This window comes from Paraburkholderia madseniana, assembly GCF_009690905.1.
GTDB classification, from domain to species: domain Bacteria; phylum Pseudomonadota; class Gammaproteobacteria; order Burkholderiales; family Burkholderiaceae; genus Paraburkholderia; species Paraburkholderia madseniana.
Window position 1 is genome coordinate 1 of sequence record NZ_VOSW01000056.1, and the last position, 57,671, is coordinate 57,671.

The 57,671-nt window shown below is 62.9% G+C and carries 44 protein-coding genes and 1 pseudogene; 7 read left to right on the top strand and 38 right to left on the bottom strand.

Annotated elements, in window-relative coordinates:
* Positions 1 to 208 precede the first annotated feature (208 nt).
* Positions 209 to 1,564 carry an MFS transporter gene (locus tag FSO04_RS26810; protein ID WP_154564207.1) on the bottom strand — a complete coding sequence of 452 codons (1,356 nt, stop codon included), beginning with the start codon at positions 1,562 to 1,564 and terminating at the stop codon, positions 209 to 211.
* A gap of 164 nt (positions 1,565 to 1,728) precedes the next feature.
* A complete protein-coding gene (locus FSO04_RS26815; RefSeq protein ID WP_168435858.1) occupies positions 1,729 to 2,901 on the bottom strand; it encodes a M20 aminoacylase family protein in 1,173 nt (390 codons plus the stop codon).
* A 118-nt stretch (positions 2,902 to 3,019) separates the two neighbouring features.
* Here FSO04_RS26815 and FSO04_RS26820 point away from each other — a divergent pair, with 118 nt between their 5' ends.
* Entirely contained in the window at positions 3,020 to 3,970 is a 951-nt protein-coding gene (locus tag FSO04_RS26820; protein ID WP_154564209.1) for a LysR substrate-binding domain-containing protein, read from the top strand.
* A 108-nt stretch (positions 3,971 to 4,078) separates the two neighbouring features.
* Here FSO04_RS26820 and FSO04_RS26825 read toward each other — a convergent pair whose 3' ends face one another.
* Positions 4,079 to 4,537 carry a hypothetical protein gene (locus tag FSO04_RS26825; RefSeq protein WP_168435859.1) on the bottom strand — a complete coding sequence of 153 codons (459 nt, stop codon included), beginning with the start codon at positions 4,535 to 4,537 and terminating at the stop codon, positions 4,079 to 4,081.
* A gap of 129 nt (positions 4,538 to 4,666) precedes the next feature.
* Positions 4,667 to 6,103, bottom strand: coding sequence for an aldehyde dehydrogenase family protein (locus tag FSO04_RS26830; protein WP_154564211.1), 1,437 nt, complete (start codon positions 6,101 to 6,103; stop codon positions 4,667 to 4,669).
* 208 nt (positions 6,104 to 6,311) lie between these two features.
* Here FSO04_RS26830 and FSO04_RS26835 point away from each other — a divergent pair, with 208 nt between their 5' ends.
* On the top strand, positions 6,312 to 6,683 hold the full coding sequence (locus FSO04_RS26835; RefSeq protein WP_054040615.1) for a cupin domain-containing protein: 372 nt from the start codon (positions 6,312 to 6,314) through the stop codon (positions 6,681 to 6,683).
* Positions 6,684 to 6,812: 129 nt separating this feature from the next.
* Here the strand turns inward: FSO04_RS26835 and FSO04_RS26840 are convergent, their stop codons facing one another.
* The 3 genes from FSO04_RS26840 to FSO04_RS26850 all read right to left on the bottom strand — a co-directional run bounded on the left by FSO04_RS26840 (position 6,813) and on the right by FSO04_RS26850 (position 11,229).
* Positions 6,813 to 8,204 carry an NAD(P)/FAD-dependent oxidoreductase gene (locus FSO04_RS26840; RefSeq protein WP_154564213.1) on the bottom strand — a complete coding sequence of 464 codons (1,392 nt, stop codon included), beginning with the start codon at positions 8,202 to 8,204 and terminating at the stop codon, positions 6,813 to 6,815.
* A 157-nt stretch (positions 8,205 to 8,361) separates the two neighbouring features.
* Positions 8,362 to 9,990, bottom strand: a complete 1,629-nt coding sequence (locus tag FSO04_RS26845) for a purine-cytosine permease family protein (protein ID WP_233464991.1) — start codon at positions 9,988 to 9,990, stop codon at positions 8,362 to 8,364.
* A 267-nt stretch (positions 9,991 to 10,257) separates the two neighbouring features.
* Complete coding sequence (locus tag FSO04_RS26850; RefSeq protein ID WP_154564215.1) at positions 10,258 to 11,229, bottom strand: LysR family transcriptional regulator; 972 nt, start codon at positions 11,227 to 11,229, stop codon at positions 10,258 to 10,260.
* A gap of 154 nt (positions 11,230 to 11,383) precedes the next feature.
* On the opposite strand from FSO04_RS26850, the gene FSO04_RS26855 reads away from it, so the two are divergent.
* Complete coding sequence (locus FSO04_RS26855) at positions 11,384 to 12,784, top strand: NAD(P)/FAD-dependent oxidoreductase (protein WP_154564217.1); 1,401 nt, start codon at positions 11,384 to 11,386, stop codon at positions 12,782 to 12,784.
* A 64-nt stretch (positions 12,785 to 12,848) separates the two neighbouring features.
* Here the strand turns inward: FSO04_RS26855 and FSO04_RS26860 are convergent, their stop codons facing one another.
* Positions 12,849 to 13,742 (bottom strand): LysR family transcriptional regulator ArgP, encoded by an 894-nt coding sequence (locus FSO04_RS26860; protein ID WP_154564219.1) that lies wholly within the window; start codon positions 13,740 to 13,742, stop codon positions 12,849 to 12,851.
* A 97-nt stretch (positions 13,743 to 13,839) separates the two neighbouring features.
* On the opposite strand from FSO04_RS26860, the gene FSO04_RS26865 reads away from it, so the two are divergent.
* Complete coding sequence (locus tag FSO04_RS26865; protein WP_154564221.1) at positions 13,840 to 14,478, top strand: LysE/ArgO family amino acid transporter; 639 nt, start codon at positions 13,840 to 13,842, stop codon at positions 14,476 to 14,478.
* 15 nt (positions 14,479 to 14,493) lie between these two features.
* Here FSO04_RS26865 and FSO04_RS26870 read toward each other — a convergent pair whose 3' ends face one another.
* The 11 genes from FSO04_RS26870 to wecB all read right to left on the bottom strand — a co-directional run bounded on the left by FSO04_RS26870 (position 14,494) and on the right by wecB (position 30,445).
* Complete coding sequence (locus FSO04_RS26870) at positions 14,494 to 15,393, bottom strand: alpha-amylase family protein (RefSeq protein ID WP_154564223.1); 900 nt, start codon at positions 15,391 to 15,393, stop codon at positions 14,494 to 14,496.
* Positions 15,386 to 16,915, bottom strand: a complete 1,530-nt coding sequence (locus tag FSO04_RS26875) for an AMP-binding protein (RefSeq protein WP_154564225.1) — start codon at positions 16,913 to 16,915, stop codon at positions 15,386 to 15,388. The genes FSO04_RS26870 and FSO04_RS26875 overlap by 8 nt, the downstream gene beginning before the upstream one ends.
* 7 nt (positions 16,916 to 16,922) lie before the next feature.
* On the bottom strand, positions 16,923 to 17,159 hold the full coding sequence (locus tag FSO04_RS26880) for an acyl carrier protein (RefSeq protein WP_154564227.1): 237 nt from the start codon (positions 17,157 to 17,159) through the stop codon (positions 16,923 to 16,925).
* Positions 17,160 to 17,192: 33 nt separating this feature from the next.
* Positions 17,193 to 18,848 carry an MBOAT family O-acyltransferase gene (locus FSO04_RS26885; RefSeq protein ID WP_154564229.1) on the bottom strand — a complete coding sequence of 552 codons (1,656 nt, stop codon included), beginning with the start codon at positions 18,846 to 18,848 and terminating at the stop codon, positions 17,193 to 17,195.
* 5 nt (positions 18,849 to 18,853) lie between these two features.
* A complete protein-coding gene (locus FSO04_RS26890) occupies positions 18,854 to 20,068 on the bottom strand; it encodes an alginate O-acetyltransferase AlgX-related protein (protein ID WP_154564231.1) in 1,215 nt (404 codons plus the stop codon).
* Positions 20,068 to 21,096: an alginate O-acetyltransferase AlgX-related protein gene (locus tag FSO04_RS26895; protein ID WP_166618252.1), complete on the bottom strand. Its 1,029-nt coding sequence runs from the start codon at positions 21,094 to 21,096 to the stop codon at positions 20,068 to 20,070. The genes FSO04_RS26890 and FSO04_RS26895 overlap by 1 nt, the downstream gene beginning before the upstream one ends.
* Positions 21,097 to 21,238: 142 nt before the next feature.
* Entirely contained in the window at positions 21,239 to 21,976 is a 738-nt protein-coding gene (locus tag FSO04_RS26900; protein ID WP_154564235.1) for an alginate O-acetyltransferase AlgF, read from the bottom strand.
* Between the two features lie 15 nt (positions 21,977 to 21,991).
* Positions 21,992 to 24,745 carry an NfrA family protein gene (locus FSO04_RS26905; protein WP_154564237.1) on the bottom strand — a complete coding sequence of 918 codons (2,754 nt, stop codon included), beginning with the start codon at positions 24,743 to 24,745 and terminating at the stop codon, positions 21,992 to 21,994.
* The gene (locus tag FSO04_RS26910; RefSeq protein ID WP_168435860.1) at positions 24,742 to 26,964 is read right to left on the bottom strand and encodes a glycosyl transferase family protein; all 2,223 of its coding nucleotides are present in this window, start codon (positions 26,962 to 26,964) and stop codon (positions 24,742 to 24,744) included. Before FSO04_RS26910 ends, FSO04_RS26905 begins: the two co-directional genes overlap by 4 nt.
* A complete protein-coding gene (locus tag FSO04_RS26915) occupies positions 26,961 to 29,147 on the bottom strand; it encodes a cellulose biosynthesis cyclic di-GMP-binding regulatory protein BcsB (protein WP_154564281.1) in 2,187 nt (728 codons plus the stop codon). The genes FSO04_RS26910 and FSO04_RS26915 overlap by 4 nt, the downstream gene beginning before the upstream one ends.
* 101 nt (positions 29,148 to 29,248) lie before the next feature.
* Positions 29,249 to 30,445 carry a non-hydrolyzing UDP-N-acetylglucosamine 2-epimerase gene (gene wecB, locus FSO04_RS26920; RefSeq protein WP_154564239.1) on the bottom strand — a complete coding sequence of 399 codons (1,197 nt, stop codon included), beginning with the start codon at positions 30,443 to 30,445 and terminating at the stop codon, positions 29,249 to 29,251.
* A 969-nt stretch (positions 30,446 to 31,414) separates the two neighbouring features.
* Here wecB and FSO04_RS26925 point away from each other — a divergent pair.
* Positions 31,415 to 31,576 carry a DUF1328 domain-containing protein gene (locus tag FSO04_RS26925; protein ID WP_035551387.1) on the top strand — a complete coding sequence of 54 codons (162 nt, stop codon included), beginning with the start codon at positions 31,415 to 31,417 and terminating at the stop codon, positions 31,574 to 31,576.
* A gap of 130 nt (positions 31,577 to 31,706) precedes the next feature.
* On the opposite strand, the gene FSO04_RS26930 is transcribed toward FSO04_RS26925, so the two are convergent.
* The gene (locus FSO04_RS26930; protein WP_168435861.1) at positions 31,707 to 32,336 is read right to left on the bottom strand and encodes a GNAT family N-acetyltransferase; all 630 of its coding nucleotides are present in this window, start codon (positions 32,334 to 32,336) and stop codon (positions 31,707 to 31,709) included.
* 129 nt (positions 32,337 to 32,465) lie between these two features.
* Positions 32,466 to 33,389, bottom strand: a complete 924-nt coding sequence (locus FSO04_RS26935) for a LysR substrate-binding domain-containing protein (RefSeq protein ID WP_233464994.1) — start codon at positions 33,387 to 33,389, stop codon at positions 32,466 to 32,468.
* 81 nt (positions 33,390 to 33,470) lie between these two features.
* On the opposite strand from FSO04_RS26935, the gene FSO04_RS26940 reads away from it, so the two are divergent.
* Positions 33,471 to 34,367 (top strand): EamA family transporter, encoded by an 897-nt coding sequence (locus FSO04_RS26940; protein ID WP_154564241.1) that lies wholly within the window; start codon positions 33,471 to 33,473, stop codon positions 34,365 to 34,367.
* Positions 34,368 to 34,402: 35 nt separating this feature from the next.
* On the opposite strand, the gene rfbC is transcribed toward FSO04_RS26940, so the two are convergent.
* Positions 34,403 to 34,954, bottom strand: coding sequence for a dTDP-4-dehydrorhamnose 3,5-epimerase (gene rfbC / locus FSO04_RS26945; protein WP_154564243.1), 552 nt, complete (start codon positions 34,952 to 34,954; stop codon positions 34,403 to 34,405).
* A gap of 151 nt (positions 34,955 to 35,105) precedes the next feature.
* On the bottom strand, positions 35,106 to 36,101 hold the full coding sequence (locus FSO04_RS26950) for a GlxA family transcriptional regulator (RefSeq protein WP_154564245.1): 996 nt from the start codon (positions 36,099 to 36,101) through the stop codon (positions 35,106 to 35,108).
* A gap of 765 nt (positions 36,102 to 36,866) precedes the next feature.
* Between FSO04_RS26950 and FSO04_RS26955 the strand changes: the two genes are divergently transcribed.
* The gene (locus FSO04_RS26955) at positions 36,867 to 37,241 is read left to right on the top strand and encodes a hypothetical protein (protein WP_154564247.1); all 375 of its coding nucleotides are present in this window, start codon (positions 36,867 to 36,869) and stop codon (positions 37,239 to 37,241) included.
* Positions 37,242 to 37,374: 133 nt separating this feature from the next.
* Here the strand turns inward: FSO04_RS26955 and FSO04_RS26960 are convergent, their stop codons facing one another.
* The 15 genes and pseudogenes from FSO04_RS26960 to FSO04_RS27030 all read right to left on the bottom strand — a co-directional run bounded on the left by FSO04_RS26960 (position 37,375) and on the right by FSO04_RS27030 (position 57,636).
* Positions 37,375 to 40,575 carry a multidrug efflux RND transporter permease subunit gene (locus FSO04_RS26960; RefSeq protein ID WP_168435862.1) on the bottom strand — a complete coding sequence of 1,067 codons (3,201 nt, stop codon included), beginning with the start codon at positions 40,573 to 40,575 and terminating at the stop codon, positions 37,375 to 37,377.
* Between the two features lie 13 nt (positions 40,576 to 40,588).
* A pseudogene (locus FSO04_RS26965) lies at positions 40,589 to 40,819 on the bottom strand (GNAT family protein); the annotation flags it as partial.
* Positions 40,820 to 40,886: 67 nt separating this feature from the next.
* Positions 40,887 to 42,248, bottom strand: coding sequence for a TldD/PmbA family protein (locus FSO04_RS26970; RefSeq protein ID WP_154564253.1), 1,362 nt, complete (start codon positions 42,246 to 42,248; stop codon positions 40,887 to 40,889).
* Positions 42,248 to 43,684, bottom strand: coding sequence for a TldD/PmbA family protein (locus tag FSO04_RS26975; protein ID WP_154564255.1), 1,437 nt, complete (start codon positions 43,682 to 43,684; stop codon positions 42,248 to 42,250). Before FSO04_RS26975 ends, FSO04_RS26970 begins: the two co-directional genes overlap by 1 nt.
* Positions 43,677 to 45,338 carry an ABC transporter ATP-binding protein gene (locus FSO04_RS26980; RefSeq protein ID WP_154564257.1) on the bottom strand — a complete coding sequence of 554 codons (1,662 nt, stop codon included), beginning with the start codon at positions 45,336 to 45,338 and terminating at the stop codon, positions 43,677 to 43,679. The genes FSO04_RS26975 and FSO04_RS26980 overlap by 8 nt, the downstream gene beginning before the upstream one ends.
* Positions 45,335 to 46,450 (bottom strand): ABC transporter permease, encoded by a 1,116-nt coding sequence (locus FSO04_RS26985; RefSeq protein WP_154564259.1) that lies wholly within the window; start codon positions 46,448 to 46,450, stop codon positions 45,335 to 45,337. The genes FSO04_RS26980 and FSO04_RS26985 overlap by 4 nt, the downstream gene beginning before the upstream one ends.
* Complete coding sequence (locus FSO04_RS26990; protein WP_097391967.1) at positions 46,404 to 47,456, bottom strand: microcin C ABC transporter permease YejB; 1,053 nt, start codon at positions 47,454 to 47,456, stop codon at positions 46,404 to 46,406. Before FSO04_RS26990 ends, FSO04_RS26985 begins: the two co-directional genes overlap by 47 nt.
* 8 nt (positions 47,457 to 47,464) lie before the next feature.
* A complete protein-coding gene (locus FSO04_RS26995; protein WP_154564261.1) occupies positions 47,465 to 49,408 on the bottom strand; it encodes an extracellular solute-binding protein in 1,944 nt (647 codons plus the stop codon).
* Positions 49,409 to 49,687: 279 nt separating this feature from the next.
* Positions 49,688 to 52,441 carry a TonB-dependent receptor plug domain-containing protein gene (locus FSO04_RS27000; protein ID WP_154564263.1) on the bottom strand — a complete coding sequence of 918 codons (2,754 nt, stop codon included), beginning with the start codon at positions 52,439 to 52,441 and terminating at the stop codon, positions 49,688 to 49,690.
* 381 nt (positions 52,442 to 52,822) lie between these two features.
* A complete protein-coding gene (locus FSO04_RS27005; RefSeq protein ID WP_154564265.1) occupies positions 52,823 to 53,398 on the bottom strand; it encodes a helix-turn-helix domain-containing protein in 576 nt (191 codons plus the stop codon).
* Positions 53,399 to 53,701: 303 nt separating this feature from the next.
* Positions 53,702 to 54,907, bottom strand: a complete 1,206-nt coding sequence (locus FSO04_RS27010; protein ID WP_154564267.1) for a tetratricopeptide repeat protein — start codon at positions 54,905 to 54,907, stop codon at positions 53,702 to 53,704.
* Positions 54,908 to 54,916: 9 nt separating this feature from the next.
* On the bottom strand, positions 54,917 to 55,348 hold the full coding sequence (locus tag FSO04_RS27015; RefSeq protein WP_115782443.1) for an ExbD/TolR family protein: 432 nt from the start codon (positions 55,346 to 55,348) through the stop codon (positions 54,917 to 54,919).
* A gap of 156 nt (positions 55,349 to 55,504) precedes the next feature.
* A complete protein-coding gene (locus tag FSO04_RS27020) occupies positions 55,505 to 55,927 on the bottom strand; it encodes an ExbD/TolR family protein (RefSeq protein ID WP_097391962.1) in 423 nt (140 codons plus the stop codon).
* Positions 55,928 to 55,939: 12 nt separating this feature from the next.
* Complete coding sequence (locus FSO04_RS27025; protein WP_154564269.1) at positions 55,940 to 56,848, bottom strand: MotA/TolQ/ExbB proton channel family protein; 909 nt, start codon at positions 56,846 to 56,848, stop codon at positions 55,940 to 55,942.
* A gap of 77 nt (positions 56,849 to 56,925) precedes the next feature.
* Entirely contained in the window at positions 56,926 to 57,636 is a 711-nt protein-coding gene (locus tag FSO04_RS27030; RefSeq protein ID WP_372342507.1) for an energy transducer TonB, read from the bottom strand.
* Positions 57,637 to 57,671: the final 35 nt, after the last annotated feature.

The window sequence follows — 57,671 nt, forward strand, 5'->3', positions numbered from 1 at the left end:
TGACCTGAGGAGCGAAAATCACTGACCATAAAGTGTCAATGATGTCCCCGCACGTCTGTCAACCATGTCCCCGGTCTATACACAGCCGGCAAAGAGAAGTAGGTGCCGCCCCGCACAGGGGCAACGCCAATAGACCACTAACAATGCAAGGAAAGGCCAACACCATAGGAACACTGACAATGCCGCCGCCAAAGGCAAAAACCCAACCTTAATCTATTGCCTTCCCAGCAGTCTCCCGCATAAACGGCAACGGCAACAACGACACAACCCCACACCCAATCAAATACCAGGCAGGCGCCAGATTACTCCCCGAAATCTGAATCAACCAGGTAGCAAAAAACTGCGCAAACCCACCAAAAATCGAAACCCCTAAACAATAAACAATCGACATCCCGGTAGCGCGAATCTCGCGCGGAAACATCTCGGGCAACATGACGATATTGGGCACAGCCGTAAAAGCGACAAACACAGCCAGCACAGCAACAACAGACAACAAAACAGGCACCGTAGGCGAAGCATTGATAATCATGAACGCCGGATACACGGCAACAATCAGCAACACCCGCGAAATCCACAAAACACGTTTACGCCCCACCCGATCGGACAACGCCCCCGCAAACGGCGAGCAAATCACCGTCACCACCGCCGCGGTCCACGCGGCCCACAACGCCGACGACATCGGCAAATGCAAAATCCGAATCGCGTAGGTAGACAGATAAAACAGCACGATGTAATTCGCCGCCGTGCCGCCAATGGTCGTCAGCACCCCCGTCGTGATCACCCGCGAATGCTCGCGAAACAGCCTGCGAACCGGCTGTGCATCAGGCGCCTGGGCCGCCGAAACCGTGCCGTCTTCCACGCCCGGCAACGTTTCGTCCAGATGCCGCCGGATGTAAATACCAATCGGCCCCATCGCCATGCCGATCACAAACGGCACGCGCCAGCCCCAGCTCTCCAGCGCAGCAGTGGACAGCGCCGCCGCCAACGCAACACCCAGCAGCGAGCCGCATACCGTGTTCAACCCTTGGCTCACAAACTGCCAGCTTCCGTAGAACCCGCGCGTCTTGTCGCTGCCATATTCAAGCAGCAACGAGGTCGATGCGCCGACCTCGCCGCCCAGCGCGAAGCCCTGAATTAATCGCGCAAGAATCACCAGCAGCGGCGCGGCGATGCCGATCGCCGCATACGTCGGCGCGAATGCGATGATCGCCGAGCCGAGCGTCATCAGCCACAGCGTGAGACTCATCGCGGCCTTGCGGCCGGCACGGTCAGCATAGCCGCCGAGCACAATGCCGCCCACCGGACGCATGATGAATCCCACGCCGAACGTGCCGGCGGCCAGCATCAGTTGCGCAAGCTGCCCTTCCACCGGGAAATACAGCTTGCCGATGATCGTCGCGAAGAAACTGTAGATCGTAAAATCGAAAAACTCGAGGCCGTTGCCGAGCGTGATCGCAGCAATCGCTTTGGCGTGGCTCGTGCGTTTGGCCGGCGGCGTGGCCGACGCGCCAGCGAGATTCAACGCGTCGGTGCCTGCTGGTTGCGGTGTAGCGGAATAGTCCATCTGTGTCTCCATGGTGTCCTCCCTGCTGATGCGCGGCCCTGCGGTCTTGTGCGCCTGAGAGCAAAGGACGGCCTGACTGGCCCCAACACGGCCTTGATGGCCCCGCTGGTCTTCGTGACCCTCGGAGCCTTGCACGGCCTCAGTTCAATCCGATGGCACCCGGCTCAGACGAGGAACGTCTGCGCAAGCCGCACCCAATAGGCCGCGCCGGTAGCGAGACAGTCGTCGTTGAAGTCATAGCCCGGGTTGTGGACCATGCAGCCGCCCTCGCCATCGCCATTGCCGATGATCAGGTAACTGCCCGGGCAACGCTCCAGCAGGAACGCGAAGTCTTCACTGCCGGTCAACGGTTGCATGTCGGCGATCAAACCGTCTTCGCCGAGCCAGTCGAGCGCGACCTGCCGTGCGAGACTGGTCATCTGCGCATCGTTGACCAGCACCGGATACCGTCGCTGATAGTCCACATGCGCTCGCGCGCCGAACACCGCCGCCTGCCCGCAGGCAACCGCCGTGATGCGCTCCTGCAAATAGTTGCGAACCTCGGGCTTCAGCGCGCGCACGGACAGGCGCATCTCCGCGGTTTCAGGAATCACGTTCGGTGCTTCACCGGCGTGAATCGCGCCGACGGTGATGATCGCCATGTCGAGCGGTGCAATGTTGCGCGACACGATCGACTGCAAGGCCAGCACGATCTGCGCGCACACCACCACGGGATCGACCGCCTTGTGCGGCACCGCGCCATGACCGCCGCGGCCAGTCACCTTGATGATCACCGTATCGGACGACGCCATGAACGAGCCCGGCAGGAAACCGAACTTGCCCGTCGGAAAACCGGGCATGTTGTGCATCGCGAAGACCGCGTCGCACGGAAACTTGTCGAACAGGCCGTCTTCGAGCATTTTCTTCGCGCCGGCCTGACCTTCTTCAGCGGGCTGGAAAATCAGGTTCAACGTGCCGTCGAAACTCTTTTCCTGCGCCAGATGCTTGGCTGCCGCCAGCAGGATCGCCGTGTGCCCGTCATGGCCGCATGCGTGCATCTTGCCGGGGACGGTGCTCGCGTACGGCAGGCCGGTCGTCTCATGAATCGGCAGTGCGTCCATGTCGGCGCGCAGGCCGAGTTTGCGCGTGCCGCTGCCTACTTTCAGTTGCCCTACAACGCCGGTCTGACCCAGCCCGCGATGCACGGTGTAGCCCCACTCCTGCAAGCGTTCCGCGACCAGGTCGCCGGTGGCGAACTCTTCGTAAGCCAGTTCGGGCTGCGCGTGGATGCGGCGGCGCAGCGCGATCATTTCGTCTTCGAGTTCGGCGATGCCCGCCGGGATGGCCATGGTGTTCACGATGTTGTCTCCGTCGATGAAAGCGTGAACCGAGCATAACCACGCCGATTTTCCAGCGGCAGGCGTAGAATCGTTGCGCCAGCAACCAGCGGTTGCCACCCATGTACGGGTTTTCCAGATGAAACTGCATCAACTCAGCACCTTAGCGGCCATTGCGGATACCGGCAGTATCCGGGCCGCCGCCCGTTCGCTCGAGCTTTCGCCGGCCGCCGTGACCAAGGCCATGCGCGAACTGGAAGCCGATCTGCACGCGCCGTTGCTGGTGCGCGGCGCGAGCGGCGTCGCGTTCACGGAGTTCGGCCGCGCGCTGGTCGTGCATGCGCGGCTGGTGCTCGGTCAGTTGCAGCGCGCAGAAGCGGAGATCGAGGCGATGCGCGGCGCAGCGGCCGGCAAACTGTCGATCGGCGTCACACCGTGGGTGGCGCTGACATTCCTGCCGCCCACGGTGCAGCGGTTCCGGCAACGCATGCCGGAGGTCCAACTGGAATTCTTCGAGGGTCTGTTGGCGGTCGTGCAACCGCGCTTGCGCGACGGCAGCCTCGATTTTTCGATTGGCCGTCCTCCGCCTGCTTCGCCGCAATCGGAGTTTCACAACGTACCGCTGTTTTCCACGCATTCGGCGGTGGTCGCGCGCCGCGATCATCCCAAGGCGGGTTGCCGCACGCTGCTCGAACTGGAAGACGCCGAATGGGTATTGAACTGGGACCCCGCCAGCCGCGAGTCGATCTCGGACAATCTGTTCCGCAAGCGCGGCATGAAGGTGCCGCACACGATCCATCTCGCGCATTCGCTCGCGGTCGTGCTCGGCTTGCTCGCGCAAACGGACATGCTCAGCATTTTTCCGTGGCCGCTCGTCGAGGTGAGCATCGCGAAGGAGAATCTGTGGGCGCTGCCCTTGCGCGAGACGGTGGATGAAACCATCGTCAGCATCACGTCACGCCGCGGCGCGCCGACGAGTCCGGCGGCCACGTGTTTTCTCGAGTGTTTGCGTGAAGTCGTCGACGAAGGTGCGCGCTCGCAAGACCCCGAGCTGCGCCGGCTGTTTCATTCGATCGAACTGCTGCTGTAGTGACGTGACCGAATCGCGTTGTTGAGCAACGTCACGGGCCAGCGTGGCTTCATCGCATTCAAACAGGCGAGGTACGGTCGCCCGCTACTACCTGGGTTGCTGGCCGGATTACTGGCTGGATAAATGCTTCTGCAGATACGGCACGAAGCCGTTTTGCGTCGGACCGATCTGCTTGACGCAATCATCGTAGTCAGAGCCCATCGCGCGATCCTGGCCATACATGCCACGGCACTGCGCGTACAGCGTGATCGTTGCCCCGCTGCCCTTGGCCACGCGCGTGGCCGAAAAGACCGCATGGCCCGAGCGGTTCGGAACATCGGTCTCGATCGCTACCGCGTCCGCGCGGACGATCGACGTGGAAGAATGCGCCGCCACATAGTCCTTCGTAAGCGACCAGGCCTTGTCGCACTGCGCCTGATCCGCGCACCCGACCGCAGCGTTACGCTGCGCGCTATCGAGCAGGTTCTCTGAGCGGGTAAAGTCGCGCGCCTGCGCCTCCTGTTTTTCGGCGGACATGCAGCCGCTCAGGGCAAGCGCAGCAAGCGCAATAGCGATAGTCGTTTTCACAGGTTCAAGATCCGATGGCGAATTCCGGCAAAGATTATAGACGCCCGCAAACGGCGTTCGCAGATTGGAACAGCCATCGGAAAACTGCCGGCGCGGTGACGTCCCTCACCGCCCGGCAGTCACGCAGCGTCAGCTCGCGTAACCCACTACGCCCTTGATCTCCAGAAAATCCTCGAGACCGAACTCGCCGTACTCGCGGCCATTGCCCGATTGCTTGAAGCCGCCGAACGGCGCATCGGGGCTGTAGTCCGCGTAGTTCAGATAGATCGTGCCGGTACGCAGGCGCTTCGCCACCGCATGCGCGTGCTCGATCGAGGCGGATTGCACATAGCCCGCGAGGCCGTAGAGGCTGTCGTTGGCCATCGCGATCGCCTGGTCTTCGGTGTCGTAGCCGAGGATCGACAGCACCGGCCCGAAGATCTCTTCGCGCGCAATCGTCATGGTCGGCGTGACATTGCCGAACACCGTCGGGCGCACGAAGTAACCATCCTTCAATCCTTCAGGACGGCCCGGCCCGCCGGCCACCAGCGTAGCGCCCTCTTCAACGCCCACGCCGATCAGCCGCTGGATCTTGTCGAACTGCTGCTCGCTGATGACCGGCCCGAGATCGATGCCCTTCGCATCCGCAGGACCGACGACGAGTGCTTCAGCCGCTTCCTTCGCATACGCCAATGCCTCGGCGAGGCGTGCGCGCGGCACGAACATGCGCGTGGGCGCATCGCACGACTGGCCGCTGTTGTCGAAACACGCACGGGCGCCGCGCATCACAGCCTGTTTCAGATCGGCATCTTCGAGAATCAGGTTGGCCGATTTGCCGCCCAGTTCCTGGTGCACGCGCTTGACCGTGTCCGCCGAGGCCTTGGCGACCTGCACGCCCGCACGCGTCGAACCGGTGAACGACATCATGTCGATGTCCGGATGACGCGACATCGCCTCGCCCACCGTTGCGCCTTCGCCGTTGACGAGGTTGAACACGCCGGCCGGCACACCCGCTTCGTCGAGGATCTCGGCGAAGATGATGCCGGAGAGCGGCGCCAGTTCCGAAGGCTTGAGCACCATCGTGCAGCCGGCCGCGAGCGCGGGCACGACCTTGGTGGCGATCTGCAAGGCCGGCCAGTTCCACGGCGTAATCAGCCCGCACACGCCGACCGCTTCCTTGCGGATCAGAATGCTGCTCTTCACGTACTCGAATTCGAACGTGTCGAGCGTGCGGATCATCGTCTCCAGATGCGCAACGCCGGTCCACGCCTGCGCGTCGTTCGCATATTGCAGCGGTGCGCCCATCTCGCGGCTGATCGCATGCACCATGTCGTCATAGCGCTTGCGGTACACGTCGAGGATCGCTTGCAGCAAATCGATTCGCTGCGCGATCGTCGTCTCGCTGTAGGCAGGAAAGGCACGCTTCGCCGCGGCCACGGCGCGGTCGACATCGGCCGCGCCGCCGAGCGAAATCTGCGCGAACGCGGTAGCCGTGGACGGATCGATCACGTCGAGCGTGGCGGCACCGGCCGGGTTTTGCGGATCGACCCACTGGCCGTCGATGTAAAACTGTTTGGCGTGTTGCATGGGCTTGTCCTTTACATGAATGGTTGGGTCAGACGTTGGGCCGGCAAAGCGCCCGAGAGCGGTATCGAATGCTTTACATCGACGCCGCTCAATCTGAATGTCTTCAAATCGAAATTCATCGCTACGCAGCTTTGGCTCAGACTCCGGTTCTGCTTCGATTCCGTCATCGAATCCCTCGTCTTTGAATCAAATTAACCAGGAGAGACACATGAGCACCATCACTTTCACCCGCATCGACGCTAAAGGCCCCGGCGCTTCCGGCCTGAACCCCGCTCTGCACGATCCCGCCGACGTCATCCTCGAAGGCGCCAAGGCACCGCACGCCCTCAACGCATTCTCCGACGCAAGCAACATGCTGTCCGCCGGCGTATGGCAATGCGATGCGGGCACGCTGAAGCTGGCCGACCTGCCGATCCACGAAGTCTGCGTGCTGATCGAAGGCGAAGTCGTCATCACCAGCGACGACGGCCGCAGCGAACGCTATGCCGCCGGCGACGCCTTCATCCTGCACAAGGGCTTCTCGGGCACGTGGCATATGCCGGTGGCGACCAAGAAGTACAGCATCGTGTACTGCGGTTGATTCATACTGCATCGCAGCGTTGCTTCAACAAGAGCCGCACCCGTTAAGGTGCGGTTTTTTCATTTCGGCTGCAATCAATAAAAAAGCCGTCGGGCACATCGATCACTACAGTGGCAACCATAACGGCAACTACATCGGGAAGCCCAGCGCCTTGATCGAATTGATCCAGAGACGCCGCCAGCCGCCGCGATCGTCGGCGCCGTCGAATGCGTTGAAGGTAATCTTCGCGGCGATCCAGCGCAACGGTTCCGGCGGAATGTACGACGGCCCTTTGCGCGAAATATCCAGCGACGTAATCAGCGTCTCCCGATTCCACAGCATGTCGAGGCCCATCTTCGCACCAAAGCGGCTGCCCGCCACCCCGAAACCCGTATAGCCCGCGACGAACACGCTTTTGCCGCCGTGATAGCGGCGCGCGAACACGGCGCCGCGTGAGCAGTAGTCGATCGGGCCACCCCATGCATGGGTGAAGCGCACGTCGTCCAGTTGCGGAAACGTGCGGTAGAACGCTTCGGCGAGCTTGTAGTATGTGCTCTCGTCACGATCCGCGGCCGGATTTGGATCGCCGCCGAAGTGATAGCTCACACGGCCGCCGAAGATAATCCGGTTGTCTTTGGTAAGACGGAAATAATTGAGTTGCGTACGCGTATCGTAGATGCCCTGGCGATTGTTCCAGCCGATGCGCGCCATCTGCTCGTCGCTCAAAGGAGCAGTCGCGATGATGTGATCGCGCACCTGCATCACGCGGCGCTTGATGTCGGTCACGCCCACGTCTGCCGTGCCGGTGCCAAGCAGCACGCGTGGCGTTTCGATGCTGCCCGCCTGGGTGTGCACCATCATCGTTGCGCCGAGATCTTCCATGCGCGTGATCGGCGAGTGTTCATGCAAACGCACACCGAGTTTCAGCGCGGCGGCCTTCAGTCCCCACGCGAGTTTCGCCGGATGAATCGTGCCGCTGCGATTGCGCGACCACATCGCGCCCGCGAACAGCGGTGAATCGAGTTGTTCGCGTGCGCCTTTGCTGTCGAGCAAAACGACATCATGCCCGTGGGCTACGTGGAGCTCGTAATCGCCTTTCAGATGATCGAGGTGCCCCGGATCGACGGCCACCGTCATCTCGCCATTCCATTCGACGTCCGCTTCAATGCCGTAACGCGTCAACGACTCCTTGAAACCGTCGAGGTTCTCCTGCCCCAGCTGTTCCAGCACGTCGAGGTCTTGCGGAAAGACCCGCGTTGCATTCGGCAGACCATGCATCACCGACGTGGAGATGATCCCGCCCGGACGACCCGATGCGCCGTAGGCCACCTTCCCCGCTTCGACCAGCACGACGTCGAGCGACGGGTCCGCTTCTTTCGCCTGAATCGCCGCCCACAAACCGGTGAACCCACCGCCAACGATCACCAGATCCGCGGAAGTCGGTCCGATCAATTCCCGTTCGACAGCCGGTGCACGCGGATTGTCCAGCCAGAACGGAAACAGCTTTACACCTTCAAACGCGCGCTTTACTGACTCGCTCATTGTGTTTGCCTACTCAACTTGAATACCATTGCATTTGCTGCGCGACTGTTGCTTCGGTGCGGCCTTGGTGGCGCTTCGACGCAGCTTCTAATGCCACCTCGATTGCCCTCGGCGAAGTCTCACTGCGCCTTGCACTGAGCGCCTCGAACCGCACGATTCAACCCGCGTCCTGCGTGTCCAGCACTTCTTCGCGTTCACGTCGTACGGCGCGCTGCTGCGCTTGCGTTTTCATTTGTGTCTTCATTTGTGTCTTCATTTGCGCGCCGCCAGCCTTAAGCCTGGTCGCCGGCACCACCGGGTGCACGGTCGCGTTGCGCTGCGGACCGCTACGCAACCAACGTCGGCCAAGCGGCCCATACACGCCATCCGGTTCAGGAAAACACTGCAGCAATGCGATATACAGCGCACAGGCGAGCGTCAGCGAAACCGGCATGCTGATGTCGAGCCCCCCGGCGAGCTGCCCGAGCGGGCCGACGAACTGATCCGGCAGATTGACGAAGCACAGGCCGATCACCGCGCTCGGAATCCACGCACCCATCGCGCGCCAGTTCCAGCCGTGCGTGAACCAGTAATGACCGCCACGGCCGCCGCGATTGAACACCTGCAGATCGTCGGAAAGATAGAAACCGCGCCGCGTCACGAAGCCGATGATCATGATCACCATCCACGGGCAACTGCAGACATTGATCAACACCGAGAACGTCGACACGCTTTCGACCAGATTGAACGCGAAGCGGCCGAGAAAGATAAAGCCGATGGCAAGACTGCCGATCAGCAACGTGGCGCGCACGCGGTTCAGAAACTTTGGAAACATGCTCGACATATCGAGCCCGGTGCCGTACAGCGCGGTGGTACCCGTCGACATCCCGCCGATGATCGCAATCAGGCACACCGGCAGAAAGAACCAGTTCGGCGAGATCGCCAGCAGACCGCCCACGTAGTTATTCGAGGCGATGAAATCCGGCGCCTTGCTGGCGATGATCGTCGCGGTAGCAAGACCGAAGAAGAACGGCACGAAGGTGGCCAGTTGCGCGAGCATCACCGCGAGAATCGTGCGCTTCTTCGGTGTGTTCTGCGGAATATAGCGGGCCCAGTCGCCGAGCGTGCAGGCGAACGACACCGGATTGCTCATCGCAACCAGCACAGCACTCACGAACGCCGGCCAGAAACCCACCGAGCCGAGCGCCACCTTGCCGGCGTACGCACTATTGAACGGCCCGGCGAACGCCACAATGCCGACCACGAAAAGCAGACTCGCGGCCCACACGGCGATCTTGTTGACCCACAGCATGAAGCGGAAGCCGTAGACGCAGACGGTCAGCACCAGCACCGCAAAGAGACCGTACGCGAAGCTCAACGTCATCCAGTTGACCGGCAGGCCGAGCAGATGATTCGCGCCGCCCACGAGCGCATCGCCCGAGCTCCACACCGCCAGCGAGAAGAACGCGACGGCGGTCAACACCGCCAGAAAGGAGCCGACGATCCGGCCATGAATGCCGAAATGCGCACCCGACGAAACCGGATCGCTCGTGCCGTTGCGCGGACCGAACAGCCCCATCGGCGCAAGAATGCACGAACCGATCACCACGCCAAGCACGATCGAATAAACGCCCGCCTTGAACGACAGACCCAGCAGCACCGGAAAACTGCCGAGCACCGAGGTGGAAAAGGTATTGCAACCGCCGAACAGCAAGCGGAACAGATCGATCGGCCGCGCATAACGCGAGCGATCCGGAATGCGTTCAAAACCGAATGTTTCGACTTGGGTGATGCTGTTGCTGCTCATTGTCTCCAACTCCTGTAACGGCCAGGTCAATCACGATGGCTCGCCACGAGGATGCGGCGTCCACTTTTCTCAGATGTCTGGACGCCACTGTAAAGACAATCAGTGCGGGCAAAAATATCGCCCGCCCAACCTTTACTTCGATCGCGGGCGATGTAACCTGAAATGCCCGTCCTATAAGGCTCTGCGGAGGTAGCCAGAGGCCGCGCGGGTACCTCCTTCGGGCCTGGCGAAACGCAAACGTCGAAGCGAATAGCGAGAATCCTCGCCTCAAATCGGGCTTGCCTCACGCGCCTGACGGCGCCGCTTCGCCGCGGCAACAGTCGGCAGCGGCACCGGCACCGCGCCGGACATGCCGTGCTCGATCAGAAAATCGCGGAACAGGCTGGCGACATGCGGCAGGCGTTTATCGGACACATGCATCACGTACCAATCGCGCTCGATTGGATTCGCGGGCAAGGGCAACAACGCCAGCAAGCCCGCCTGAAATTCCAGCGAGCACGCATGCAGCGACAGAAACGCGATACCCAAGCCCGCCTCGACCAGTTGCTTGATCGCTTCGTTGCTCGAGAGTTCGGAGCCGATATGCAGCTTGTGGCCGGCGAGCCGAAACAGATTCTCGACCGTCGAGCGCGTACCCGAGCCCCGCTCCCGCACGAACAGATTCGCGGATTGCAGATCGTCCAGCGACAGGCGCTTCTTCTTCATCAACGCATGGGCGGGCGAGGCGACGAACGCCATCGGATGCTTGGCGAACGCCGTGGCCACTGTGCGCAATTCGCGTGGTGCGCTGCCCATCACCGCAAGATCGATCTCGTGCGTGGCCAGCATGCGGATGATGTCGGCGCGATTGCCGACCTTGAATTGCACCTTCACTTGCGGGCGCGATTCCGTGAAGCGCACCAGAAAAGGCGGGATCAGATATTCGGCGGTCGTGATCGCGCCAATGCGCAGTGTGCCGCCCTGCTCGCCATGCAAGGCGGCAAGATCATCCGCCGCGCCATTCCATAGATCGAGGATTTCCAGCGCATAGCGCGCGAGGATTTCGCCCGCCGCGGTCAACTGCACGCCACGGCCCACCCGCTGCAATAGCGGCGCGCCCGCGGCCTCTTCGAGCAGGCGCACCTGAAGCGACACCGCCGGCTGCGTGAGCTTCAATTCTTCGGCCGCGCGCGACACGCTGCCGAGCTTCGCGACCGTATGCAAGGCTTTCAATTGACGAAACGTGGCGGCTTTTAACATAAGTGAAAACCTATATGTTGTGCAGAAACATTAAATTGTGCTGCGGTTTCAGCCGATTCTATACTGGCCCTGACAGATGAGGCCGGTGAATACCCGGTATAGCCCCGGAACGCCTTCACCGGCTCAGCACGGACAACTTCAGGAGGATAGGATCATGGCCGCAATCGATCAGCAGGGAACCTCTACCGCGCAACGCAGAGAGCAAGGGCAGCAAGCGGCTCAATCGACGCAAGCGGCGGCGCATCGCGTCGTGATCGTCGGCGGTGGGGTCGGCGGCCTTGGGCTCGCTACACGACTGTCGGAAACGCTCGGACGCGCCGGTCTCGCGCAGATCGTGCTGGTGGATCGCTGGCCGACGCATTTCTGGAAGCCCTTGTTGCACGAAGCCGCGTCGGGCCAGCTCGATCCGGCCACACACCAACTGCAATACGCAGTGCAGGCGCAACGGCATGGCTTCGAATTCGAACAGGGCGAGCTCGCCGCGCTCGATCGTACGAACCGGCACATCACGCTGAATGCGCTCCACGACGCCGACGGCCGCGAAATCCTGCCGTCACGGCAGCTTGCATTCGATACGCTGGTGCTGGCCATGGGCAGCGTCACACAATATTTCGGCGTGCCCGGCGCGGCCGAACACGCGTTGCCGCTCGAATCGGTCGCGCATGCGGAAGCGTTTCGCCGCAAGCTGCTCGACGCCTGTCTGCGGGCCAACCATGCGCGACGCGCACGGACCGCGCAGGCGGACACGCCGGTGTCGATCAACATCATCGGCGCTGGAGCGACAGGCGTTGAACTCGCCGCTGCGTTGCGCGACACGGTGCGCCTGCTGAACCGCTATAGCCCGTTTTCGCTCGACCCCGTGCGCGACTTCCGCATCCGTCTGATCGAAAGCAGCGAGCGCGTGCTGCCCGCCCTATCCGAAACGATCTCGGCGCGTGCACAAAAGATGCTCGTCAGTCTGGGGGTCGACGTGTTGAACGCCACACGCGTCACCGAAGTGCGCGCCGATGCCGTGCTGACGAATGAAGGCGCACCGCTCGCCAGCGACATCGCGATCTGGACCGCCGGCATCGCGGGGCCGCCGGTGTTGCGCACGCTGGGCGGCATCGCGGTGAATCGCAACGCACAGGTGCAGGTGAACCGCACGCTGCAATGCACGAACGATGCGAACATATTCGGACTGGGCGACTGCGCGGCCTGCCCTTCTTCTGAAAACGCGGACGCGTTTCTGGCGCCGCGCGCGCAAGTCGCGCATCAGCAGGCGCTGTTTCTGGCGCGCGCGCTGAAGTGCCGGATAGCGGACGAACCCTTGCCGGAGTTCGTCTATCGCGACGCCGGCACGTTGGTCGGCTTTGGCCGCGAAGGCACGATCGGCAGTCTGAGCAACAGCTTGCTGACGCAGCCGGTGTTCGTCGACGGCTGGCTGGCGACTGCCGTCTACAAGCTCATCTATCGCCGCCACGTGATGACATTGACCGGCTTCGCACGCATGGCGCTCGATTCGGCGAGCCACTGGTTGCGTCGACGCGTGCATCCGGTGATCCGGCTCCATTGAAATTGGCAAGCGCGGGCGGCGTCTTTCAGATTCCCAGATTCAGAAAACACCGCCCGCGCGACGCTCAATCGAGAAACTCCGTCGCCCGTTTGCGCAGCACCGCGCCGAAATCGTCGAGCCAGCCGATCGACAGGCGCCAGCTCTGCCAGTACAGATCCACGTCGATATGCTTGCCGGGCGCCACCTCGACCAACTCGCCGCTGGCAAGGTGCGGCGCGATCATCCGTTCGGGACACATGCCCCAGCCCATTCCCGTCACGCAGGCGCGCAAAAAACCGGCGACGTGCGGAATCCAGTGCAAGGGCGGATCCAAATCGGCCCGCGTGATGCGGCGCATGAAGCGCTTCTGCAACTGATCCTTCGGGTTGAAATCGACGCACGGCGCGCGCCGTAACGACTCGCGCGTGACGCCGTCGGCAAAATGACGCTCGCGAAACGCCGGCGTGCAGACCGCCAGATAGCGCATCCGCCCGAGCCGGGTCGAGCGGCAGCCCTGCACCGGCTCGGCCTGCGTGGTGACCGCGCCTTGCACGCTGCCGTCGCGAATCCTCTGCGCGGTGTGGTCCTGGTCGTCGATCACCAGATCGAGCAGCATCTCCCGTTCCACGCAGAACTGCGCCACTGCGTCGATGAACCAGGTGCCCACGCTGTCGTCGTTGACGGCCACGCGCAGCGCCGGCCACGGTTCGACCAAGGCGCCGGGCAGTGCCGGCAACCGGCCGGTCAGCTCCGCTTCCAGCAACAGCACGCGTTCGGTATGGCGGCACAGCAGCGCCCCCGAGGTGGTCGCGACACACGGCTGGCCGCGCTTCACGAGCACGCTCCCCACCCGCTCCTCCAGCAGTTTGACCCGCTGCGAGACGGCTGAGGGCGTCACGTTCAGTTCGCTGGCCGCACGGTCGAACGAGCCGTGCCGCACCACGGCGGCCAGCGCGTCGAGCAATGCATAGTCGAGCATTAGCGTTCCTTAATCGGCATTAAGTAAATTAGCTTCTCTTATGAGCAGCAAAACCGCAGACTAGTCTCGTTCGCTTTCCCCGTCTACTGGATCGATTATGAATTGGCTGTCTTTTTCCCACGGTGCCGCCCTGTGCGCGTCGCTGATCGTGACGATCGGCGCCCAGAATGCCTTTGTGCTGCGTCAGGGCATCATGCGCTCGCACGTCGGCAAGATCGTCGCTCTGTGCGCGCTGTCCGATTGCATCCTGATCGGCGCGGGCGTCGGTGGCGCGTCGGTCCTGGTGGAACGCTATCCGGTGTTCGTCCACGCGATGCTGTATATCGGGCTTGCCTATTTGGCGTGGTTCGGCATCAACGCGCTGCGCCGTGCAGTACGTCCGGGACATGCAGTGCTGGACGCCAATGCGGGCGGCACCGCACCGGGCACGAGCGCAGCAGCACCCGTGCAACGTGCAATGCCGATCATCCTGATGACGCTGGCCTTCACGTGGCTCAATCCGCACGTGTATCTCGACACCTTCCTGCTGATCGGCACGGCCGGTGCGCGCGAACCGGACGGCGCACGGGTGGCGTTCGCGCTCGGCGCGATGGCGGTGAGCGGAATCTGGTTTATTGGTCTGGGTTACGGCGCCCGCGCGTTGGCGCCGCTGTTTCGCCGCGCGACGGCGTGGCGCGTGCTGGACGGCGCGATCGGCAGCATGGTATTGCTGCTGGCGGTGACGCAGTTGCGGTGATTGCCGGCAGGCGCCCTACTTCTGCACCTGCTGCATGCCGAGCAGTTCCTGCACGAGTTGCGCCGACACGTAATGCGGTCCGTCGAAGAGATAGGTCCGGTAACCGCGATACGCGAGCAATTGCGGCGACAGTTCAGCAGCCGTCGCCGCGCGGAACGCGCCGCCCTGGGCGGGACGAAATGCCTCGGCGATGATCCGCACACGATCCTTGCCGAGCCGTGCCGCCAACGCATCCGCATATTCACGCGCAGCCGCCGGGCCACGCGCATAGACACCGCAGCCATCCTGCAGAAACACGCCGACATCGGGCGGCAGCCAGCCGTCCAGCCACGCTGCCAGCGCCGCGCCGCCGATATTCGAGTTGTCGTAGACACTGATCCACAGCGGCCGCGGGAGCTTGTCGAGCAAAGGCGCGAGCGCGGCGGCGTCCTTCCAGGTTGGGTCGACTTCCACCGGAAAGTAATAACCGTCGATGTGAATCGCCGGCCGCACGGCCGCCAACTGCTTCGATTGTTCGATCAGTTGCGCCGCCTGCGCACGGGCTGTGGTTTCGTCGAAACGTCCGGCGAGACCGACGATCACATTGCGCGCCCATGGTTCGCCGGCAATCCGCGTCCAGTCCGGCAAGCGTCGGGCTGTTTGCATAGCGGTGCCAGGCAGAAACGACGTGCCGTCCACCGCCGTCCATTGCACCAGCAGATCCGTCACGCCGAGGCGATTCCAGTCGCCGTGCGGGTCGACATGATCATCGTCGATCTGCCAGACCACGCCCTGCGCCAACGCGCCGGCGTCGCTCGCACCAGGCGCCGAGCAGCCGTACACGAGCGCTGCGCACGCGCTCGCCGCCAGCAGCGCGCGGCGGCGCGGCGAGACCGGCTCGCCCTCCCGGGTCTGAACCTCGTGTGAACTACGCATTGTGCTGGCGCTGTGCTTTGAAATGAACGTCACGATAATCCTGAGCAAGTTGCGCGCGATCGATCTTGAAGTTGACAGATACCGGCAAGGACCGGCACGCGAGCAATTCTGACGGGATCATATACGACGGCAGGCGCGCGGCCAGCAGCGTCTTCCAGTCCTGCAACGCATCGGGCAGCCGGCCGTCGTCGTTGCCGGTTGCGACGAACGCGACGATCCGCGCGACCGAGCCGTCCGGCCGCCGCAACGGCACGGCTGCGGCACTCGCTGCAGCGGGCAGCGCGCGCAGGGCCGCGTCGATCTCCATCAATTCGATCCGGTAGCCGCCCATCTTGATCTGATCGTCGATACGTCCGTGGCAGAACAGCAGTCCGTTGCCGTCGATCGCGCCCAGATCGCCGGTGCGAAACGCCCGCTGTCCGTTGTGGATGAACATGCGTGCCGCGTTCAGGTCTTCGCGGTTCAGATAGCCGCGCATCACATGTGCGCCGGCGATGCACAATTCGCCAGCGTCGACGAACACCTCGGCGTCGCGCTTGGCATGGCCGATCGGCAGGCGCGCGTGATGCGCGAGTACCGCATCGTCGACGACGATCCAGGTGGTCGCTACAGTCGCCTCGGTTGGTCCGTATGTGTTGATGATCCGTGCGGCCGGGAAGCGCTGGCGCAATTGGCGCGCGAGTGCGACTGGTAACACTTCGCCGCAGAACAGGAAGGTCCTGAGCGCCGGCAAGCCGTCTTGCGAGAACTGCGGATTGAGGAGTTGCTGTTGCGCAAACGATGGTGTCGACACCCATGTGGTCATGCGGTGACGTGCGAGCGTGGCGAGAAACGCTGAGCCCTGCGTCGTCAGCGCACGCGAGGCGAGTACCACGGTGCCGCCGAGCGCGAGGGTGCCGAACACTTCGTACATCGACAGATCGAAGCTGAAGGGTGCCTGATCCAGGAACACCGGCGCGTCGCCGAGCGCGAAGTCGGCCGCCATCCAGTCGGCCAGCGCGGCGACGCTTTCGCGGCCAATCTGGACGCCTTTGGGTTCGCCGGTCGTACCGGAGGTGAACAGCACGTATGCGAGGTTTTTCTCGCGCAATACCGGCGGTGCTGATGCTGTCGAAGTCGAAGTCGAACTCACCGCCCCCTCTACCGCCTCAAATTCGACCCACGCGCCGTGCCCGTTCAAACTCACGAAGCGGCCGTCGCGCGCGTCGAAGTAAGTCTGCGCGCCGAGCGTGCTCGCGATGCGCTGCATCCGTTCATCCGGATAGATCGTATCGACAGGCACGAACGGCGCGCCGAGCAGCAACGCCCCCACCATCGCCACAAAAAATTCCGCTTCCTTGTGACCGCGGATGATCACCGGCACATCCGCAGCGAAACCGTGTGCGCGCGCCTGGCTGGCCCACGCGTGGGCTTGTTCCTCCAACTCGCGCCAGCGCAATGCGCGATCGGCACCGATCACCGCCCACGTGTCCGCACGAACATCGACATCGGCAAAGCAGTTCGCGCTCAGATCGAATCGCATGGCGCGCCTAGCGATTGGCGGCGATGAACGCGCAAAGCGCATCCACGGATGCCAGGTGCTCGGCGATCTCGGTTGGCGGAATCCGCACGCCGAATTGCATCTCGACGCCCATTACGATTTCGACGGCCAGCACCGAATCGACCAACCCCGTTTCGAGCAGCGGTTCATCACCGCGCACGAGGCGCAGCACGACGGATTCGACCAGTGCCGCCACGTCGGCGTGCAGCGTTTCGTGTTGAGTCATTGTGTACTCCTTGCGCAAACGTCGTTCCGGCAATCAGAACTGGAAATAAAGAAAACGCACTTCGCCATGCAACTGCGCGACGCAGAACACCAGCACGCCGAACATCGCGACGGTCCAGCGCAGCGAAGGCCGCCATGTCAGCGCAGCGGGCCAGCCTTCGACCGCGCGATCGAGCGCCGGCGAGAAGCGGCCCATCAGTTGATGTGAATTCGGCGTGCACCAGACGATCGCCAGCAGCGCGACGATCAGCAACGCGAGCGTCGAGCGGCCCGCGACAAGATGCAGCCATTCGCCAAGGCCCATGTTCGCCGTGCCCCAGGCGGGCCAGTCGAGCGCTTCGATACCACGCAGACCCGCCATGCCCTGCAATAACGCGAGTGCATCGCCGACGCCATGTGCCCGGAAAAATGCAAACGCGATCAGTGCGGCCACGAAGGTCAGCAGGACGTTGCCCGCATGGCGAACGCGTGCTTTGAAGCTCAATGTGAACGCCGGGGCTGTTTCTGCTGCCCGTGCCGTCCCCGCTGTAACTACCCCAACCGCCGGCGCAGCCGCCCCCCGCCACGCGCGATAAGCGTGATTCACAGTGAGATAAAAAGCGTGCAGCAAGCCGTAAATCAGATACTGCAAGCCCGCGCCGTGCCAGATGCCGGCCAGCGCCATCGTGTAGAAAGTCGGCACGGCCACCGTCGAGAGAAAGCCGCCCGTCGAGCGTTGCGCGAGGCGCCCGATCGGCAGGCCACGCAATGCACGGCTACGGTTGATCCGCATTGCCAGCGGGTAGTACAGGTAAGCCGTGAGATAGCGCGTGAGCGTCATATGCCAGCGCTGCCAGAAGTCGATGATGCTGGCCGCCTTGAACGGCGAATTGAAGTTCAACGGAAAACGCACGCCGAACATCTTCGCGAGGCCCACGGCCATGTCCGAATAACCAGAGAAGTCGAAGTAAAGCTGCAACGCGTACGCGAGACAGGTGCCCCACGCCGCCAGCCACTGCAACTCGTGCGGCGCGGCGAAGCCCGCGTCGGCGAACGGTGCGATGGTGTCGGCGAACAGCAGCTTCTTCGCGAGGCCGATCGTGAACACGAACGCACCGATCGACAGATTTTCCGCGCGCAGCTTATACGTGGCCGGCTGCGCGAACTGCGTCATCATTTCTTTGTGATGCAGGATCGGCCCCGCGATCAGATGCGGAAAGAACGTGACGAACTGCACGTAGCCGAGCGGGTCGCGCTCCTTGACGATGCCCGCGTTGCAATCGAGCAGATAGCCGATCTGCGTGAAGGTGAAAAACGACACGCCAAGCGGCAGGATCACGCCCTGCATGCCGTGCGCGAGCCAGTCGGCCGGCGCGACGCCGCTTGCGTGCACGAGCGCGGTGAGCAGCGTCGCAAGATATTTGTAGCGCACCAGCAGCGCGAGGTCGGCGGTGATCGCGAGACCGAGTAACCAGCGGCGGCGAACGGACTGCGCAGGCGCCGCGACAATCGCACAGCTCATCGCGTAGTTGAACGCGATCGACCCCACCAGCAAAGCGACGAACGCCGGATTCCGCCAGCCGTAGAACACGATCGACGCACCGCAGAGCCACGCCGCCGCGGCGCGTGGCATGCGTTGGCCGAGCAGGTAGTAGCCGGCCAGCGCCGGCGGCAGGAACAGCGTGAGGAAGATGAATGAATTGAATAGCATCGGGATCAGTCCTGCCTGGCTGGTGCGGGAGCGGTGCCGACCGGCATCGACAGCGCGTCTTCCGACATTTCCCAAATCACCACGCGCACACTCTTCGGCCACGTGGCACGCTCGCGCCAAACCGCCTGCATCGCGCGGTCGAACTGGCCGTCGTCGAGGCTGACGTTCCACACTTCGCGGCCGAGCTGCTCGCCGAGGCGCTCGGCAAACGCGCTGCGGCGCGAAAACGAACTGCCCGCGAGCAGCACATCGGCGGCGGGACCGTCGTCGAGCAGGCCGCCTGTGCGTTGTGCCTGTAGAGTTTCAGCAGCGACGACATCAGGCGCTGGCCGCCACGCATCCGGCACGTCATTCAGATTGGCGAGCGTGAGCAAATCGCCGATGCGCGGCGCGGGTTGCGCCGTCGTGTGCGTGAATGTGGTGTCGCCGGGTTTACCGAGCAACGGCAACACCGCGGCGCCGACCACCTGTGCAGCCGCTTGCGCACCACGCGCATTCCAATGCACATCGGTACGGAAAAACGCGGGACGTGCAGCTTGCAACGCCGGCATCAATTCGACGTGCGTGACGTTGCTCGCGGTCAACGCGCGATTCCATACATTCAGACGCTGCGTCATCCGCGCGTCCTGCCGCAGCCCGCACAGCGCTTCGCTCTCCACGCGCGCTTTGTCGGGCACCGTCACCACCACCAGTTGAATCCCGGCGCTGCGTAGCGCATCCGCGTAACGATGCAAGGAGGCGATGCGCGCATCGGTCAGCGCGTCACCGCCATCGGCGCGTTCGACAGAATCATGTCCCGGCTGCACCGGCGCGCGCAGGCCGTCCGCATAGAACAGCCAGCCGGGACAGCCCTCGCGCACCTGATGCCCGAGGTCGCCGAACAACCGGTAACGCGCCGCGGCTTGCCAGCGATGCAGCGACCGCGCATACGGCACGTCGATTGCACGGTCGAGACTGCGGCCGAGGCTGCCGTCACGCCAACCATGCGCATCGAACGACGCGCCGTTGCGCGACTGCATGACAAGCGAGGCCAGCGCGCCTGCACAACCGAGGCCGAGCAACAGCGCGACCAGCCACGCGACGTGTCGATGCGCGCGAGCGAGCGGCCCCGGCGCCGCCGCAGCAGCGTGACCGTGCGCCGCACCGGTGTCGTTGCCCGCTGCGCCTGCCGCTGTGCGACCCACCGTACGCGCCGGCGTGCGTCCAACTGACTCGCTCATCAGGCGATAGCCTTGGTCAGGCGTGCGAGGAACGCATCGTCGGCCATGACCGAGGCTGCGTCCCACTGCCCGCCCGCGCTCGGCAGATTCATCATCTGCCCTTCGTTGAATTGCCAGACGATCGCTTGTGGCGGATTCGCCTTGAAGGCCGGCGCTTCCACATAGTTGAGCAGCGTCTTCCACGGACCGGTGTCGCCGAAGGTCCACGTCAAACCAACCGGGCGATCGATTGCGTTCGAGAGCTTCTGCGGAAAACCGAGGTACGGCTGAACCATGCTGTTGCCGACCACCTGCACGACCGGCGGGCCACCATCGACGAGATCCGGCGACGCCACTACCGTGCGCACGATGAAGTGATCCTTGCCGACCGTTTTCTTGCGGTCCGGCGGCAGCAAGGCCGCGAGGTCGCCGTAGCGGACTTCCTCGTTCCACTTGCCAAGCCGGCTGCCCGCGCCCGCGGTGCCCTTCAGCGGACCGGCCGCCATGAGGCGTTTGGCGACACGCGCGGCGACCGCTTCGGCGGAATGGCCGCTCCAGTGGTAATCGGCGCGAATGTACTTTTCCTGCGAAGCATCGACCGCGGCGATCGCGCCGTCGCCATCGACTATCTGCAAGCCGAGCGAAGCGCCGTGCGCGCGAATCGCGGCATAGCGGCTCGCGACCCCTGCGGACATCGCGGTGCCGTCCGGCAGATTCTCCGGACATGCACGGGCTTTTAGCGGCGCGATCACGATCACGCTATGGATGCCGCGCGCCGTCAACTTGTCCGTCGCCTGATGAATCAGATCGACGGCTTTCAGACACGCGGGCGTTGCGTCATCGGTGAGGCTTTCCCAGCCGGGATAGAGCCACAGATTGCGGCCCTCGATCACGCTGGTCGACGCCGCGGCAAACGCGCGGCGCGGCAGCAGCGACAGCGCGCCGCTGAGCGGCGCCGCGGCCAGGGCGAGCAGCAGGCGGCGACGAGTGCTGTTGAGTGGCCCGGCCTGGATGGACGGTTGGAAAAGCGAACGGCAGGAGTCGGTCATGTCGTGTTCCCCGGACTGATTTGAAGCATCTCTCATGTGGCACAACGTCGGCGGCGCGCGCTGAAGCGTGGCCCGCGTTGCGATCTTCTCTTGGTGTTCCCGCTACTTCTTACTGCTATTTCGTGTTGCCAATGCGTGCCGCTCAATTCGCGGCCGGCGGCCACGCGAGCGCATCGCGTGCGCCGCTCAACACCGGCTTTGCGGCATCGCCGGTGACGAACAGGCTGTAGCTGTCACCGGCAGCGAGCGCAGGCAACGGCAGCACCGCGCTCGCCACCGCGCCGCACTGCCCCACCAGCTTCGCGCTGACCGGATTGATCGCGCGCGTGTCCTGCGCGCCCGCGGCCACTTGAGCGAACACCGTCGGACCATTGCCGTCCACTCCGATCTTCGCGCTGCAACCGGGCGCGAAATTGAACGCGCGCAAAGTCGCCTTCAATCCATCGACCCGCTCATAGCGGCCGACGATCCGCGTCGCATGCCACCCCTTTGCATCATGACGCAGCGCGACGGTGACGGCGTCGCCTGCACGTGTCGCTGCATTCGCCGTCGCATTGGCCGAACCGGCGGCATCGGCCAGAGCCTTACCGTCGACCGTGACGCGTGGCGGCGTGCCTTCCGTCAGCACGCTAAAGCGCGTGACCGCGCCCGGCGCGAGCGTCTGCGGCGCTTCGCTGCCGGCGAGCGCGACCCGCACCGCCTGCGACGATGCGTTCAGCACGCGCAGATACGACGCGTTGGCGGGCGGCTGCGGTCCATACAGACCAGCGACATCGTCAGCAGCCGCGTACGCCACGCCAGCCGACAGCAGCGCGGCTGAGGCCACGGCCGCTGCCATCACCGCTGCCACCTTCGATTTACCCAAGCGGTCTCTTTTCATTTGATTCGTCCGGAGTCAATACGAGTAGATCGCGCCGAAGAACACGCCGCGCGCACGTTCGTCACCCGTGATCTTCAGGCGGTACTGCACCGACAGATCGACATACGAGCGCGGTGCGTCATATTTGCTGTCGCGGAACCAGTAACGCGTCGAAATCCCCACACCGGCACCAAGTGGAATGCTGTGGTTGACGCTCGAGTCGTAGTCCGCGCCAATCACCGCATACGGGAACACGGTCCACTTCGGGCTGTAACGGTCCATGCGGAAGGTGCGGCCCAGTTCGAGATTAGTGGTCGCGTAGACCGATCCGGCGTTCAGATAGGTGCCCGTTTCGGCGTAGACCTGCGCGGTCCACCACGACGGCACGTCCACCCGGCGCTCGATGCCGTAGCCACCCGAATACGCGAGCCGCGCGAGCCAGTCGGGATTGACCTGCGAGCCGATCGGAATGATCCGTTCGAAGGCGACGATCGCGTCGATCTGCGAGAACGGCTTGGCGCGCGCGCCGACGGTAGCCTGCAAGGTATCGATGCCGCTCGCGCCGCCGTTCTTCACGCCGAAACTTTCATAGCCACGCGCGTAGAGCTCGAACATCCGGTCGCCAAGACTGCCGAACGGACGCCAGTAGGCTTCCACGCCGGCCTGCCAGTTGTTCGACGTGCCGGGCGTCGGCGACGACGCATATCCCGGCTGCATGCCCGCGCCGCGATAGTTGAGCGATGCGTCGAAGCCCCAGTTGCGCGTGGCCTCGGCGTGGGCGCTGCGCATCTCGTTCAGTTGCGCCGGTGTGGCCGGCGGCGTGTCGTCCGTTGGCTTCGCGCTCGCGTCGATGGCGCGCTCGAAGTACTGCGCGGCTTCGCGATTGCGGTGCGCCTGGACCGCCGCATAGCCCGCGTCGGCAGCGGCGCTGGCCGGCAGGGTGCCGGCCTTGTCGGCCATGCTGAAGCGCTGGTACGCGACCTTGTTGTTGCCGGCACGTTGCGCGATATACGCGGCCGTCATGTCGGGCATGGCGTCGAGCATGCCGGCATCGACCATCTTTTGCGCTTCGCGCGTCGCGGCGGAATCGTCGCCGGCCGTGCTCAGCGCGTTGATCAGTTCCACACGATGCTGCGGATCGTCCGGGGCTGCCTTGACCGCTTCGCGTGCATAGCCGACCGCACCGGTTTTGTCGTTCGCGGCCGCGGCAGTCGCCGTGGCGCGCGCCGCGGTGAAACCGGGATCGGCCGCGTAGACGTCGCAGCTTGCGCCGAATTGATCGACGACGCAGTCGATGATTGGGCGTCGGGCCGGATCGAATGAGGAGATCGGGGCGGTCGCTGAGCTAGTTGCGTTGGCTGCGTTCGTTGCGTTCGTTGCGTTCGTTGCGTTCGTTGCGGTCGTTGCGGTCGTTGCGGTCGACGCATTCGGCCCCGCCAACGCATGCGCCAACAATTGCCGCGCCTGATAACGGCGCAGCGCGATCGGCGGATCGGTGTCATCGCGATCCATCTTCAGCGGCGCGAGCAGATCGAGCGCGCGCTGCGGCTGTCCTTCGGCGATCCACACGTCGGCGATGATCACGCGCGCCACGCGCTGGTTGCGCTGGGTCGCGTCGTTGGCATGCAGCGCTTTGGCGAAGTCCGCCTCGGCTTCCGCCGTCTTGCCCTGCGCGGCCAGCGTGTAGCCACGCAGCGTAAGCGGCATGATTTCCGTATCGTCGGCGGCAATGGCAGCACTCGCCGCCGCTTGCACGCCTGGCAGATCGTTCGCGGCGAACAGCGCGTCGATCAACTGGATGCGGTAGCCGACCAGATCCGGCGCATAGGCGACCGCCTCGCGCGCGAGCGCGGCGGCCTCCACGTAGTCGCCCTTCTTGCGCGCCGCGAACGACGCACCCGACGACTTCGGCGCCAGACGGCTGCCGATGAAGCTGCGCCTCACGCGCAGTTCGTCGTTGTCGCCGAAGCGCTTTCTTGCATCGAAATCGGCGTTCCATGCATCGGTGTCCTGACCGGCCGCGCTCGCCGCGTCGATCAGCAGCAAGCGCAGGCGCAGCAGATCGGGACGCAACGCGATCGCCTCGTTCGCGTACCTGACCGTGCCCGAAAAATCCTTCGCCGCATACGCCTTGTAGGCCTGCTGCGCGGCCTTCAACGCAGCGCCCGTCAGCGCGTCCGGGTCGCCCGGTTGCTGGCGGCCGGCGCGGGCGACCGCGCGGGTCGACACGTTCAGCGCGTCGATCTGCTTGCGACGCGAGACCAGCGCAGGATCGCGGCCGATCTGTGCGATCGCGTCGCCGAGCGAGCGGCTTGCTTCGTTATAACGGCGAAGCGCAGCGAGCGCGTTGGCGAGCAGCACGCGCAGCGATACGACGTCGGGGCGCTGGCGAATCGCCTCGCGCGCCCGCGCGATCGCGCCGGTGTAGTCGCCGCGCCCATAGGCCGCATACGCTTCCTGCGCCACCCGATAGGCGGCGCCGCTCAACGGCAGCGCATTGTGTTCGGATGGGGCCGGCTGCGGCGCGGCCGCTGCTCTCTGTGCATACACCGCTGCGCTGCTCAAGCACAACGCGCCGACCACCATTGCAGCGGTGACGCCACGCAACGTGAATGCGGACGCCGCAATCGGAGTCGCAGTTGGAGCCGCAGTTGGAGTCGCAGTCGAAGCCGTCGCTGTAACCCTAGTTACAGCGCACGCGAAAGCGGACGCCGCCGTTGAGCCAGAAGCCGAAGCCACCAAAGAAGCGCGCCCCATCCACGCACGCCGGGTGAAAAAAGAATCGCTCATTCGGATGCCGCCAAAGCGCCCTGAAGACGGCGCTGTTGCTGGATTACGTTCTCGAGTGCGGCACGCGAGATCACCCCGCGCGCCACCATGTAGTCGCCGATGCGGCCATGGCGATCCGGGCGGTAGTCCTGCATCGCCGCTTCGAAAGCCTCGCGGCGGACGTGGCCATGCTCGATCAGCAGATCGCCGATCAGCGGTACGCTGCGTGCCGGCACAGGCTCGGCACCGCCGGCCGACGATGCGCCCGCTGACGCACCTTCCACCCCACCCGCCGTACCCGCCTGCTCGCCCTCGCCCGCCGGCGCCGCGATCTCGACGCCGCGCAACACGCGCAGCCCCGCGGCGATCTCGCCCTCACGAACGATCTCCTGCACGACCTGCCCCCCCACCAGCGCGCTCAGTTCCGCGAACACCGGTTCGGCGAGCGGACTCGCGCTCAGCAGAATCGTGCGGCCGCCCGCGGCGTCGGCCTGCGGCAACACGCGGTGGCGCACGATCGCTTCGAGCGGCAAGCGCTTCGCATCGTCCTTGATGCGTTCGAGCGCCACGCGGCCACGCGGCAAATCAGACTGAAAGGCAATGGCTTCCGCGAGGGTTTCCTCGTCGAGCCAGCCCTTGGCCATCAGCACGCGACCGAGCGGCGCTTCACGCGCATGGCTTTCGCCGAGCGCCTGTTCGAGTTTGTCCGGATCGATGGCCTGCCACGACAGCAGCAATTCCCCAAGACGCTGACGGCGATTGTTAAAGCCGTCGGCCGATGGAAAGTCATGCATGGTCTTGTCCCATGCCAGCCGCTTGCCGGTCACGAGATGCGTGAGGAACATCTTCCACGCACGCGAGACAGCCATGAAGTTGATGAAGTTGCCCACCACCATGCGCGGCACGGACAGCACCCCATGCTCCCAGCCGTACAGACGGGTCACGAAATAGATCCGCTGCACCACGCGCAACAGCAACGCGCAACCGTTGGCCCACAGCAGCGCTTGCAGCCACGGCGAATCGGCGAACGGCGAAGCGATCAGCTCCGGCATCCAGCCGAGCAGATCGGCGCCGGCGAAGAGCAGAAACTGGATCACCAGCGCATACGCGATGATGCCGACGAACGCGGTAACGATGCCTTTGCGGTCACGGAACAGCAGATAGCGGTTGGCGAGCGAGCCGCTCCAGCCGGTCTGCTTCCACCCTTGCAAGCCGATGCCGAGCGTCCAGCGCGCGCGCTGCCGGTAAGCGGTGCGAAACGTATCGGGGAAGAATTCGCGCACGCAGAGCGGCATCGTCACGGTGATGTCGCGTTCGCGGCCAAGGCCGAACCACGCCTTGCGGCGTGTGGCGAATTGCACCGGAAAGCGCGCGAAGATCGACTGCATGCCCATCTTGCCGAGGCGCGCGCCGACGTCGTAGTCCTCGGTGAGGCTCTCGGTGTTAAACGGCTGATTGTCGGTTTCAGCGTTCAGCGCGAGTAGCGCGCGCCGCGAAAAACACGTGCCGACGCCCGCCGAAGGCACCGAGCCGACCAGGCTCTCGCGCACCACCAGATCCTTCGCGTGCCATTCGGCGAACTCGTCCATATAGGTGCCGGCCACGAGTTCGAACCAGTTGCGCTCGAGCGAGGCCACCGGCAACTGGATCATGTCCTTGCGCGGCAGCAGGTAATTGAAAAAGCGCAACTCGACCGGATGCAGCACATCCTCGCTGTCGTGCAGCACCACGCCGGCGAATTCGACGCCCGTTTCGGCCTCATACCTGAAGATCGCCTGGATCACCCAGTTCAGACAGTCGGCCTTGCAGGTCGGACCATCGTGCGGCACTTCCACGCGTCGCAACTGCTTATAGCGGCGGCGCATCCGTTCGACTTCGGCGATGGTCTGCGGGTCGTTCTGATAGGTGCCGACGAACACCACATAGTTGCGGTAGTCCATCACCCGCACCATGTCTTCGATCATCGCCGCGACCACGTCGTATTCGTGCCACGCGGGCACCATGATCGCGATCGGCTGCTCGTCGCGCTGATACAACTGCGCGCTGGTGAGCGGCTTGTAGGCGCGCTGCACCGTGAAGCGGCGATAGAGCGTGCGGGTCCAGTACCAGAGGTCGATGAACAGATCGTCAAGGCTGGACAGCAGGATGATGAACGCCACCAGCGCCGCGACGTATTCGAGCCCATGGTAATAGTGGGCTACCGCGTAGCCCGCATACCATTTGATTAGCGCGAAGCTCACGACTTGTCCTGATTCCTGCGGCGCGCCACGCTGGCCACCAGCAGCAACACGATCAGCAAGCCGACGAGGCCGGCCGGGATGCCCCAGCGTACCCAGCTCTGCATGAACCACGGGCCTTGCACGTCTTCTGCATCGACCACTTCGCCCGGATGACGCGTATCGAACTGGCGTAACGTGCCGCTGCCGTCGACGATCGCGACGTCGCCACGCGACAGTTGCAGCGACGCCGGCAGAATCGCCGCCGTATCACCCACCGTGCGATACACGATGCCCGATACGCTGCCCGACTTGACCGCTTCGATCACGCCGACGCGGTTCAAACCCGAAATATCCGCCAGCATCTTGCCGGATGCATCGGTGAGCGACAGACGGTCTTTCGACAGATGGGCGAGGCTCTTCTCATCGGCGAGCGTGACGTCGGCCGCGAGGAAGGCGCCCTTCGGGCTCGCCGCTTCACCGTCACGCGCGACGCTGAAAGTCGCACGGGTCGGCGCGATGCCGCTCGCGTTCGCCAGGCGCGCGATGCGCGGCAGGACTTGCGTGGCGTCGTTCAGATACGAGGCCGGCACGATCACATTCGCTTCCGACGCGAACCGCGCCACCATGCCAGTGAAGTCGTCGCCGACTTTCGCATCGGTTAGCGTCAGATGGCTGCTCGGCAGCACGGCAATCGGATGACCCTGGCCGCGCGCCTGACAGCCGCCTTCCGGTTGACGCTGAAACACCACGCGCAGCAGGTTGTTCGGGGCGAGCGCGTAACGCGGCACGCGCGCGGCGATGCGCTGCGGTTTGCCGTTGGCGGTCAGCAGTTGCGAGCCGATCAGCACGTCGTTGAAATAGATCGAGGCGGTTTGCGCGGTGTTGTTCGGCGTCGGCGATGCGGCCACGTCGAGCACCACGGTGCCCGGTAACTTGCCGTTGCCCGATGCCGCGCCCAGATCGAAACTCGCGTCCCAGGTGGCGCGGCCCTGCACGTCGAGCGTGCGCGGCTGGCCGCCCAGCAGCGACAGTGCGATTTCGTCGCCGCGCGTGTTCGGTGCGGTGTCGATCTGATGGACCACGAGACGGCTCGTCACGTCGATCGGACGCCACGAGCGCGCGAGGACCGCCACGCCGTCGTTATCGCCGACCACGATCGCGGTCTGGCCACCGAGGTGAGCAAGGCGCACTTCGCCCGAGGCGAGCGGCCTCGCGATCGGATCGATCGCGCGGGCGCGCCATGCATCGAATGCCTCGCTTGCGCCCGGCGCGGTGCCGACGACCTGTTCGCGCAAGGCATCGAGGGAAGTCTTCAGCGTGTTGCGCACCGTGTCGTCGGCGACGATCACGTCCGGCGCGAACGCCGAGCGCGGCGTCAGCGCAATCAAGGCGCCCGCTTCCGCCGGGTTCGCCAGCTTGTGCGAACCGCCTGCGGCCAGCGCCGCAAAAGCCGGAACCGCGCGCAGCGGCGCCGGCACCTCGATGTCGCTCAGATCGACCGTGTCGCCCACCGCCGGCCACGTCCGCGTTGCCGGCGTGCGGCCTTCGCGTTGCAGCAGCGCTTCGACGCGCCAGCCTGCATCGAACGCCGGTGCCGCGAGCGTGCTCGCGCCGAGCATCACTACCGGCTTTTGCGGCAAGGCGCTCCACGCGCTGCGCAGATCGACGATCGCATCCGGATCGTAGCGATAGGTCAGGCGCGAAGTCGGCGCGATACGCCAGACGTTGCCGATCGCGGTCTGATCGGTACAGATGTTATCGCTGAGCACCGACGACCAGTCGAGGGCCACGCGCACGAAACCTCCCGGCCGTGCCGCGCCATCCACGCCGAGACTCGCCGACGCATCGCCCTGGTCCTGTGTCGGGCTGCGCGAGAGCACCGGTGCGCCGTCGAGCGACACCAGCATGGTCGTGCGGCCGCCGTTGCCGCGCAGATAGCTGCCGTCGATCTGCAAGGCCGCGTCGCTCAACGGCACACCGGCTGGCACGGGCAGATACAGTTCCTGACGGCCGTCCGGCGCACGCAACACCACCGGATCGCGCATTCCCAGTTCGGCCAGAGACACCGTGCGCGTCGCGAGACGGCCGCTGCCGAGTTGCGCGAGGCTGCCGGCGACGTCGGCCGGCTGTTGAGCATGGGCCGTCGAGGCGAGCAACAGCAGCACGGCAAGGGCGTTCAGGCGAGCACGCGCGAGGCGGCGCATTGGCGTATGGGAGGTCACGTTGTCTTTTCTCTTAATTAGCGCGCAAACAGGAAAGCTGATTCGCACTGCATGGATTGTCTGGAACTGCGGCCCGCGCGACGCTATTGCACGGCTTCCGCGCGCTGCACATTCGGAACCTGCCCCGTCCCACCGATGCCGCCGCTCACGAACTCGTCGAACGGGCGCCCGGTCAATGCCGCGACGATCCGTTGCGATGCATGGCCGTCGCCGTATGGGTTGACGCGATGCGCGAAATCGTCGCGCTCGCCGGCGTCGTCGAGTAAGCCCGTCACCGCGCGTACGATCGCTTCGCGCTCCGTGCCGACGAGGCGCACCGTGCCGGCCGCCACTGCTTCCGGACGCTCGGTCACGTCGCGCATCACCAGCACCGGTTTGCCGAGCGCGGGGGCTTCTTCCTGCACGCCGCCGGAGTCGGTGAGAATGATCGAGGCGCGCTGCATCAGACGCACAAAACCCAGGTAGTCCAGCGGATCGATCAGACGCACGTTGCGCGCCGTGCCGAGGGTTTCCTGCACCGGGCCGCGCACATTCGGATTCAAATGCACCGGATAGACGATCTGGACCCTGTTGGTCCTCGCCAGATCCGCGAGTGCCGCGCAGATATTCGCGAAGCCCGCACCGAAGCTCTCACGGCGATGGCCCGTGACGAGCAACACCGGCAGCGCGCCGTCGAGGAACGGCAAGCGCGCGTCGAGCTCGGCGCGCAATGCCGCGTCGTTGTCGATGCGCGCGGTGGTGAGGTTCAGTGCGTCGATCACCGTATTGCCGGTCACGATGATCTTGCCGTGCAGCGCTTCGTGCGCGAGGTTCGCTTTCGAGCTCAGAGTGGGCGCGAACATCAGATCGCTCATTACATCGACCACGCGGCGGTTCATTTCTTCCGGCCACGGCTGCATCAGGTTGCCGGTACGCAGCCCCGCTTCGACGTGACCGATCGGAATCCGCCGATGAAACGAGGCCAGCGCCGCCGTGGACGCGGTGGTCGTATCGCCGTGCACCAGCACGCGATCCGGCTGAACGGTTGCGAGCACGTCGTCGAGCGAAGCGATAAGGCGCGACGCCAGACCGTTGAGCGTCTGGTTGCCGGTCATCAGGGCGAGATTGTGATGCGGCTTGATCTGGAACAGATCGAGTACCTGATCGAGCATCTGCTGATGCTGGCCTGTGACGCAGACCACCGACTCGATGCCGGCGTCAGCTTCCAGTTGTTTGACCAGCGGCGCCATTTTGATGGCTTCCGGCCGCGTGCCGAAAATCGACAGAATCCTCGTTGGCATATGCCCTCGATCTTTATTTGAATGTTTTATTGGCGGCAGGCAATGCGGAGCACGCGTTAATATCGCACCCCGATATTTACCGATCTGACTTGCCCGTCGCCGATAATTAGCGGCAGTTCCCATATACGCTGGGAACGAATCGATCGGATGCAATAACTGCCGACTGGATTCACTTGAGCGTCGTTTGAACGAGCGGCCATTGATGGTGAATCGATGCGCATTCTAGCGCGTATTTCCGCCTATCTCACAATGGATTTTGCCTATGTAGCGCGTCCGCGGGGGCACCTCGCAGCCGTGAAACGGGATTTTTTGCCGACGAAGCCGGGTGATTAAGCCAGCGCAAACGTTTTCCGAATGTTTATGAAAGCGCTAAATTCAGGCTAATCATTTTCAAAATCCGTAAATGTTAAATCAGAATTAACATTTACTCCGCCTCATTCGCTCAAGTGGAATTGCCCGCTGATTAAGGCTGCGCAAACGTTATCGGAGGATTCGACGTGGTGCGGGCAATATCATGAACGACTCGTTCAAATTGACCGTGCGTCTCACTTGCTGGATTCGCGTTCGATTCCCGCTGCCAGTTCGGCGATCTGCGACTCCGCAAATACGCGGATGCCGTGCTGTTGCGGCAACGCGACAGTAACGCCGGTAGCGGGTGGGTTTGGTTGTTGAACGCGCCAGATCAAGCCAATCACGAGCCGAGCGAATCGGCATCGATCAATCGCTTCATAAGGGTTCCGAATTATATGAGGCGGCGGCAACACGACCAGGCACGTTTCCGGCACGCGTTCGAAGATCATCAGTTGATTGAGTTTCAGCTCACGGATCAGGAGCGCCCCTGCTCGTCCCGCTGCTGGGCACACGTATTGCTCCATATCGCTCGCCGGCAACGACACGTCAAAGCACGCAGTGCCCACAACGAGTAGCCGTTTTCAACTTCGATCCAGCAATCCATCGGTGGGAGGCCCCATGCTTCGATACGCCGTAATCTTCTTCATCATCGCGATCATCGCCGCGGTATTCGGCTTCGGCGGCATTGCCGCAGGCGCAACGGAAATCGCCAAGGTCCTGTTCTTTATCTTCGTGGTGATCTTCCTCGTCACCTTGCTGATGGGCGTGATGCGACGCTGACCTTCGCATCGAACAGGTAGGAAGAAACACCCGCCCCGGTGCGAGGATCAGCAGCGCGTTGCAATACTTGCCACACGGTATTGCAATAGTTGCTGCCCGCGCCGGGGGTTTTATCGCCGGCCCACCCACCTCACGCCGCGCGCGCGATCCTCGTCGGCACAGTCAACCTATGCGACCAGTTCGCGAGCGTGCGCGTCGCCACCGGTGGTTTGCTCAAGATCGCGCTGTCGTAGTGCTTGCCGTCAAAGCGCACGAAATCGACAATGCGAAACCCCTGCCCTCTGTAAAACGCAATCAGGTGTGCAGCCGGCTGCGGCGTATCGAGCGCGAGCTCCGCATAGCCGCGCGTCGCGGCCCAGTGGTCGGCGAAAGCGATCAACAGCGTACCGATGCCACGCGCCTGCCACACCGGCTCCACGCCGAACTGACGCAAGCTGGCAATATCGTCACGCCGGTAGAGTTCGCACGACGACTCGCGGTCCGGTGCATATAGCGTCATCGTGCCGACAATGCGTCCTTCGCAGACCGCCACGTAGCAATCGCCGCGCGTCGCGCGTGAACGTGTCGTCTCAACCGTTTGATCCACACAGGTGCAATTCAGCCCCATCGCACCGAGTCGTGTGAAAGCGCGATGCAGCAGCGCGGTCAACGCGACATACGAATCACGCGATGGATCGAAGCGGCGCAGTTCGACACGGCCCACGCCATGACACACGTAATCGATACGGACGGATTGCTGCGTCGTTGCACGTCGCTTCACGTTGAGCACCTCGCGCTATCAAGATGCACGAAGTGTAGATTTCGCGCGTAGGCGTCTCAAGAAAAAATGTCGTAAAAACTCACATGGGATGTGCGTGCCAGCATGTTGCTGGCACAGCTTGCCCACGCATTAGGCCGCCGGCACCACAAGCGGCTCTCTCTCCCGCAAACCAAGATGCAATTCCTCGCAGAGGAACGTCTGCAATGTCTGCACGGCGGCCGCCTGCGCGCCGGAGACTGGGCGCATGAAGAGTCCGAAATCGGCGGTCGGCGCATCGGGCAATCCATCGGCCTGACCGAGCACGCGCATCGACTCCGAGCGGATGTTGCCGTCGAGCAGCACCGACACGCCGAGCCCCGCTTCCACGGCCGACTGCACCGCCGGCAAACTGGTGCTGGTGCACACAATGCGCCACGCAATCCCCGCGCGCCGCAGCGCCGTCAACACCTGTTGCTGCCACAGACACGCGCCGCCGAACGCAACCACCGGCAGCACGGCGCCATCGTCGCGGCTAAACCCGCGTGCGCCGACCCAGAAGAGCGGCTGCGTCCACGTCAGCAGCGGCACCGAGTCGACCAGCGCGGGGTCCCCCACCACCACGTCGAGGCCGCCGTCCGCAAGCCGGTTCGACAACGCGGAACTGGTATCGACGACGATCTCCAGCGCCACCTGCGGATAAGCGATCGAAAAACGCCGCAGCGCACGCGGCAAGCGACCGACCGCGATGTCTTCCAGCATGCCGAGCCGCACCGTGCCGGACACCTGCCCCGCGCTCAGCGCCCGCCGCGCATCGGCGCCCGCGCCGAGGATCGTGTGCGCGAACGGCAGCAGCAGATGTCCCGCTTCCGTGAGTTGCACGCCACGCGGCGAGCGGTCGAGCAAACGCTGCCCCAACTCTTCCTCGAGCCGGCGCAATTGCATGCTTACCGCCGCCTGAGTACGCGCAAGGCGGGCCGCCGCCACGCCCACCGCGCCGGTTTCCGCCACGGTGACGAACGCGCGCAGGAGACTGCTGTCGAGATCTCGGGTCATCACGTTTATTGAAGTGGTCATAAGAAATATCAACTTATCTTAATACTGCCTGCACCGATAAGATAGCTTCCACCCCATCCGAAAAGCGGTCACGAGGCCAAGATGCAGGACACCACCATCAAACCCGCGCTGAATCCAGTGCCAACACCAGCTTCAGTGAAGCCCGTCAGTGCCGCAGCCGGCGCAGCGCTCCTGTGCGTGCTGTCGATGTCGAGCGTGCAGTTCGGCGCCGCGCTCTCCGCGCCGACAATGGCTGAGTACGGCTCGCTCAGCACCACCTGGTTGCGTCTTTGCTGGGCGGCCGTCGTGCTTGCGTTGCTGGTGCGCCCGCGTTTCTTCACCTACTCGCGCTCGCATTGGCTCGCGGCCGGTGCGCTGGGGGCCGCGATGGCCGGCATGACGTTGTGCTTTTTCGCGGCGCTTCAGCGGATTCCATTGGGGCTCGCCGTCGCGATCGATTTTCTTGGACCGCTCGCCGTAGCGACTTTCGCGGTGCGCCGCGCGCGAGCAGTACTGTGGCCGGCCCTGGCGATTGCCGGCGTGCTGCTGCTCTCGCGTGATCGCGCGGGCTGGATCGGCGAGCCGCTGGGCGTGCTGCTCGCGTTCGGGGCCGCGCTCGGCTGGGGCAGCTATATCGTGTTGATGAAAAAGATCGGCACGGTGTTCGCCGGCCTTGAAGGATTGTCGGTGTCGCTGATCGCAGCGGCACTGGTTGCCACGCCGTTTGGCTTTGCGCAAAGCGGCACACACATCGCCGCAGGACAGATCGCCGCAACCGCGGGCCTCGCGTTGCTGGTCCCGCTGTTACCCTATGCGCTGGAAATGGTGGCGTTGCGGCACATGCCGGCCTCATCGTTCGGGATACTGATGAGTGTCGAGCCCGCGATCGGCGCGCTGGCTGGCTTCGTGGTGCTGCATCAGCCGATGGGCGTCTTGCAGATCGCAGGCACGCTGCTGGTGGTTGCGGCGAGCGTGGGCGCCGTGGTGGCGACACGCTGAACGGCGTTGAACCGCTGCGTGTGCTTGCGCAGCGCTCAGGCGATATTTTCCGCTTCGTAAAGACGCCGGCCCGCTGCGTCCTTCGCGCCGAGGACCGGCTCGATTTCGATCGGCCACTCGATGCCGATGTCGGGATCGCTCCACAAGATGCAGCGCTCGAGTTCCGGGAACCAGTATTCAGTGGTCTTCCACAGGCATTCGGCGACATCGGACAGCACGACGAAACCGTGTGCGAAGCCCGGCGGCACCCACATCTGCCGATGATTGACCGCGCTCAGGTGTTCGCCGCTCCACTTGCCGAAGGTCGGCGAATTGAGCCGCACGTCCACGGCGACGTCGAACACCTCCCCCACCACCACGCGCACGAGCCGACCTTGCGGCCGATGCACCTGATAGTGCAAGCCGCGCAACACGCCACGCACTGCCCGTAAATGACGGTCTTGCACGAAATTGAAACCTTGCGAGACGTCGTCGGTAAACTCATCCGCGCTGAAGCTCTCGAAGCAGAAGCCAAATTCGTCGCAAAACACCTCGGGCTCGATGAGTTTCACCTCCGGCAATGCTGTCGCCATTACCTTGTTGCCCATGGCCACTGTGCTCGTAAGAAGCCCGCCAGGAGAAAACGCGACCGCCGACGCGCGCACCGGTGCATACGCCGTTGCACGCCCCGCTGCACACGCACCCATCCGCTCTGAATTGCACCCTGAGTTGCACCGTCTGCACGGCGCCTGCTCAAGCTTACGCCTCGGTCGCCACCCGGCTGCGCGCGCGATATTCGGTGGGCGACAGCGCCATACGCTTGCGGAATATCTTCGCGAGGCGGTCGCCGTTGCCGGTGCCGCTGCGGCGCGCTATCTTATCGACCGGTAATTCTGTTTCGGTCAGGAAGTTGCAGGCAATACGCAGCCTCACCTGGAGCAGATAGTCAGAAGGCGTGACCTGCATTTCATGCTTGAAGCGCCGCAGAAAATTGCGCTCGCTCATCGCCGCCACTTGCGCTGCGTCGGCAACCGACACCGGACGATCGCAATTCGCCTCCATCCAGCGCGCGGCGGCACGGATTTTCTCGGCGACGCTGAGTGTGCCGCCTTCAGCCTGCAGCGGCACCCAGGTGGCGGCCATGCCCGGCATCACCCGATCGGCGACGCTGCGCGCGAGTTCCGCGCCAAGATCGCGCTTGATGAACATCAGCGCGCTGCGCGCGCAGTCGTTACGATCGTTGGCGGCGCTGCGCACGGCATCGGCCGTGGCGCTGCCCAGATAGCGATTCACCTGCAGACCGTCATGCTCCGCGGGACCCGCTGCTTCCAGAACGAGACGGCCCTCGCCGATCGTCTCGATCGCACGGGTTCGCGTTTGCACCGATCGCAACCAGCCCAGCAAGCGTTCGTCGAGTGCGGCCTCATGTGCGCCGTAGCCGCCTGCGATGAAGAGCACGTCGAAACCGCTGCCATAACGTGTGTCGATGCGGTCAGTCCAGATCCGCGCCGACGAAGAACTCGCAACGCTGCCTCCGTCCATCGACAGAAACTGCACTTCGTAAGGCGGCTCTTCGCCAGCCCGCGAGCCCGAGAGTTCGTTGGCGGTCTGGAACATCTCGACCACTGTGCCAGGCCCGAGCAGCCAGAAGCCGTCGAACAGCAACACGCCGATTCGCCGCGCTGCGCTACGCACGTTTAGCGTTGGCGTATGTAACCAGGTAATCCTCGCAGTATCCAGATGCAAGTGCGGCATGATCTTTCCCCAAGCTGTCGTACATTGTGGACCCCGCTGCCCCGTCTGCCGGACGATATGGACGAATTGAATTACGGCGGATGAAAACCACCGGCAACGCCGCTTAACGGATTATGCGTGATGTTAGCCGAATGCCGCGCCATAGTAAATTTGAAAAACAAATCCGCATCGAGAAATTCAATGTATGACGAAAACCATTATTGTGTGTTTCATATGACTTTCGGCATATGAGCCGGCATAGCGACAGGCCATAGCGGCCTGACGACCGCCCGAAGACCGCAACACCTTGCACAGAGCCGCACTCGAGCCTACAGCGCCGTTGCGGCAACTCATCGTGAAGCGTCGAATTCGCGACGGCGATTCACCGAAATCACATACGAAAAATGTTTCAAACGTGAACTCGAAACCTCGCAAATAATGAACATTCAATCTGGCTTTATTCGCAAATCTGGAATTTATCGACAGTGCCAATGTGGCAAACCGCACATTTATTGAAACATTCAAGATTAAGCATTTCGACCCTGCATTCTCATTCGATTAAAAATGTTTCTATATTGAAACATCCGGCTTCTTATACGTATGACCAAATGCGCTTGTCATCGGCCTGCATACCGGGAGAACATCAGACGATTCCATGCTGCAGCGCAAATCGTGCCAGGCGGTTTCCTTAAACAAAGTTTCATCCCTTGATCGTGCTCTTTAAGACTTGGTTAAGAGAGGCGGCGCCATAATTTGCGTACCGTAAGAGCAGCAAGGAGCAGAGATATGTCGCGCCCCATGAGCATCGAGAGAGTCAACGAATACGGACAGAACGCGGTTCGCATCGCCATCGAGGACCGTGCGGTACTGCTCGAAGCGGCCGATCTGGATGCCGTGATCGAGCACCTCAGCGCGATGCGCGCCACGATGCGCCCGGAAGTGCCGAAGGAACCGCTGCGCACCCATCAGTACGTGATTGAAATCGATCCATGCTGGCACACCGAAAAGCATCCGCTGGACGACGGCGCCGTACTGTTCCTGCGGCATTCCGGTCTGGGCTGGGCCGGCTTCGCGCTCCCCACCGCGAGCCTCGCGAGGCTGCATCACGCGTTGACGCAGCAACTGGAAGCCTCGCTCGAAGTACACGGCATGCTCAACTGAATCGGCTGAATCAGCCGATTCGCGAACGCTGGGCAGTGCAGCGCCCGCGCAAGCAGTGAATCAGCCGGCCGGCTGAACGCCGTGCTCGACACTGACGACGGTGGTGCCCACGCGCGGCGTGAGCATCGTAGCCCTATCGGCCGTTCGTCAACTGGCCGCTTTCGCTCGGCTGCCGTCGTGCGCGCCGCTCGTCACGCTTGCGACGCAGTTCCACGAGCCGCCGCCTACTGTACGTTAGCGAGGCGACCGCATGAAACGCGACCGGGGCGAACACGAGGCCAAACAGCGTGGCCGCCAGCACCCCGCCGAACACACCGGTGCCGATCGAGCGACGGCTTTCCGCGCCCGCACCGCTCGACACCACCAGCGGCACGACGCCCAACAGGAATGCTGCCGAAGTCATCACGATCGGCCGGAAGCGCGCGGCGGCCGCTTCGGTCACGGCGCGCGTCAACGGCAGGCCGCGGCGATACAGATCGCGTGCGAACTGCACGATCAGAATCGCGTTCTTCGCCGCGAGGCCGATCACCGTAATCATGCCAACCTTGAAGTACACGTCGTTTGGCATGCCCCGCAGCAGCATCGCAGCGATTGCGCCAATCACGCCGAGCGGCACGACCATCAGCACGGCAAGCGGGATCGCCCAGCTTTCGTACAAGGCAGCGAGCGCCATGAACACGGCCAGCAGCGACAGGCCGATCAGCAACGGCGTGAGCTGTGCCGCCGCGGTTTCTTCACGCGCCGCGTCGACCCAGTCATACGAGACCCCGACCGGCAGCGAAGCAGCGAGCCGCTCCATCTCCGCCATTGCCGCGCCCGAACTGTAGCCGGGCGCAGCGTGGCCGCTCACGTCGAGCGACGGATAGCCGTTATAGCGCGTCAGCATCACCGGACCGATGCTCCAATGACGTGACGCAATCGCGGATAAGGGCACCATGCCGCCGGACGAGTTCGGCACGGCCAGCGCCATCAGATCGTCCTCGGTCATCCGCGTGGCGGCGTCGGCGGAAATCATCACGCGGCGCATCCGGCCACCGGTAGGAAAGTCGTCGATGTAGGTCGAGCCGAAGGTGCTGCCCAGCACATCGGTGATGCGGTCGAACGGCACGCCGAGCGCATACGCTTTCGCACGATCGATGACGAGTTCGACGCGCGGCGCATCCGGCAGATTCTCCGAATGCACGGAAGCCAGCACCGGGCTCGCCTTGGCCTGCGCGAACAGTTGCTCGCGCGCGGCCTTCAGCGCATCCAGCCCGACTCCGCCGCGGTCTTCAAGCCGGAACACGAAGCCGTCCGAATGCCCGAGTCCCGGCACGGAAGGCGGCAAGTGCGCCTCCACATTGCCGTCGAGAATCTTGTCGAACTTCTCGTTGAGCCGCTCGCGCAAGGCCATCGCATCGGTATTGCGCTTGCCCCAGTCTTTCAATTCGACGAAGCCCATCGCCACGTTCTGACCGCTACCGGTAAAACTCCAGCCGATCACACTGGTGACGTGCGCGACGGCGGGTTCGGCGCGCAGGATCGTTTCCATTCGCTGGACCACCGCGAGCGTACGGGCCTGCGTCGCGCCGGCCGGCAATTGCACCATCACCTGCAACTGGCCTTCATCTTCGCTCGGCAAAAAGCCACCGGGCATCTGCCAATAGAGCGCGGCGCACGCGCCGACCAGCACGGCATAGATCGCCAGCATCGGGCCGATACGGCGCAGCGTACGCGCGGTCAGCCCGCGATAGCCGCTCGCGGCCCGATCGAAACCGGTCGTGAAGCGGCTCGCCGCTCGCGCCGCGAAGCCGAGCAGGCCACGGCGGGCATCGCGTTGACTCACCGGGTGCTTGTGCGCTTTCAGCAGATTCGCGCATAGCGCGGGCGTCAACGACAACGCCATAAACGACGACACCAGCATCGACGCAATCATCGACACCGCGAATTGACGGTAAATACCGCCGACACCGCCCGGAAAGAACGCCATCGGCACGAACACGGCGGTCAGCACCGCGGTCACGCCGACGATCGCGCCGCCGATCTGCGTCATCGCCTTACGGGTGGCCTCGCGCGGCGGCAGGCCCTCCTCTTCCATCACGCGATGCACGCTCTCCACCACCACGATCGCATCGTCGACGAGAATCCCGATTGCCAGCACAAGACCGAACATCGTGAACACATTGATCGACAGGCCGCAGGCGTACATCGCGAGAAACGCGCCCATCAGCGTGACCGGAATCACCACCGTCGGCACCAGTGTGTAGCGCAGATCGCGCAGGAACAGCCACATCACGAAGAACACCAGCACCACGGCTTCCGCCAGCGTGACGAGCACCTCGCGAATCGCAATCTTCACGAAATGCGCGTTGTCGAACGGAATTTCGACGGCAACGCCCGGCGGCAAGCCTTTCGATAGTTCGGCAAGCCGCGCGCGGATCGCGTTGGACGTCTCGAGCGCATTGCCGCGCGGCCCGAGTTGAATACCGACGGTCGCCGCAGTCTTGCCGTTCAGGCGGGAGTAGAACGAGTAATTGTCGCGTCCCAGTTCGACCCGCGCGACGTCCCGCAAGCGCACAGCCGAGCCGTCTGGCAGCGCCTTCAGCACGATCTGGCCGAATTCGGCGGGCGAGATCAGTTGTCCCTTCACGCTCACCGAGGCCGTCAATTGCTGCCCCGGAACGAACGGTGCGTCGCCCAGCGTGCCGGCCGTTACCGTGGCGTTCTGCGCAGCGATCGCGGCGTTCACTTCCGCGGCGCCGAGGCCGTACTCGCGCAGCTTCATCGGATCGAGCCAGATGCGCAATGCCTCGTCGGCGTCCCACAACTCTGCCGCGCCCACGCCCGGCGCGCGCTTCAGTTCGCGCAACACGTAACGGCTCAGGTAGTCGCTCAATTGCACGGAATCGCGCGAGCCATCCGTGGATGTCAGCGCGACCAGCATCAGAAACGTATTGGCCGCCTTGAAAACGCTGATGCCCTGCTGCACGACCTGTTGCGGCAAGCGCGGCTCGACCTGCTTGAGACGGTTCTGGATGTCGACCAGCGCAAGGTCCGGATTGGTGCCCGGCGCGAAGGTCGCGTCGATCTCGAGATTGCCGAGGTTGTCGCTGGTCGTTTCGTAGTACAGCATATTGTCGGCGCCGTCGAGACTCTCCTCGATGATGCTGCCGACGTTCGCATCGACCACTTCAGTGGCAGCCCCCGGATAGATGGCGCTGATCACGATGCGCGGCGGCGCAAGACGCGGATACTGCGCTACCGGCAGTTGCGGAATGGCAAGCGCGCCCGCCACGACAATGGCGAGCGCAACAATCCATGCGAAAACCGGGCGGTCGATGAAGAAAAATGGCACGCAAGAAATCCGTTCAGATTGTCTGGAGACGCGGCGCGTCAACGAGGCGGGCCATATGCAGCACGTCGGCCAGTATGCCGTCGCGCAATGCAAAACCGCGCGAGCGGCCTTCTTCGACAAAGCCGAACTTGCGGTACGGCGCGATTGCCGGCCAGTTATCGGCCAGATCGATCAGTTCGGTCATCAGCGCACTACCGATGCCGCGCCGGTGCCATGCGTCGTGTACATCAATGCCGAGCGACGCGCGCAGCGTCAGGCCCTCGGGCAAGCTCTCAGAATTTGATTTTGTTCTTATGTCTTGATTCATAGGCTCATAACGTCAATTCGAATGACCTCGTCAGAATGCCGGGTAATTGCATGCCGCCCGTGGCACGCTCGCCCCATGTCGAGTCGCTCAATAGCAATTCCGCTTGCGCGCCGAGTTGTTCAAGTTCACTACCGAGCACGCGGTACAGGCTATCGTCGAAACGCATGGCTTCGAGCGGCGCGACGATCTGCCCGTTCTCGACCCAGAAGGTTGCAAAGCGCGTCATGCCGGTCAGGCGGCAATTCATCCGGTCCGAGAAATTCACGTACCAGAGATTGCCGATGTAGAGACCGGTATCGAGCTTGCCCAGCACGTCCTCTTCCAGCAGATCGCCCGCTTCCATCGAGAGCGCCGCCGGCGACTCGTTCGCCAGTGCGCCGTTGGGCGTCAACCCGTACTCGCGCGCGCTGCGCGCATTGGTCAGGCGTTCGGCACTGCGGCCGGCCTGAATCAGCGGGACGCTCTCGCGCAAATAGCCGTCGTCGTTGAAGCCGGGTGTAATGCCGAGATTCAGATCTTCGCTGATCGTGACGCGCGGGTCGACTACGATTTCTCCCACATGCAGCTTGTACAACTCACTGCGCGACGTGGCCTGGGCACGTGCGGAGAAACCGCTCCATGCCGCCACGCCAAGCAGTTCCGCGAGCGCTGCGGGCGCGAGATACGAACGATAACGCCCCGGCGCCAAGGTGCGCGGCGTGCGCGCGAGCACCGGGAGACGCGTTGCGGCCTGCTCGACCTTGTGCGCGAAAACTGCGTCGCTCCAGTCGTCGCCCGCGTATGTGGTTTTGATCGCGCGGCCGCTCGGGTCGTATAGCGACCAGCTAAAATTGAAGTTATCGACTTCGTACCAGCCGCGGCTGCCGTTCGTGGACGCAAAGCCGCGCACGATCGTGCCACCCGCGTAAAAGCCCACGAAATCCAGCCCTTGCGCGCATTCGGCAACGGTGCGCAACAAGCTGTCCGGCTCCGGCAGCTTGCCCGAACGTTGCGTGGTGCGCTGCCATTGCGACGTGTCGAACAATAGATGCGGGTCGTCCGCCGCACCGCGCAGGCTTTCACGCAAAGTGGCGAGCGCCGCGCTCACGTCGTCCAGATCCTGTTGCAGATCGCCGCAGACGGTCAGCGTCGAATAAGCCTGGCGCGCGCCGTCGATCAAACGCAAGGTCAGCTTGCCTTGCGACACGCTGCCGATCTGCCGCACCTTGCCCGAGTTGAAGCGGATAAAGTCGGACTGCTCGCCGGCAAAAGAACTCAGCGTGGTTTCCGCGCCTTGCTGCAGGCGTTCGATAGCATCGGCCAGCGACGTGAAATGCTGCTGCCAGTCGATCGAAGGAGCGGTGCGCGAGGAGATGAATTGGCTCATCAAGCGCCTCCGAACACGTCGATGTTGCTAAACACGCAAGCCGGCGAGGCATGGCCGACGCGAATGATCTGTGCCGGTTCACCCTTGCCGCACATGGATGTGCCGTACACCTCGCGCGTATCCGCATTCCCCACCGCGCTCAGGCTGCGCCAGAAATTCGCCGAAATGCCGCGATAATTCGGCTGTTTGACGACCTGGGTGAGCTTGCCGTTTTCGATCAGTTGACCGAACTCGCAACCGAACTGGAATTTGTTGCGATGGTCGTCGATCGACCAGGAGGTGTTGGTGCGCATCAGAATGCCGTGTTCGATGTTGCCGATCATTTGCGCCAGAGAACTCTCGCCGGGCTCGATGTTCAGATTCGCCATCCGGTCGATCGGCGGGCGGTTCCAGTTCGACGCGCGCGAATTCGCCACGCCCGCCATATGCGCGCGTTGCTGCGAAAGCGCGCCGCCGAGCGGACGTTCGAGCACGCCGTCGCGGATCAGATATTGCTTTTTCGCTTCAGTGCCGTCGTCGTCGAATGCGTACGCGGCGGCTTCCTCGTGCAGTTCCGGGTCGAAGGTCACGTTCAGCAGTTCCGAACCGTAGCGATACGAGCCGAACATTTCTTGCTTGACGAAGCTCCAGCCGGCAAAGTTGCGCTCGTCGCCGAGAATGCGATCGAGTTCGAGCGGATGGCCGATCGATTCGTGAATCTGCAGCATCATCTGATCGGGCATCAGCAGCAAATCGCGCTTGCCTGACGGGCAATTCGGCGCGGCCAGCAATTGCAGCGCTTCATTGGCGACACGCGCACCCGAGCCGTCGAAGCCGAAGCGCGCCAGCACTTCCATGCCGCCCTGCCCCAGGGTGCCGTAGTTGCCGCCGAGGGTACGCATCTGCGTATCGCCGTCCGCGTGGGCGGCCACGCTCAATTGCGGCATCACAAACTGGAACTGCTGATCGATGCGCACGCCGTCGCTGGTGATATAGAGCTGATCGGTATGCGTGATTTGTACGGCCGCGACGCGTTCGACAATACGGGCATCGAGATTTGCGCCCGCGCACTCCACGCTCAGACGGTCCAACCATTCGGCGCGACTCGGCAACGCAAGCTGCGCGTTCGGCGACACATAGTGGCCACTCACGGCAGGACGCACCACCTCGCGATGATCGATCAACGACAAGGCCGCACTCGCTTCAGCACGGGCCGTGGCGAGATCCAGCGCTTCCTGCAAGCCGGCGGCACTCAGATTCGCGGTGGCCGCATAGCCTGCGCCCGCGCCCACCCATGCGATCAGCATCGCGCCGCGATCGCGCACCGTGCGCATGGGTTGCGCGATGTCGTTGCGGATCTCGTGATCGTCGATCTGTTCATCGACAATGCGCAGCGACCAGAACGCCGCGCGGCTCGTAAGCGACCCGGCGGCTTGCGCCCAACGTTCGTCAATCATTAACGGTTCCCGTAGGAGTCTTTGCCGCACCCGCCGGCGACACGATCAGCGACGACGCGAGCAGCGACTGGGTATAAGGATGCGACGGCGCGTGCAACACATCGAGTGTGTCGCCGGCTTCGACGATGCGTCCTGACTTCATCACGATCACGCGATGCGCCATGGCTCGCATCACCGCCAGATCGTGCGTAATGAACAAATAGCTTAGCTTGTACTTTTTCTGCAGATTTGTCAGCAGATTCAGCACCTGTTTCTGGATGGATACATCGAGCGCACTGGTCGGTTCATCGAGCACCAGCAATTCAGGCTCGACCGCGAGCGCACGCGCAATCGCTATACGCTGGCGCTGGCCGCCGGAAAACTCGTGCGGATAGCGCAACATGGCGTCCGCGGGCATGCCCACTTCTTCAAGCAGGCTACCCACACGCGTGCGCCGCGCCTTTGCGCCCATGTCGGGCTGATGCATGGTCAGGCCTTCGCCGATGATCTGCTCCACCGTCATTCGTGGCGACAACGAGCCGAACGGATCCTGAAACACGACTTGCATGCGCGAATACAACGCCCGGCGGGAACGCGCGGTTTTCAGCGTGGCAAGCGGCAAACCGTCGATATGAATATGGCCGGCGGCCGGTTGCTGCAGGCCGAGCACGGTCGCCGCCAGCGTCGATTTGCCCGACCCCGATTCGCCGACGATGCCGAGCGTTTCGCCGCGCCGCACGCTCAGGTCGACGTCGTGCACTGCGCGGAACGTGGAGCGCCCGAACATGGAGCGCCAGCCCTTCGCAGAGGTGCTGTAGTCGACGGCGAGCCCTTGCACTTCGAGCAAACGCCGCGCATCCGGCTCAACGGGCTCCACCGCGCGTTGCGGCTCGCTGTCCAACAGGCGCTTCGTGTAGGGATGCTGTGGGTTGGAGAACAGCGCTTCAGTCGTATTGGTTTCGACTAGCACGCCCTTTTCCATCACCGCGACGCGCTGCGCGAAACGCTTCACCAGATTCAGGTCATGCGTGATCAACAGCACGGCCATGCCACGCTCGGCCGCTTCCTGCTCCTGCAACGCGATCAATAGATCGACGATCTGCTGACGCACGGTGACGTCGAGCGCGGTGGTCGGTTCGTCGGCAAGCAGCAGACGTGGCCGGCACGCCAGCGCCATGGCGATCATCGCGCGCTGCCGCTGGCCGCCGGACAGTTGATGCGGAAAACTGTCGATGCGCCGCTCCGGCTCGGGAATGCCGGTGCGCCTAAGCAACTCGATGCCGCGCTGGCGCGCTGCATTTGGCCGCAAACCCTCATGCAGGCGCAAACTTTCAGCGATCTGCTTGCCGATCGTGAAGAGTGGATTGAGCGCCGTCATCGGTTCCTGAAACACCATCGCCACGTCGGCGCCGCGCAGACCACGCATCTGCTGCTCGGTTTTCTGCAGCAGATCCTCACCGTCGAGGAGCATGCGGCCGCTCAGATCAGCATGCTCGACGAGACGCAGAATCGACAGTGCGGTGACGCTCTTGCCGGAGCCCGATTCGCCGACCAGGGCGACGCGCTCACCGCGCGCGATCGAGAGGCTGAGTTCATGCACCGCGATCTTGTCGCCGAAACGAACGGAGAAGCGATCGATTTCCAGCAACGGCCGGTTTGATTGGGCTTCGCTCATCGCGGACCTCCACCGAAGGCCGAACCGCGTTTGCGCGTATCGAGCGCATTGCGCAGCGCGTCGCCCATGAAGGTCAACAGCAGCAGCGTAATCACCAGGGCAGCGAAAGCCGAAATCGAAATCCACCAGGCGTCGAGATTGTTCTTGCCTTCCTGAAGCAGTTCGCCGAGGCTCGGCGTGGGCGGTGGCACGCCCAGCCCCAGGAAGTCGAGACTGGTCAGCGACAGAATCGCCGCGCTCATGCGAAACGGCAGAAACGTGATCACGGGGGTCAAGCTATTCGGCAGCACATGGCGCCACATGATCTGCCAGTTCGAGAGGCCCATGGTGCGTGCCGCCCTCACGTAGTCCAGCGAGCGGTTACGCAGAAACTCGGCGCGCACATAGTCGGAGAGCACGAGCCAGCCGAACATCGAGAGAAGAATAAAGAGCAGCCATAGCGTGGGCTCGAAGATCGACGCGAAGATGATCAGCAGGTACAGGTCAGGCATCGAGCTCCATATCTCGATCAGACGCTGGCCGATCAGATCGGTGCGGCCGCCGTAGAAGCCCTGCACCGCGCCGGTCAATACGCCGATCAGAACGCCGGATACCGTGAGCGCGAGCGCCATCAGCACCGAGAGCCGGACACCATACAGCAGCCGTGCAAGCACGTCGCGTCCGTACTGATCCGTGCCGAGCCAGTTGCTTCGGGTGGGCGGCGCCGGGTATGGATGGGCGGCGAAGTAGTCGATCGTGTCGTAATGGAAATGATTCGGCGGATAGATCGCGAAGTTGCCACTCGATTCGAGCCGCGAACGGATATACGGATCGAGGTAATTCGCGCGCGCCGGAAAATCGCCGCCGAAAATCTTCTCCGAATAGTCTTTGGCGATAGGAAAGTAGTAGTGCCCGTCATAGCGGACGATCAACGGACGATCGTTGGACAGCACCTCGCCGAACAGGCTGATGACGAACAGCGACACGAAGATCACGAGGCTCCAGTAACCGAGCCTCTGCCGCTTGAAACGCAGCCATGTGCGCCGCCAGGGCGACGGCGACGCCACGTGCGCCGCGCCGGACTGATCAGCGGTCCAGGCGGTTGAATTGGATGCGGGGGTCGACGAGGACATAGCAGACGTCAGCAATGAGTTTGGTTACGAGGGCGATCAGCGTGAACAGAAACAGCGAGCCGAGCACGACCGGATAGTCACGGCGAATCACCGAGTCATACGAAAGTTGGCCCATGCCGTCGAGCGAGAACAGGGTTTCGATCAACAGATTGCCGTTCAGGAAGGCGCCGACGAAAGCCGCCGGCAATCCGGTCAGCAACGGAATCGCGGCATTGCGCAGCACGTGTTTCCACAGCACGTCGCGCTCCGGTGCCCCTTTGGCGCGTGCAGTCAATACGTATTGACGTCCTATCTCCTCGAGGAAGGTATTCTTGGTCAGGATCGTGACGATCGCGAAGTTGCCCACCACCGAAGCGGTGACCGGCAACACGATGTGCCACAAATAATCGAGTAGCTTGCCGAACGCACTGAGGTCGTTGAAGTTATCCGAGGTCAGGCCGCGCATCGGAAACACCTGCCAGAAGGTGCCGCCGCCGAACAGCATCAGCAACAGCACGCCCAGCACGAAACCGGGAATCGCATAGCCGGCGAGTACCAGCACGCTGGTCACGGTATCGAAGCGCGAGCCGTTGCGCACCGCTTTCGCAATGCCCAACGGCACCGATATCAGATAGGTGAGCATCACCGTCCATAAGCCGAGCGTGATCGACACCGGCAGCTTCGATTTGATGACCTCCCACACGCTGTCATGCTGATAGTAGGATTGGCCGAGATCGAAGGTCGCATAGCGCTTGAGCATCAGGACATAGCGCTCGAGCGGTGGCTTATCGAAGCCGAATTGCTTCTTGATCTGTTCGAGTTGCTGCGGATCGACACCCTGGCTGCCGTGATAGCCGCCGCCACCCGACCCCGCCTCTCCGCCACGGCCAGCGCCGTGGCGGAGTTGCGTCATCACCTGTTCGACCGGCCCACCCGGCACGAACTGCGTGACGACAAAGGTCAGCGTGACCACGCCGAGCAGCGTCGGCACCATCAACAGCAATCGTCTGAGAATATAGGCGAGCATGGTGTTCCTCAATGGGCCGTTGCCGTGGCTGAACTCGCGGATTGCGCGGCCTGGAGTTTCTGTGTCGCTTGTGCGCCCGGCGCTTTTACGTACCAGTAGTCGATGACCCAGTCTTCGTACTGGTAGGAATTCGGCACGGTCTTCGGAAAGCCGAGGGTGGTCTTGTAGCCGATGCGCGCGCCCGGAGCGTAGTACTCCGGAACCAGGTAAAACGAATAGATCAATACGCGATCCAGCGCACGGGTCGCGGCTTCCAGATCGTCGAGATTGGTGGCGGTGAGCGCGGAGTGAATCAACGAATCGACCGCCTTCGAACGGATGCCGGGATAGTTCTCGGAGCCGACTTCGGATGCCGCCGCACTGCCGAAGCGGCGCGTCAGTTCGGCGCCCGGAATCGTGACCGGCGGATAGATGAAGGTGGTCATGTCGTACTCGAAATTATCCAGACGCTTCTGGTACAACGCGCTGTCGATTTCGCGCATATGGGCTTGAATGCCGAGCATGCCGAGCGCCTGCATATACGGCAGGATCAGACGATCCATGCCGGGCTGGTCGTCCATGATCTCGATTGTCATCGGCGTACCTTTGGCATCGCGCAGTGCACCGTCGCGATAGTGCCAGCCAGCTTGTGCGAGCAGATCGCGCGCGACGCGCAAATTACCGCGCAGGGAATTCGGTGGAATCGTGTCGGGTTGTTTGAGCATGGGACCGAACACTTCTGGCGGCACGCTGCCACGCAGCGGTTCGAGCAGCGCCAGTTCCTTCTCACCCGGCATACCGGTTGCGCCGAACGGACTTGCCTCGAAGTAGCTACTGGTGCGCCGGTATTGACCATAGAACATCATCCGGTTCATCCAGTCGTAGTCGAATGCCAGCGTCAGGGCATGGCGCACGCGGGGGTCCTGGAACATCGGCTTGCGTATATTCATCAGCATGCCCTGCATCTGCGCGGGACCGTCGGCGAATTCGCCTTTCTTCAGCAGTCCGTTGTCGAAGTTCTTGCCGACATATTTGCGCGCCCACTGCGTCGCGCTGTATTCGACGACAACGTCCGCATCGCCCGCCTTGAAGGCTTCGAGTTGCGTGTAGTGGTCGCGGTACAGGTTGAACGTGATGCGCTCGAAACGGAACATGCCGCGTCGCGACGGCAGATTCGCGGCCCAGTAGTCAAGGTTGCGGCGATACGTGATCTGCTTGTCGTTTTTGCGTCCCTCGATCAGATAGGCACCGCTGCTGATCGGTGGCATGGAAGAGATCTGGTCGAATGGCAGACGCTTGCCGTTGGGCTGCACGCCCCACTTCGGAGAAAAGATCGGCAGGTCGCCGGCAATCAGCGGCGCATCGCGTTCGGCATGCTTGAAATCGAAACGGATCGTGCCCCTGTCGATCACCGTCGCGCTTTTGATGATCGAGAACTGCGCGTTGAAAAGCGGCGACGCCTGCGGACTTGTCAGCGTGTCGTATGAATATTTGACGTCCGCAGCGGTGATCGGGTCGCCGTTCGAAAAGCGTGCGGCAGGATTGATATGGAACGTCGCTGACGTCAGATCCGGCGCCACCTCTACGTCGTTCGCGATTAACGGATATTCGGAGGCCAGCTCGTCCCAGCTACGCTGCATCAGCGTGTCGAACATCAGGTTGAGGATGTCGGGCGCGGGCGCGCCACGCACCAGAAACGGGTTCAGCGAATCGTAGGTCTGCAGTTCGTTATAGTTTTCGAAGCTGAGCGAGCCCGTGGCCGGCGCGTCGGGATTCGCGTAGTCGAAGTGGCTGAAATCAGCCGGGTATTTAGGCTCGTCGTATTGCGCGATCGAAGGCTTCGCCTGCACCGAAGCCGCATTCAAACTCAGGCACAAGCTCAGCGCGGTAAGCCATGCGGCGCCGGCCGTCAGCGCCGGCTGGCGCGAAACCGACCACACGGTGCGTGGCAGGCGAAACTTCACAAGTCTCATCTTCGGAATGCGTCAGAACGCGCCGGCCTCAAGCCGCGCGCGGTAAGTCGAATCGGCGCGGGCGGCGGCTTGACGCCGCCGCCTGCGTAGTTTTTCCCGCTAGCGCTGCGCTGCGGCTTACTGGTCGTCGTCGTTCGCCGTGATCCTAAACGAGCATTGAGCACGGGGAACTCCAATGTACATCTCTAACAAAATTGAGCCGCTCCGGCACCGATGACCGGACGCCGGAGCAGCCGACCGACTAGACAGACTGCGGGTGAATCGCAAACATCAAAGGCTTCAGAAGCGGTACGTTGCACCGACCTGGAAGAAGCGGCCGATGTTGGTATAAAGCGACTGGTCGTAGCCCGTGATATCCGGGGTGGCCTGCCACTCGACGTCGAACGGCGGCTTGCGATCGAAGATGTTGTTAATGCCGCCGTAGATCGTCCAGTTCTTGAAGCCGCGATACGTGGCCACCAGGTTGAACTGGCTGTACGACGCCACCGACAGCGTGCCGCCGTCGCCGAATTCCGCCGCTACCGCGTTGGTGTACGGGCCCGTGTATTGCCAGGTCAGCGTCGTGGTCAGCTTGCGGTAATCCCAGCTCAGGCTCGTGTTGCCCTTCCAGCGCGGGTTACTGGCACCGAACGGTTGCAGCAGCGCGAGGTTGTTGCCGGCGAAGTCCTGTGTCGGCGCGCCCGGGGTGTTCAGCTTGAAGTGCCACACGTAGACCCAATCGCCTGCCAGCGTGAACGTGCCGTACTTCGTACCGACCGACTTGCGGAAGTTCATGTCGAAGCCGTCGGTGTCGAGCGAACCGAGGTTGATGAACTGTTCCTTGATGTAGGCCACGGTACCGTCCGGATTGCGGATCACGGTCGACGGGTTGTTCGCATCGATCACCGCGTTCGGATCGTTCGTGCCGATCACGCCATCGATGTGAATCTTGTAGAACGCCGCACCAATATCCGTCGACGAATCCGGCGAGAGCTGGAAGCCGATGTTGTAGTTCTTCGTATGCTCAGGCTGCAGCGCCGGATTGCCGTTGACCTGTTCCGTCGTGAAGTGCTTGGTCGGCACGCCGCTCGGGTCGTTCGGGTCGACCAGGTTCTGGTGGGCCAGATACGTTGCCTGCGAGTTCTCGACCAGCGTCGGCGCACGGAAGCCGCGGCTATACGATGCGTAAGTCGTGAGAGACTGCACCGGCTGGAAGCGCAATGCGAAGCTCGGCGAGAACGCACCACCGAAGTCGCTGTAGTGGTCGTAACGGCCCGCCTGCGTGAACGTCAGGTTCCGGATGATCGGAATATCGACCTGATAGTAGACGGCGGCCACGTTGCGTTCGCCGTCGACCGTCTGCACGTTGGCCGGAGCGGTAATCCCAAGCGCGCTATCAGTGCGCGAGTTGATCAGGTTGCTTTCGTGACGGAATTCCGTACCGAAACCAACACCGACCGGGCCGCCCGGCAGATTGAACAGGTTGCCCGTCGAGGTCTTCGCCGTCACGCTATCGAGCTTGGAGATCGCCTGCTCGTAGTCGTTCTGGAACACACCGTTCAAGCCGTTCGGCGTGGACGACGGGTTCGAGAAGTTGAACACGCCGTTCTGCAGAATGTTCTCGACACCTGCAACATTCAGCGCGTTGCGGTAGGTCGTGTCGACCGTGCTCTGCGAATGGCCGTAATCCGCGGACCAATCCCAGTCGCCGAACTTGGCGGTGGTGAACGAGCCCTTCACACCGGTCATCGCGCGCCAGAAGGTCGACACCGTATCGGCCGAAACCGTGTTCGGGAAGGTGTAGTTGATCTGCGCCGGTGCGCCGAACGGGTTGTACGGGTTGGTTGCCGAGACGGTGCGGTTCAGTGGCAATGCCGAGCCGGTGGCGGGATTGAATGCGTTGGTCTGACTGCTCAACACAGCCGGACCTTCGTTCTGCACCGTTTCGTTGCGGCTCACCCACAAGTCGCCATAGGCCTGGATGTCGTCGTTGATCTTGAACGTGCCGCGCACTTTCGCGTTCAGGCGCGTCGTCGACGGGACCAGCGAGGTCTGGCTGGCTGGATTCGACTTACACTCCGCGCCGCCGTCCGCCGACACGCTGCCCGGAGGGCATGGGCTGAGTGCCGTCTTGGTGCCGTCCGGCGCGGTCCAGTACGATTGCTGATTCGGGCCGAGCGGGCCGGCGAGGCCGCCAGGGAACTGACTGAAGTCCTGATTCGCCGTCATGGAGCGATCGGCGAGCGAGGAGCCGCTATCGCGGTAGTAGCTCGCTGCAGCGGTCACGTTGAAGCGATCGCCATTCAGATCGCCGATACCGCCGAGCACGCCGAAGTTGCCCTGCGCGTCGCCCGGATGCTGCGCCTTGCCGAGCTGGCCATCGATCTGCAAGCCCTGGAAGTCCTTCTTCGTGATGATGTTGACAACGCCTGCAATGGCATCCGAACCATACACCGAGACCGCACCGGTCTTCACGATGTCGATGTGGTCGATCATGTTGAGCGGGATCGAATTCACGTCGAAGAACGTGTCGGTGAAGTTCACCGCCTTGCCGTAATTCGCCACCCGTTGCCCGTCCACCAGCACTAGCGTGTACTTCTCGCTCAGACCGCGCAATGCAATGCCACCCCCGCCTTGCGCGGAGCTGTTCATGTTCGTTTGGCCCCAGCTGCTCCCTGAGTTCACGGACGTGCCGCGCAGGAAGTCGGCCACGGTCGTATAGCCGCTTTGCTCGATTTCCTTTGGCGTGATGGTCTGGACTTCCGTGTTGCCGACCTTGTCCGACGTGCGGATCAGCGAGCCGGTCACTTCAAATTTCTTAAGTTGCTGAACCCCTTTGCCCGCAGGCGTCGCGGTGTTGCTATCCGCGGACGGTGTTGCGGCAGTGCCCGATGCCGGAGCCGCAGCCGGCGTGCTTTCCGTAGTCGTCGCGCCTGCCTCGGTTCCTGCCGTGGCCGGCTGGCTTTGTGCAAACGCCGGTACGGCGATTGCGGCCAACGCCAGTTCAGCCCAGATTATTCTTTTGATGGCCAGCGCCAATGCCCTTTGTTTCATTTTTCCCCTTCTCGCTCGTCAATTAAGGCCACTGCTGTGTGTGTGAAGAGAGGTCTTGTGAACCTCCCCACTCGATATACGGCGATCTTGCGCCGCGCTCCGTTAAAGCTGACCCGTCCTCCCATTGCCCTGCAAACCGGTCAACAGCGCACCAGTTTGCAAATACAGACAGGAAGACGGGACACTTCAGATACTTCAATATCGGACTACTTATTTATTACAAACGAAATGCGCAGCGCTTTCTAATTGTTTTCACTTCTACTACCTCGGGCTCGGACTATAGGGCAATACACTCCCAACCGGACTCATTCCCGACTCACCATAAGTAATGCTTACAAATGCGACGTGACCGCTTTCGACGAAAGCATGAAGCAAAGGCACCTAAAACAATCTTGGTGTGCCCACCCACACAACCACCGCTTCTTCGCGAGCGGTATTGCACCAGGCGTGAGGCACGGTGGACTCGTAATGCGCGGTGTCACCCGCCTGCAATACGAACGTTGTACCTTCTAACGTGAGCGATATCTGGCCGCTCATCACGTACAAGAACTCTTCCCCTGCGTGCGTCGTGACTTCCGACGGGTTCTGCCCCACCGGCATCCTGACGAGAATCACTTCCAGCTTGCTGCCGACCGACAGGTTCGTCAGCCGTCCAAAAAGATTCGCGGTTCCGTCGAACCCGAAGTACTTCAATTCACTGCCTCTGCGCACCGACTTGTCTTCAGTTGGTGTGTCGACGAAGTACTGCACAGTGACGCCTAAAGCCCGCGCAATGCCCACTAGCGATGTGATCGACGGCGTTGCATGTCCTCGCTCGACCTGCGACAGAAAAGGTTTGGAAATTCCCGCAGTGGTTGCCACTTCATCCAGCGTGCGCTTGAGGCGTTGGCGAAGCGCGCGGATTTTGTTTCCTATAGAGACTGCAACGTGTGCCTTGTTATCGAGTGGCAAAACCATAGCAAGACAGAATCCCGTAGTCAAAATTAGTTTGATAAAACCAAACTATGTTTCGTTGAGTGCAACATCCTCCCTGGGACATGTACCGTATGTCTGGCCGGTTGCCGCGATGCATGGCTCGATCGCTGCGATCGCCGCGATACTTCCGACCTTGCTGCGAACTGGGCGATGGTTGCGCACGCAACCACCCCCTTCAACTAGCGCAGGTCTGCGTTCCAAACGGTGAGAATGTGCCGCCCGGTTCGACGCAGCGGTACCTCGGCAGCAGTTCGCAAAATCGGACATATCGGGAACAGGATGCCGTTACTTCGACGCCACCAGCACCCACAAACGGGCGAGGTCGGCCGAACCGTCGGCACCCTTCACTGCGCGGAAGGTTTGCACTGCACGCGCCTTATCGCCCGCCATGTAGTACGCCTCGCCCAGATGCAGTTGCGCCTGGTCCGGGTGATCGATTCCGCCCTTTGCGATCGCAGCGTCCATGGCGCTCAGGCCCTGCTTGGCTTGTCCCGCGAAGACCTGGTTGAAGCCGACGTTGACCGGCGCGACGGGGTTCGCGGGATCCGCTGGTGCTTGCGCCCGTTTCGCGGCGAGTGCCTGCAGCCGCTTCTCGCGATCGGCCTGCGCATCGTGGCCCAGAACGCCTGACGCAAAGCCTTGATCGATGACCTGCTTGCCTTCGGCCGTGGTGCCGGCCACGATTGCGAGTTGCGTCATTTCCATGTAATCGTCGGCGGTACTGAGCGAGCCAGTCGCACGGCGCAGACGGAAGGTGTCGATATCCAGCGCCGACGAATAGCCGGGCTTGCTGCGAATCGCGTTGAACAGATCGTCCCAGTAAGACTGCTTCGGATGATAGGCAACCAGCTTTTCGAGCGTGCTGCGGTACGTCGCATCATCTTTCACGCGTTGCGCGCACGTGCCGAGCAATTGCAGTTGCGACTCGTCGGGCGCGTGACCGGCGCGCACTTGCGCATCGACACCCGGCTTGAGCAGGCTCACCACATTGGCGCAATCGTTTGACAGGTAATAAGACTGCACGAGCAAAGTGCGCATGTCGGGATCGCTGCCGCCCGACTTCAGATAACGTTGCGCGACCTTCGCAGACTGTGCGTAGTTTTTCTGCTGGAAGTAGATGCCTGCAAGCGCCGCGGTGGTGCGCTGCTCGTCAGCACCGGTCAGGCGTCCTGAACCCAGCAAAGTTTCGTAGGCCTGGGCAGCCACACCGGATTCACCGGCTGCTGCTGCCGCGGCGCCGCGCATCTCCTGAATCATGTAGCTTTCATAGGGCGTTTTGCCCGGCACGGCGTCGGCCTGATCGATCTTCGTCAACGCGTCCTTGTACTTGTGCGCGCGATACAGATCCTGCGCGGCGTTCAGCGGCTTCGCCACGTCCGGCCGCAGCGTGTCCGCAGCATGAGACGTGACCGGCAGCACGACGAGCGCGGACAGCCCTCCGATAGCGGCCGCGATGACGGCGCGCTTGAAGCGATGATGGATCGTTAGCATTCCACTTCCCTATTGCATGTACTGCTCGTTGCCGATCAGGCCGATTTTCGTCGCGCCCAGTCGTTGCGCGGACGCCATCACCTCCGCGACATCCTTGTACGGCACCAGCTTGTTAGGCCGCAGATGAATTTCCGCCTGAACCGGTTCGGCCGCCACCTGTGCAAGCCTGGATTCCAGTGCCGCGCGGTTAGGCACCGGCTGGCCGTTCCAGGTCGTGGTGCCGTCGAAGTCGATATCGATCTGCACCACTTCAGGCTGCGTGATCGGCGGCGGCGGATTGCCGACCGGCAAGTTCATCTTGATGGCATGCGTCTGAATCGGAATCGTGATGATCAACATGATCAGCAACACCAGCATCACGTCGATCAGCGGCGTGGTGTTGATATCGACCATCACATCCGGTTCGGAACTGCCACCGCCCGAAGATACGTTCATTCCCATGATCACCTCCTGTCGACCGGACTAAGTGCTTCAGCTGTCGACCAGAGTTGGCGCTTTAGCTGTCGACCAGAGTTGGCGCTTTAGCGCTTACTCTGGTCCCATGCAAAGCGCTTACTCTGGTCCCATGCAAAGCTCTTACTCTGGTCCCATGCAAAGCTACCCCCCGCGCGCGGGCGGCTCAGTAATAAACGAAACCTTGGCAATACCGGCGCGCTCGCACGCAGTAATGACCCGGCCGATGAATTCATAACGCGCGCTCTGGTCGCCGCGAACGTGCACTTCCGGTTGCGGCGTCATGACCGACACGGTTTTCAGGCGTGTCAGCAGCGTAGGCCCATCCACCTGCTTCTCGTTCCAGAAGAAATCGCCGTCGTGGTTGACCGCAATGACGATACTTTTTGGTGTGGTCTGCAGCGGCTGGATCGTCTCCTTCGGCAGTTGCACCGGCACCGTATGCGTCACCACCGGAATCGTGATCAGAAAGATGATCAGCAGAACCAGCATCACATCGACAAGCGGCGTGGTGTTGATACTGGAGATGACCTCGTCGTTATCATCCTGCCCAACGCTCATAGCCATGACAGACTCCGCTTATTGGACCAGCGATGCTTCACGAGCCGAAGCGCGTGCCGAGCGCCGGCTGCCGGCGAGCAGGACGGTGTGCAGTTGTGCGCCGAACGCACGAACACGCTCCATCACCGACTTGTTGCGGCGAACCAGGAAGTTGTAGCCAAGCACAGCCGGCACGGCGACGGCGAGGCCGATCGCGGTCATGATCAGCGCCTCGCCCACCGGGCCCGCGACCTTGTCGATCGAAGCCTGGCCGGCGATACCGATTGCCGTCAGCGCGTGATAAATCCCCCACACCGTACCGAACAGACCGACGAACGGCGCGGTCGAGCCAACCGTGCCCAGGAAAGCCAGGCCGTCTTGCAGACGGTTCGACACGTTGGTGATCGCACGCTCGACCGATGTATCGATCCACGTGTTGCGGTCGACGGCCTCGAGCAGTGCTTCGTCATGATGCTCGCCTGCCTCGATGGCCGTTTCGGCGATGAAGCGGAACGGCGACGCTTCGTCGAGCAGCTTCGTGCCTTCAACCAGCGACGGCGCGGTCCAGAGTTGTTCGTCGGCGCTCTTCGCACGACGGTTCGCGCGGAACTGCTCGAGGAATTTGGTGATCATGATGTACCAGCTACCCATCGACATGAGCACCAGCAGAATCAGCACGAAGCGTGCAACGAAGTCACCGTTCTTCCAGAGCGCGCCGAGGCCGTACGGGTTGTTGACGGTTTCGGACGTAGCCGGCGCCGGTGGCGGCGTTGCTTCATCTGCGGCCGGGGCGGCCGTTTGCGGTGCGGCAGTGGTGGCAGTGGCAGCGGCCGACGCGCTCGCGTCGCTCGCTTGCGCGTGGGCCATTTGCGGTGCCACAAAGGTATCCACCGTGGTTACGGCGAACAACATGGTTGCCGCCAATGCGGCGAGAGTACGCTTCTTCATGCCTGCTCCAAGTTCATTAGTACAACTTCTAAACCAAGACTGATAAATCGCTACCGGTACCGAACAGCCCGTGGGTTTCAGTTCAGGTTAAACGAGAACGGAACTTGCACACGGACAGCCTGGCCTTGGGAAACGCACGTGAACTGCTTGACCGCGTTGAAGGCCGCACGATCCAGTGAGGAATCGTCCGCCGACTTGGCAACACGTTCATTCGTAATATGGCCCTGCGGGTCGACTACAAATTCAATCAGCACATCACCCGTCACGTTGTTCTCCTGCGCTTCCTTCGGGTAGCGAATCGACGAACGGATCTGATCCGAGTTCGGGCACACGACCCCTACTTCAGCGCTCACGGGCTTGCTCGGCGCAGGCGGCGCCGGCGGTGCGGGGGGCGCGACAGCGGGCGCCGATACGACCGGTGCGGCCTGGTGCGTGATGGTCGGCTGGGGCGGCGCTTGCACCTGCACTTCCGGCGGCGGCACGAACGGCGGCGGCGGCGGTGCGAACTTCGGCGGCGGCAATTGCACGGTAGGCAACGGCGGCGGCGGAGGCGGCTTCACCGGCTCGATGATCTTGGTTTCGATAGGATGCTGGATGACCTGCACGACCTTGGTGGCAAGGCCATTGATGAGTGCATAGATCAGCACGATGTGCAGGAGCAGAACAACTGCGATGCCGCCGAAGCGGCGTACTGGGTTTTGCTGCTTGCGCCCAAACTCACGCGGGCGTCCTGGCCTCTCCATACGGGCCGTTGCTGCCGGAAATTGCCCTTCGACTTTCGTACCCACCTTTACTCCTCCGGCGTGAACCGTCCATTTCTGTC

What these genes read in the sequence shown, in the direction of transcription:
- FSO04_RS26810 (WP_154564207.1), bottom strand. Translation starts at nt 1,564, where the DNA reads ATGGACTATTCCGCTACACCGCAACCAGCAGGCACCGACGCGTTGAAT.
- FSO04_RS26820 (WP_154564209.1), top strand. Translation starts at nt 3,020, where the DNA reads ATGAAACTGCATCAACTCAGCACCTTAGCGGCCATTGCGGATACCGGC.
- FSO04_RS26830 (WP_154564211.1), bottom strand. Translation starts at nt 6,103, where the DNA reads ATGCAACACGCCAAACAGTTTTACATCGACGGCCAGTGGGTCGATCCG.
- FSO04_RS26835 (WP_054040615.1), top strand. Translation starts at nt 6,312, where the DNA reads ATGAGCACCATCACTTTCACCCGCATCGACGCTAAAGGCCCCGGCGCT.
- FSO04_RS26840 (WP_154564213.1), bottom strand. Translation starts at nt 8,204, where the DNA reads ATGAGCGAGTCAGTAAAGCGCGCGTTTGAAGGTGTAAAGCTGTTTCCG.
- FSO04_RS26845 (WP_233464991.1), bottom strand. Translation starts at nt 9,990, where the DNA reads ATGAGCAGCAACAGCATCACCCAAGTCGAAACATTCGGTTTTGAACGC.
- FSO04_RS26850 (WP_154564215.1), bottom strand. Translation starts at nt 11,229, where the DNA reads ATGTTAAAAGCCGCCACGTTTCGTCAATTGAAAGCCTTGCATACGGTC.
- FSO04_RS26855 (WP_154564217.1), top strand. Translation starts at nt 11,384, where the DNA reads ATGGCCGCAATCGATCAGCAGGGAACCTCTACCGCGCAACGCAGAGAG.
- FSO04_RS26860 (WP_154564219.1), bottom strand. Translation starts at nt 13,742, where the DNA reads ATGCTCGACTATGCATTGCTCGACGCGCTGGCCGCCGTGGTGCGGCAC.
- FSO04_RS26865 (WP_154564221.1), top strand. Translation starts at nt 13,840, where the DNA reads ATGAATTGGCTGTCTTTTTCCCACGGTGCCGCCCTGTGCGCGTCGCTG.
- FSO04_RS26870 (WP_154564223.1), bottom strand. Translation starts at nt 15,393, where the DNA reads ATGCGTAGTTCACACGAGGTTCAGACCCGGGAGGGCGAGCCGGTCTCG.
- FSO04_RS26875 (WP_154564225.1), bottom strand. Translation starts at nt 16,915, where the DNA reads ATGCGATTCGATCTGAGCGCGAACTGCTTTGCCGATGTCGATGTTCGT.
- FSO04_RS26880 (WP_154564227.1), bottom strand. Translation starts at nt 17,159, where the DNA reads ATGACTCAACACGAAACGCTGCACGCCGACGTGGCGGCACTGGTCGAA.
- FSO04_RS26885 (WP_154564229.1), bottom strand. Translation starts at nt 18,848, where the DNA reads ATGCTATTCAATTCATTCATCTTCCTCACGCTGTTCCTGCCGCCGGCG.
- FSO04_RS26890 (WP_154564231.1), bottom strand. Translation starts at nt 20,068, where the DNA reads ATGAGCGAGTCAGTTGGACGCACGCCGGCGCGTACGGTGGGTCGCACA.
- FSO04_RS26895 (WP_166618252.1), bottom strand. Translation starts at nt 21,096, where the DNA reads ATGACCGACTCCTGCCGTTCGCTTTTCCAACCGTCCATCCAGGCCGGG.
- FSO04_RS26900 (WP_154564235.1), bottom strand. Translation starts at nt 21,976, where the DNA reads ATGAAAAGAGACCGCTTGGGTAAATCGAAGGTGGCAGCGGTGATGGCA.
- FSO04_RS26905 (WP_154564237.1), bottom strand. Translation starts at nt 24,745, where the DNA reads ATGAGCGATTCTTTTTTCACCCGGCGTGCGTGGATGGGGCGCGCTTCT.
- FSO04_RS26915 (WP_154564281.1), bottom strand. Translation starts at nt 29,147, where the DNA reads ATGCGCCGCCTCGCGCGTGCTCGCCTGAACGCCCTTGCCGTGCTGCTG.
- wecB (WP_154564239.1), bottom strand. Translation starts at nt 30,445, where the DNA reads ATGCCAACGAGGATTCTGTCGATTTTCGGCACGCGGCCGGAAGCCATC.
- FSO04_RS26925 (WP_035551387.1), top strand. Translation starts at nt 31,415, where the DNA reads ATGCTTCGATACGCCGTAATCTTCTTCATCATCGCGATCATCGCCGCG.
- FSO04_RS26935 (WP_233464994.1), bottom strand. Translation starts at nt 33,389, where the DNA reads ATGACCACTTCAATAAACGTGATGACCCGAGATCTCGACAGCAGTCTC.
- FSO04_RS26940 (WP_154564241.1), top strand. Translation starts at nt 33,471, where the DNA reads ATGCAGGACACCACCATCAAACCCGCGCTGAATCCAGTGCCAACACCA.
- rfbC (WP_154564243.1), bottom strand. Translation starts at nt 34,954, where the DNA reads ATGGGCAACAAGGTAATGGCGACAGCATTGCCGGAGGTGAAACTCATC.
- FSO04_RS26950 (WP_154564245.1), bottom strand. Translation starts at nt 36,101, where the DNA reads ATGCCGCACTTGCATCTGGATACTGCGAGGATTACCTGGTTACATACG.
- FSO04_RS26955 (WP_154564247.1), top strand. Translation starts at nt 36,867, where the DNA reads ATGTCGCGCCCCATGAGCATCGAGAGAGTCAACGAATACGGACAGAAC.
- FSO04_RS26970 (WP_154564253.1), bottom strand. Translation starts at nt 42,248, where the DNA reads ATGAGCCAATTCATCTCCTCGCGCACCGCTCCTTCGATCGACTGGCAG.
- FSO04_RS26975 (WP_154564255.1), bottom strand. Translation starts at nt 43,684, where the DNA reads ATGATTGACGAACGTTGGGCGCAAGCCGCCGGGTCGCTTACGAGCCGC.
- FSO04_RS26980 (WP_154564257.1), bottom strand. Translation starts at nt 45,338, where the DNA reads ATGAGCGAAGCCCAATCAAACCGGCCGTTGCTGGAAATCGATCGCTTC.
- FSO04_RS26985 (WP_154564259.1), bottom strand. Translation starts at nt 46,450, where the DNA reads ATGTCCTCGTCGACCCCCGCATCCAATTCAACCGCCTGGACCGCTGAT.
- FSO04_RS26990 (WP_097391967.1), bottom strand. Translation starts at nt 47,456, where the DNA reads ATGCTCGCCTATATTCTCAGACGATTGCTGTTGATGGTGCCGACGCTG.
- FSO04_RS26995 (WP_154564261.1), bottom strand. Translation starts at nt 49,408, where the DNA reads ATGAGACTTGTGAAGTTTCGCCTGCCACGCACCGTGTGGTCGGTTTCG.
- FSO04_RS27000 (WP_154564263.1), bottom strand. Translation starts at nt 52,441, where the DNA reads ATGAAACAAAGGGCATTGGCGCTGGCCATCAAAAGAATAATCTGGGCT.
- FSO04_RS27005 (WP_154564265.1), bottom strand. Translation starts at nt 53,398, where the DNA reads ATGGTTTTGCCACTCGATAACAAGGCACACGTTGCAGTCTCTATAGGA.
- FSO04_RS27010 (WP_154564267.1), bottom strand. Translation starts at nt 54,907, where the DNA reads ATGCTAACGATCCATCATCGCTTCAAGCGCGCCGTCATCGCGGCCGCT.
- FSO04_RS27015 (WP_115782443.1), bottom strand. Translation starts at nt 55,348, where the DNA reads ATGGGAATGAACGTATCTTCGGGCGGTGGCAGTTCCGAACCGGATGTG.
- FSO04_RS27020 (WP_097391962.1), bottom strand. Translation starts at nt 55,927, where the DNA reads ATGGCTATGAGCGTTGGGCAGGATGATAACGACGAGGTCATCTCCAGT.
- FSO04_RS27025 (WP_154564269.1), bottom strand. Translation starts at nt 56,848, where the DNA reads ATGAAGAAGCGTACTCTCGCCGCATTGGCGGCAACCATGTTGTTCGCC.